Annotated in this window: 46 protein-coding genes, 10 tRNA genes and 1 pseudogene (1 of these 57 running past the window's edge); 22 read left to right on the top strand and 35 right to left on the bottom strand. The window is 53.3% G+C overall.

The annotated features are described in order from the left end of the window. A protein-coding gene (gene purH / locus ACXAGQ_RS27355) for a bifunctional phosphoribosylaminoimidazolecarboxamide formyltransferase/IMP cyclohydrolase (RefSeq protein ID WP_475258223.1) crosses the window boundary here: on the bottom strand, positions 1-987 show its 5' portion. The gene continues 606 nt to the left of window position 1, outside the view; 987 of the gene's 1,593 nt are visible here — the first part of the coding sequence; it begins with the start codon at positions 985-987; its stop codon lies beyond the left edge, outside the window. Positions 988-1,208: 221 nt separating this feature from the next. Between purH and zntR the strand changes: the two genes are divergently transcribed. Continuing rightward, positions 1,209-1,679 carry a Zn(2+)-responsive transcriptional regulator gene (gene zntR, locus ACXAGQ_RS27350; RefSeq protein WP_475258221.1) on the top strand — a complete coding sequence of 157 codons (471 nt, stop codon included), beginning with the start codon at positions 1,209-1,211 and terminating at the stop codon, positions 1,677-1,679. A 93-nt stretch (positions 1,680-1,772) separates the two neighbouring features. Beyond that, a complete protein-coding gene (gene ppnP / locus ACXAGQ_RS27345; protein ID WP_107301215.1) occupies positions 1,773-2,054 on the top strand; it encodes a pyrimidine/purine nucleoside phosphorylase in 282 nt (93 codons plus the stop codon). Between the two features lie 61 nt (positions 2,055-2,115). Here the strand turns inward: ppnP and ACXAGQ_RS27340 are convergent, their stop codons facing one another. The 12 genes from ACXAGQ_RS27340 to ACXAGQ_RS27285 all read right to left on the bottom strand — a co-directional run bounded on the left by ACXAGQ_RS27340 (position 2,116) and on the right by ACXAGQ_RS27285 (position 14,455). Next, entirely contained in the window at positions 2,116-2,628 is a 513-nt protein-coding gene (locus ACXAGQ_RS27340) for a fasciclin domain-containing protein (RefSeq protein WP_475258263.1), read from the bottom strand. A 179-nt stretch (positions 2,629-2,807) separates the two neighbouring features. Further along, a complete protein-coding gene (fis, locus tag ACXAGQ_RS27335) occupies positions 2,808-3,104 on the bottom strand; it encodes a DNA-binding transcriptional regulator Fis (RefSeq protein ID WP_005372656.1) in 297 nt (98 codons plus the stop codon). A 22-nt stretch (positions 3,105-3,126) separates the two neighbouring features. After that, the gene (gene dusB / locus ACXAGQ_RS27330; RefSeq protein ID WP_475258262.1) at positions 3,127-4,092 is read right to left on the bottom strand and encodes a tRNA dihydrouridine synthase DusB; all 966 of its coding nucleotides are present in this window, start codon (positions 4,090-4,092) and stop codon (positions 3,127-3,129) included. Between the two features lie 149 nt (positions 4,093-4,241). Beyond that, positions 4,242-5,126 carry a 50S ribosomal protein L11 methyltransferase gene (gene prmA, locus ACXAGQ_RS27325; RefSeq protein ID WP_475258218.1) on the bottom strand — a complete coding sequence of 295 codons (885 nt, stop codon included), beginning with the start codon at positions 5,124-5,126 and terminating at the stop codon, positions 4,242-4,244. A gap of 105 nt (positions 5,127-5,231) precedes the next feature. Then, on the bottom strand, positions 5,232-6,689 hold the full coding sequence (gene panF / locus ACXAGQ_RS27320) for a sodium/pantothenate symporter (protein ID WP_475258216.1): 1,458 nt from the start codon (positions 6,687-6,689) through the stop codon (positions 5,232-5,234). After that, entirely contained in the window at positions 6,682-6,963 is a 282-nt protein-coding gene (locus ACXAGQ_RS27315; protein WP_107301212.1) for a YhdT family protein, read from the bottom strand. The genes panF and ACXAGQ_RS27315 overlap by 8 nt, the downstream gene beginning before the upstream one ends. Before the next feature lie 186 nt (positions 6,964-7,149). Further along, on the bottom strand, positions 7,150-8,493 hold the full coding sequence (accC, locus tag ACXAGQ_RS27310) for an acetyl-CoA carboxylase biotin carboxylase subunit (protein WP_475258214.1): 1,344 nt from the start codon (positions 8,491-8,493) through the stop codon (positions 7,150-7,152). Between the two features lie 12 nt (positions 8,494-8,505). Then, positions 8,506-8,964, bottom strand: a complete 459-nt coding sequence (gene accB / locus ACXAGQ_RS27305; RefSeq protein WP_475258212.1) for an acetyl-CoA carboxylase biotin carboxyl carrier protein — start codon at positions 8,962-8,964, stop codon at positions 8,506-8,508. 19 nt (positions 8,965-8,983) lie between these two features. Further along, positions 8,984-9,439, bottom strand: coding sequence for a type II 3-dehydroquinate dehydratase (gene aroQ, locus ACXAGQ_RS27300; RefSeq protein ID WP_475258210.1), 456 nt, complete (start codon positions 9,437-9,439; stop codon positions 8,984-8,986). A gap of 354 nt (positions 9,440-9,793) precedes the next feature. Further along, entirely contained in the window at positions 9,794-11,743 is a 1,950-nt protein-coding gene (acs, locus tag ACXAGQ_RS27295; RefSeq protein WP_475258208.1) for an acetate--CoA ligase, read from the bottom strand. Between the two features lie 255 nt (positions 11,744-11,998). After that, positions 11,999-12,628 carry a 3'-5' exonuclease gene (locus tag ACXAGQ_RS27290; protein ID WP_475258261.1) on the bottom strand — a complete coding sequence of 210 codons (630 nt, stop codon included), beginning with the start codon at positions 12,626-12,628 and terminating at the stop codon, positions 11,999-12,001. 24 nt (positions 12,629-12,652) lie between these two features. Next, positions 12,653-14,455 (bottom strand): putative nucleotidyltransferase substrate binding domain-containing protein, encoded by a 1,803-nt coding sequence (locus ACXAGQ_RS27285; protein WP_475258206.1) that lies wholly within the window; start codon positions 14,453-14,455, stop codon positions 12,653-12,655. Between the two features lie 216 nt (positions 14,456-14,671). Between ACXAGQ_RS27285 and ACXAGQ_RS27280 the strand changes: the two genes are divergently transcribed. Next, positions 14,672-15,856 carry a 3-phenylpropionate MFS transporter gene (locus ACXAGQ_RS27280; protein WP_475258204.1) on the top strand — a complete coding sequence of 395 codons (1,185 nt, stop codon included), beginning with the start codon at positions 14,672-14,674 and terminating at the stop codon, positions 15,854-15,856. A 134-nt stretch (positions 15,857-15,990) separates the two neighbouring features. Further along, positions 15,991-19,458 carry a hybrid sensor histidine kinase/response regulator gene (locus ACXAGQ_RS27275; protein WP_475258202.1) on the top strand — a complete coding sequence of 1,156 codons (3,468 nt, stop codon included), beginning with the start codon at positions 15,991-15,993 and terminating at the stop codon, positions 19,456-19,458. A 190-nt stretch (positions 19,459-19,648) separates the two neighbouring features. On the opposite strand, the gene ACXAGQ_RS27270 is transcribed toward ACXAGQ_RS27275, so the two are convergent. From ACXAGQ_RS27270 to aspA, 8 genes are all read right to left on the bottom strand, one after another. Beyond that, positions 19,649-21,352: a sodium:solute symporter family protein gene (locus ACXAGQ_RS27270; protein WP_475258200.1), complete on the bottom strand. Its 1,704-nt coding sequence runs from the start codon at positions 21,350-21,352 to the stop codon at positions 19,649-19,651. Between the two features lie 11 nt (positions 21,353-21,363). Then, the gene (locus tag ACXAGQ_RS27265; RefSeq protein ID WP_475258198.1) at positions 21,364-21,630 is read right to left on the bottom strand and encodes a DUF4212 domain-containing protein; all 267 of its coding nucleotides are present in this window, start codon (positions 21,628-21,630) and stop codon (positions 21,364-21,366) included. A gap of 210 nt (positions 21,631-21,840) precedes the next feature. Next, positions 21,841-22,476 carry a response regulator transcription factor gene (locus ACXAGQ_RS27260; protein WP_475258196.1) on the bottom strand — a complete coding sequence of 212 codons (636 nt, stop codon included), beginning with the start codon at positions 22,474-22,476 and terminating at the stop codon, positions 21,841-21,843. Between the two features lie 84 nt (positions 22,477-22,560). Continuing rightward, the gene (locus tag ACXAGQ_RS27255; protein WP_475258194.1) at positions 22,561-22,719 is read right to left on the bottom strand and encodes a hypothetical protein; all 159 of its coding nucleotides are present in this window, start codon (positions 22,717-22,719) and stop codon (positions 22,561-22,563) included. A 29-nt stretch (positions 22,720-22,748) separates the two neighbouring features. Next, entirely contained in the window at positions 22,749-24,629 is a 1,881-nt protein-coding gene (locus ACXAGQ_RS27250) for a protein-disulfide reductase DsbD (RefSeq protein ID WP_475258192.1), read from the bottom strand. A 130-nt stretch (positions 24,630-24,759) separates the two neighbouring features. Continuing rightward, positions 24,760-25,671 (bottom strand): LysR family transcriptional regulator, encoded by a 912-nt coding sequence (locus ACXAGQ_RS27245; protein ID WP_475258190.1) that lies wholly within the window; start codon positions 25,669-25,671, stop codon positions 24,760-24,762. Between the two features lie 515 nt (positions 25,672-26,186). Then, entirely contained in the window at positions 26,187-27,494 is a 1,308-nt protein-coding gene (locus tag ACXAGQ_RS27240; RefSeq protein WP_475258189.1) for an anaerobic C4-dicarboxylate transporter, read from the bottom strand. A gap of 105 nt (positions 27,495-27,599) precedes the next feature. Further along, positions 27,600-29,063 carry an aspartate ammonia-lyase gene (gene aspA, locus ACXAGQ_RS27235; protein WP_475258187.1) on the bottom strand — a complete coding sequence of 488 codons (1,464 nt, stop codon included), beginning with the start codon at positions 29,061-29,063 and terminating at the stop codon, positions 27,600-27,602. A gap of 460 nt (positions 29,064-29,523) precedes the next feature. On the opposite strand from aspA, the gene ACXAGQ_RS27230 reads away from it, so the two are divergent. Then, positions 29,524-30,078 (top strand): FxsA family protein, encoded by a 555-nt coding sequence (locus ACXAGQ_RS27230; RefSeq protein WP_475258185.1) that lies wholly within the window; start codon positions 29,524-29,526, stop codon positions 30,076-30,078. A 109-nt stretch (positions 30,079-30,187) separates the two neighbouring features. Here the strand turns inward: ACXAGQ_RS27230 and ACXAGQ_RS27225 are convergent, their stop codons facing one another. Continuing rightward, positions 30,188-31,579 carry an MATE family efflux transporter gene (locus ACXAGQ_RS27225; protein ID WP_475258184.1) on the bottom strand — a complete coding sequence of 464 codons (1,392 nt, stop codon included), beginning with the start codon at positions 31,577-31,579 and terminating at the stop codon, positions 30,188-30,190. Between the two features lie 206 nt (positions 31,580-31,785). Between ACXAGQ_RS27225 and ACXAGQ_RS27220 the strand changes: the two genes are divergently transcribed. The 3 genes from ACXAGQ_RS27220 to ltrA all read left to right on the top strand — a co-directional run bounded on the left by ACXAGQ_RS27220 (position 31,786) and on the right by ltrA (position 36,453). Next, the gene (locus tag ACXAGQ_RS27220) at positions 31,786-32,076 is read left to right on the top strand and encodes a co-chaperone GroES (protein ID WP_036832752.1); all 291 of its coding nucleotides are present in this window, start codon (positions 31,786-31,788) and stop codon (positions 32,074-32,076) included. 41 nt (positions 32,077-32,117) lie between these two features. Further along, the gene (gene groL, locus ACXAGQ_RS27215; RefSeq protein ID WP_475258183.1) at positions 32,118-33,764 is read left to right on the top strand and encodes a chaperonin GroEL; all 1,647 of its coding nucleotides are present in this window, start codon (positions 32,118-32,120) and stop codon (positions 33,762-33,764) included. A 1,012-nt stretch (positions 33,765-34,776) separates the two neighbouring features. Further along, positions 34,777-36,453: a group II intron reverse transcriptase/maturase gene (gene ltrA / locus ACXAGQ_RS27210; protein ID WP_475258181.1), complete on the top strand. Its 1,677-nt coding sequence runs from the start codon at positions 34,777-34,779 to the stop codon at positions 36,451-36,453. A 919-nt stretch (positions 36,454-37,372) separates the two neighbouring features. Here the strand turns inward: ltrA and ACXAGQ_RS27205 are convergent. From ACXAGQ_RS27205 to epmB, 3 genes and pseudogenes are all read right to left on the bottom strand, one after another. Next, positions 37,373-37,846, bottom strand: a pseudogene (locus tag ACXAGQ_RS27205) (MgtC/SapB family protein); the annotation flags it as partial. A gap of 101 nt (positions 37,847-37,947) precedes the next feature. Continuing rightward, a complete protein-coding gene (gene rimK / locus ACXAGQ_RS27200) occupies positions 37,948-38,850 on the bottom strand; it encodes a 30S ribosomal protein S6--L-glutamate ligase (RefSeq protein WP_475258180.1) in 903 nt (300 codons plus the stop codon). A gap of 618 nt (positions 38,851-39,468) precedes the next feature. Then, complete coding sequence (gene epmB / locus ACXAGQ_RS27195; protein WP_475258178.1) at positions 39,469-40,491, bottom strand: EF-P beta-lysylation protein EpmB; 1,023 nt, start codon at positions 40,489-40,491, stop codon at positions 39,469-39,471. A gap of 33 nt (positions 40,492-40,524) precedes the next feature. Between epmB and efp the strand changes: the two genes are divergently transcribed. After that, on the top strand, positions 40,525-41,091 hold the full coding sequence (gene efp / locus ACXAGQ_RS27190) for an elongation factor P (RefSeq protein WP_107301448.1): 567 nt from the start codon (positions 40,525-40,527) through the stop codon (positions 41,089-41,091). 195 nt (positions 41,092-41,286) lie between these two features. Next, positions 41,287-42,678, top strand: a complete 1,392-nt coding sequence (locus tag ACXAGQ_RS27185) for an SPFH domain-containing protein (RefSeq protein ID WP_475258176.1) — start codon at positions 41,287-41,289, stop codon at positions 42,676-42,678. Between the two features lie 65 nt (positions 42,679-42,743). Here the strand turns inward: ACXAGQ_RS27185 and frdD are convergent, their stop codons facing one another. Genes frdD through frdA form a run of 4 tightly spaced genes read right to left on the bottom strand, consistent with a single transcriptional unit; the run spans position 42,744 to position 46,057 of the window. Then, positions 42,744-43,106, bottom strand: coding sequence for a fumarate reductase subunit FrdD (frdD, locus tag ACXAGQ_RS27180; RefSeq protein WP_107301447.1), 363 nt, complete (start codon positions 43,104-43,106; stop codon positions 42,744-42,746). Between the two features lie 10 nt (positions 43,107-43,116). After that, positions 43,117-43,500: a fumarate reductase subunit FrdC gene (gene frdC / locus ACXAGQ_RS27175; protein ID WP_317525256.1), complete on the bottom strand. Its 384-nt coding sequence runs from the start codon at positions 43,498-43,500 to the stop codon at positions 43,117-43,119. A 2-nt stretch (positions 43,501-43,502) separates the two neighbouring features. Beyond that, positions 43,503-44,243: a succinate dehydrogenase/fumarate reductase iron-sulfur subunit gene (locus ACXAGQ_RS27170; RefSeq protein ID WP_039458938.1), complete on the bottom strand. Its 741-nt coding sequence runs from the start codon at positions 44,241-44,243 to the stop codon at positions 43,503-43,505. Beyond that, entirely contained in the window at positions 44,243-46,057 is a 1,815-nt protein-coding gene (gene frdA / locus ACXAGQ_RS27165) for a fumarate reductase (quinol) flavoprotein subunit (RefSeq protein ID WP_107301445.1), read from the bottom strand. Before frdA ends, ACXAGQ_RS27170 begins: the two co-directional genes overlap by 1 nt. Before the next feature lie 569 nt (positions 46,058-46,626). On the opposite strand from frdA, the gene epmA reads away from it, so the two are divergent. Continuing rightward, a complete protein-coding gene (gene epmA / locus ACXAGQ_RS27160) occupies positions 46,627-47,598 on the top strand; it encodes an elongation factor P--(R)-beta-lysine ligase (protein ID WP_475258173.1) in 972 nt (323 codons plus the stop codon). A gap of 298 nt (positions 47,599-47,896) precedes the next feature. On the opposite strand, the gene ACXAGQ_RS27155 is transcribed toward epmA, so the two are convergent. From ACXAGQ_RS27155 to rsgA, 6 genes are all read right to left on the bottom strand, one after another. Continuing rightward, positions 47,897-48,793 carry a DMT family transporter gene (locus ACXAGQ_RS27155; protein ID WP_475258171.1) on the bottom strand — a complete coding sequence of 299 codons (897 nt, stop codon included), beginning with the start codon at positions 48,791-48,793 and terminating at the stop codon, positions 47,897-47,899. 174 nt (positions 48,794-48,967) lie between these two features. Next, positions 48,968-49,696 (bottom strand): carbonic anhydrase, encoded by a 729-nt coding sequence (locus ACXAGQ_RS27150; protein WP_475258170.1) that lies wholly within the window; start codon positions 49,694-49,696, stop codon positions 48,968-48,970. A gap of 231 nt (positions 49,697-49,927) precedes the next feature. Beyond that, on the bottom strand, positions 49,928-51,811 hold the full coding sequence (locus ACXAGQ_RS27145) for a methyl-accepting chemotaxis protein (protein WP_475258169.1): 1,884 nt from the start codon (positions 51,809-51,811) through the stop codon (positions 49,928-49,930). Positions 51,812-52,052: 241 nt separating this feature from the next. Next, positions 52,053-53,468 carry an SLC13 family permease gene (locus ACXAGQ_RS27140; RefSeq protein ID WP_475258167.1) on the bottom strand — a complete coding sequence of 472 codons (1,416 nt, stop codon included), beginning with the start codon at positions 53,466-53,468 and terminating at the stop codon, positions 52,053-52,055. Between the two features lie 134 nt (positions 53,469-53,602). After that, positions 53,603-54,484, bottom strand: a complete 882-nt coding sequence (gene asd / locus ACXAGQ_RS27135; protein WP_475258166.1) for an archaetidylserine decarboxylase — start codon at positions 54,482-54,484, stop codon at positions 53,603-53,605. Between the two features lie 143 nt (positions 54,485-54,627). Beyond that, positions 54,628-55,680, bottom strand: coding sequence for a small ribosomal subunit biogenesis GTPase RsgA (rsgA, locus tag ACXAGQ_RS27130; protein WP_475258164.1), 1,053 nt, complete (start codon positions 55,678-55,680; stop codon positions 54,628-54,630). Between the two features lie 137 nt (positions 55,681-55,817). Between rsgA and orn the strand changes: the two genes are divergently transcribed. The 11 genes from orn (at position 55,818) to ACXAGQ_RS27075 (ending at position 57,637) form a co-directional block, all read left to right on the top strand. Further along, positions 55,818-56,363: an oligoribonuclease gene (gene orn, locus ACXAGQ_RS27125; RefSeq protein ID WP_475258163.1), complete on the top strand. Its 546-nt coding sequence runs from the start codon at positions 55,818-55,820 to the stop codon at positions 56,361-56,363. Between the two features lie 132 nt (positions 56,364-56,495). Beyond that, positions 56,496-56,572: transfer RNA gene (locus ACXAGQ_RS27120), tRNA-Met, on the top strand. 18 nt (positions 56,573-56,590) lie between these two features. After that, positions 56,591-56,666, top strand: a tRNA-Gly gene (locus ACXAGQ_RS27115). A 34-nt stretch (positions 56,667-56,700) separates the two neighbouring features. Continuing rightward, a tRNA-Gly gene (locus ACXAGQ_RS27110) sits at positions 56,701-56,776 on the top strand. A gap of 34 nt (positions 56,777-56,810) precedes the next feature. Beyond that, positions 56,811-56,886: transfer RNA gene (locus ACXAGQ_RS27105), tRNA-Gly, on the top strand. Positions 56,887-56,920: 34 nt separating this feature from the next. Beyond that, positions 56,921-56,996 (top strand) — tRNA-Gly (locus ACXAGQ_RS27100). Positions 56,997-57,029: 33 nt separating this feature from the next. Then, a tRNA-Gly gene (locus ACXAGQ_RS27095) sits at positions 57,030-57,105 on the top strand. A 33-nt stretch (positions 57,106-57,138) separates the two neighbouring features. Further along, positions 57,139-57,214: transfer RNA gene (locus tag ACXAGQ_RS27090), tRNA-Gly, on the top strand. 42 nt (positions 57,215-57,256) lie between these two features. After that, positions 57,257-57,333, top strand: a tRNA-Met gene (locus tag ACXAGQ_RS27085). A gap of 109 nt (positions 57,334-57,442) precedes the next feature. Continuing rightward, positions 57,443-57,518 (top strand) — tRNA-Gly (locus tag ACXAGQ_RS27080). A gap of 42 nt (positions 57,519-57,560) precedes the next feature. Further along, positions 57,561-57,637 (top strand) — tRNA-Met (locus tag ACXAGQ_RS27075). Positions 57,638-57,671: the final 34 nt, after the last annotated feature.

Here is a 57,671-nt window from a genome sequence, read left to right as displayed (position 1 = left end):
TGCATCAAGCTCGCGGTTGAATGCAATGATGCCGCCAAATGCCGATGTTGGGTCAGTTTTGAATGCGCGGTCGTAGGCTTCAAGGATGTTGTCACCCAGCGCTACACCACAAGGGTTGGCGTGTTTTACAATCACACAAGCTGGCTGGTCGAATTCTTTAACACACTCAAGAGCGGCATCGGTATCAGCGATGTTGTTGTAAGACAGGGCTTTGCCTTGGATCTGGCGAGCGGTCGCAACCGATGCTTCTTCCGGGTTGCTTTCTACGTAGAAGGCAGCAGCCTGATGGCTGTTTTCGCCGTAGCGCATGTCCTGCTTCTTCTCGAACTGCTGGTTGAAAGTACGAGGGAACTTTGACTCCTCATCGCCTTCCTTGTTGTCACCGTAAGACGGCACCATGGTACCGAAGTAGTTGGCGATCATACCGTCGTAAGCGGCCGTGTGCTCGAAAGCGGCAATTGCTAGGTCGAAACGGGTTGCATGAGTCAGTGAACCGTCATTGGTTGCCATTTCCGTCAGCACACGGTCGTAGTCGTGGGCATTAACGATAATGGTGACGTCTTTGTGGTTTTTAGCGGCAGAGCGAACCATGGTCGGGCCACCGATATCGATGTTCTCAACCGCATCTTCCAGGGTGCAATCTGGGTTGGCAACCGTGGCTGCGAACGGGTAGAGGTTCACGACAACCATGTCGATTGGAGCGATACCGTGCTCGCTCATCACAGCATCGTCAGTGCCGCGACGGCCCAGAACACCACCATGGATTTTCGGGTGTAGGGTCTTGACGCGACCGTCCATCATTTCAGGGAAGCCTGTGTGATCGGAAACTTCAGTCACCTTGATACCCTGCTCGGCAAGCAGGCGGGCTGTGCCACCTGTAGACAGGATGTCGACACCACGATCAGCTAGTGCTTGGGCGAACTCAACAATACCAGTTTTGTCTGACACGCTAATTAGCGCACGGCGGATAGGACGAGCGTTTTCCATTGCAACCATCTCTTTGTAAACACGGAGGACTATTTGCCAAAAGCCAGGCGAGAGAGGCTGGCTTTTGGTAAATACCCTCGTCTAGAATCGAAGATATACACAGTGCTGCTGTTGGTGCGTTGTGATCAACGTGGCATATTTTACATTAATTTCACCACTACGCAAACGTTTGCTTTTTGTTGTCTGCTTTGTTGTTTGCGCAGTCTTGAAGGTAGGGCGGTATGTATTTGATTGGCCAGCTGGCTAAGCATTGCGGTGTCAGTAGCGATACCTTGCGATTTTACGAGAAGAATGGCTTGCTGGTCCCTGCAGGGCGAAGCGAGAGCGGTTACCGTCTCTATAGCGATGACGACCTGTCGCGGATCCATTTTATCCTCCGGGCCAAGGCCATTGGCCTGAGCCTGGATGAAATCAGGGAGCTGCTGGATATTCGCCTCGAGGCCAGCCAGCACAGCTGCGCCGAGGTCAAGGCGATCACCCAGGCCAAGCTGGACGAGGTTGACCGTAAGATGGCGGAGCTGTCACGGATCCGCAATGCCCTGAAAAAAATCAATGATGCCTGTTGCGGCGATGTTGATGACGATGCCAGCCATTGCTCTATCCTTGAAGCGCTGGGGGACGATGAGTCGGAGACTGCCCAAGAGAGCGAGAGCCGCTGTTGCAGCGGTCGGGTTACGTGCACCGAGCAATAGCCTGAAATGAGTGCGATAACGATAAATTATATTGGGCAGGCGGTGAAGTTGTGGTAGCGTCGAAGTATCAGGTTGTTATTGATAGGGAAAGTCATGCTGAAAGTGAATGAGTATTTTGATGGCCAGGTTAAATCCCTGGGATTTGAAACATCTGGCGAGCGTGCCAGTGTGGGGGTCATGGCAGCGGGTGAGTACACGTTTGGAACTGCCGCGCCGGAGCGAATGACGGTGGTTAAAGGCGCCCTGACGGTGAAACTGCCGGGTCATATCGAATGGGAAACCTACTACGCCGGTGATGACTTTGAAGTGCCTGGTGACTCTTCGTTTGACGTTAAGGTGTCCGAGCCAACTGCCTACCTGTGTGATTACCTCTAACAGAAAAGCGCTTCACCGAGAGTGAAGCGCTGCTGCTCTTTAATCTACCGGCATCGAGCCATTATTCTTCTTGCGCTGGGATCAGCACCGTGTCAATGACATGGATCACCCCGTTACTGGCTGGCACGTCTGCCAGGATGACGTTGGCGCCGTTGATAGTTACCTTACCATCGTCATCAGTCTCTATCATGACGGTACCACCTTGTACAGTTTCTGGTAGTTTGAGTTTGGCCACTTCCTCTGAAGAGATGGCACCAGGTAGGACATGGTAGGTCAAAATGGCTTGCAGTTTTTCTTTGTTGTCCGGTTCGAGCAATGCGGCCAGCGTACCTTCGGGGAGCTTGGCAAAGGCATCATCGGTCGGGGCCAATACCGTAAATGGACCTTTGCCTTCTAGAGTCCCAACCAGATCGGCAGCTTTAATCGCCATCACAAGAGTCTGGAAGTCATCATTGTTGGCGGCGACCTGTACCAAGTTCTTCTCTGCTTCGCTTGTCTCGTGGTGACTGGCCATAGCAAAACCGGAGAACAGCATAACAATAAACATTAGAGTACGGCTGAATATACAGAGCATTGATTTCATCATTATTGCCTCGTTGTGGTTATTATCAAGCATCTAACGTACAAAGAAGCAGTATGGTTCAACTAACTTTATGGGCAGTCTTAATATTGAGAAGGGAAAGGCCAATAAAGAAAAAGCCCAAACCAGTTGCCTGGTTTGGGCTTTTTGCAATCAGGATAATCGAATGCGGCTTAGTTCATGCCGTATTTTTTCAGTTTCTTGCGAAGAGTACCGCGGTTGATACCCATCATGGTTGCCGCGCGGGTTTGGTTACCACGGGTGTACTGCATGATGGTGTCCAGTAGTGGCTGCTCAACTTCAGCAAGCACTAGCTCGTACAGATCATCGACTTCCTGACCGTTTAGTTGAGCCAGGTAGTTTTTCAGCGACGCCTTAACAGAGTCACGAAGTGGCTTCTGTGTGATTTGGTCCTGTGAAGTAACAGTAGTTACTGTCAATGCTTCGGAAGTCAGATTTTGTTCGAACATATTCTGTAAGCTCTTCTCGTATTTATGCAACGTTGTCGAAGTAGCCTTGCAGCGCATCGAGTTGCTGTTGGGCATCCTCGAGTGCGTTGAAGGTCCGGCGGAAATCACCTGCTGGGGCATGCTCTTTCAAATACCAGCCCACGTGCTTGCGCGCGATACGCAAACCCAGGTACTCGCCGTAGAAACGGTGGAGTTCCTGAACGTGGCCCAGCATGATGCTACCAACTTCATCAAATGATGGAGCCGGCAGGTGTTCGCCAGTTGTTAAGTAATGGTGGATTTCCTGGAAAATCCACGGCCGACCTTGCGCAGGGCGGCCAATCATCAAGCCATCGGCACCGGTGTAATCCAGTACAAAGCGTGCCTTCTCCGGTGAGTCGATATCACCGTTCGCAATCACCGGAATCGAGATCGCTTCTTTCACTGCCTTGATGTAATCGTATTCTGCCTCGCCTTTGTACATACAGGCTTTGGTTCTGCCGTGCAGAGCCAGCGCCTGGATGCCACATTGTTCGGCACGTTTGGCAATATCGACACAGTTTCGGTTATCAAGATCCCAGCCGGTACGTGTTTTGAGCGTTACCGGGACATCAACCGCCTCGACGACGGTGCGGAGGATGTCTTCGATCAGCGCAGGGTACTGCAGCAGGGCAGAGCCCGCCAGGCGCTTGTTGACCTTCTTGGCTGGACAGCCCATGTTGATATCGATGATTTGCGCACCGTTTTCAACACTGAACTGCGCCGCCTCGGCCATCAGCTTGGGATCAGCGCCAGCAATTTGCACTGAGCGGATCCCCGACTCGCCTTCATGTACCATGCGGTTCTGGGACTTGGCTGTTTTCCACAGGTCCGGGTTAGACGACATCATTTCGCTTACAGCCATACCTGCCCCGTAGCGCAGGCATAATTCGCGAAATGGCCGATCGGTCACACCTGCCATTGGGGCGACTATCAGCTGGTTGTTAAGTTGATAAGGACCGATCTTCAAACGTCTATTCCTGACTATGCCAGTAAGGGCGCGCATTTTACGCATTTTTTCCCCTTCTGAAAAGGCCAATAATTGAGCATTTAGGTTTTGATTTTCAAAACTGTACTTTTTTCAATCAATTGACTGTTTATCGAAGAGGAAAATGTCGATTACGCTTTGCGCCCAGAGATGCGGCACCACTCTTCGCGGGCTGCAATCGGGTCAAGCGCCAGCTCGTCGCTGTAATAGGTCGCGACGTCTTCCGCCTGGCTCTCCAGTACGCCGGAGATAGCCAGCAGGCCACCGTCTTTGACCAGGCTCTTGATCACCGGCGATAGCTCGCGCAGCGGGCCGGCCAGGATGTTGGCGACAACCACGTCTGCCTGGATACCTTCAGGCTGGTCCTGAGGTAGGTACAGCTCGAGGTTTTCCGCCACGCCATTGCGCTCGGCATTGTCGCGGGAAGCTTGGATAGCCTGCGGGTCGATATCGATACCGATCACCTTCTCGGCGCCCAGTTTCAAGGCAGCAATTGCCAGGATGCCTGAGCCACAACCGAAGTCGATGATGGTTTTGCCGGTCAGGTCTTGGCCGTCAAGCCACTCTAGGCAAAGTGATGTGGTTGGGTGGGTACCGGTACCGAAGGCTAGGCCCGGATCCAGCATCACGTTAACCGCATCTGGCTCAGGGACTTCGCGCCAGCTTGGGCAAATCCACAGGCGGCGGCCAAAGCGCATAGGGTGGAAGTTGTCCATCCACTCGCGCTCCCAGTCCTTGTCTTCCAACTGCTCGATCTTGTGGGCAAAATCGTCGGCAATCAGCGGGCTGTTCTTTAGCATTTCCAGGACAAATTTCATGTCCGTTTCTGCATCGTACAGGCCGACCACATCCGTATCGCCCCACAGGCGGGTTTCACCCGGTAGTGGTTCGAATACCGGTGTGTCCTGGGCATCAAGGAAGGTAACCGAGACTGCGCCCGTCTCTTCCATCAGCATATCGCCGATAGCTTCAGCATTCTCAGCCGTCGCGTTCAGTTTGATTTGAATCCAAGGCATGGTTATTTCGCTTTTAGGTTAGCTAAATTCAAGGATGCGGAGTCTAGCATGATTTTTAGCCAGTTGAAAAAAGATAGCACCCGGAGGTGCTATCTGAAGGTTGATTTAAGCCTGTTGCAAGGTCTGCTGCGGAACCGGCCTTGCCAGGCTGCCTAGGACGAAGGTGACAAGCCCTACTGCCAAAGTCGGTACGATGGCATGGATACCGCCTAAATCGGGCTTGAGCAGCGACAGGGCGATGTAACAGGCGAGTCCGCTGACCATGGAAGCAAAGGCGCCGGTGGCCGATGCTTTTTTCCAGTACAGCCCCAGTACCAGCGGCCACAGGAACACGGCCTGCATACCGCCGAAGGCCAGCAGGTTGAGCCAGATGATCATATCCGGCGGGTTGGTGGCCGCAACGAACACCAACAGCGAGAAGATGCCGGTGACCCACAGCGACAGCTTCGGCAGTCGGCTTTCCGCCTCTGGCCCCTGGGCGGCTTTCGGGTTGATGTAGTTCAGGTACAAATCCTTGAGCAGGGTGGCCGAAGCCTGGATCAGCTGGGAGTCGATAGTCGACATGATGGCCGCCATTGGGCCGGCTAGGAACACCCCGGCAACCACGGGCGGCAGCACCGTCATCATCAGGGTCGGCATGATCTGATCCGGGCTGGCAATATCCGGCACGATAGCACGGCCTAGCGCGCCGGCCAGGTGCATGCCGAGCATCAAGAAGGCCACCATCGCGGTGCTGATCACCATGCCCTTGTGCAGGGATCCTGTGGATTTATAGGACATGCAGCGCACTGCGGCATGGGGCAGGCCGATGACCCCGAAACAGACCAGCACCCAGAAGCTGAGCATGAAAGGCTGGCTGAGGAAATTGTCTGGGCCGAACGGGGTAACCAATGCCGGGTCGATACGGTGCAGCTCGCCCATCATTTCGCCGATGCTGCCACCGGCATGGACAATACCGACCAGCAGCGCGATGGTACCGATGATCATCATGATCCCCTGTACGGTATCGGTCATGACCACGGCGCGGAAGCCGCCGATGGTGGTATAGAGGCCGACAGTGGCAGCAAATAGGATCAAACCGTGGTGGTAGGACAGGCCCGTGACCGTTTGCAGCAGGCGGGCACCGCCGACAAACTGCACCACCATGGTGCCGAAAAATGCCAGCAGCAGCGCCAGCGAGGCGAAGACCACGACCCCCCGGTTCTTATAGCGGGCATAGAGAATGTCGTTCAGTGTCAGGGCGTTATGGCGGCGCGCTTCGATAGCGAACTTCTTGCCCAGCACCCCGAGGGTCAGCCAGGCTGCCGGCAGCTGGATCATCGCCAGCAGTACCCAGCCCAGCCCCATTTTGTAGGCAGCGCCCGGTCCGCCGATGAACGAGCTGGCACTGGCGTATGTCGCTGCTAGGGTCATGGCAAGGACAAAGCCGCCCATGCTGCGGTTGCCGACTAGGTATTCGTTGAGAAAGCCGCTACCGGTGCCGCGATGGCGGCGGGTGTAGATGGCAAGGCCGAAAACCGCCATCAAATACAGGACCAGCGGGATCAACAGTTGGCTATTCATCACCAGCCTCCTGCTCGACTTCGAGCGACATGTCGCGGTAGATATATTTCACCATCAGGCCACAAAGTACGGTGAATAAGATAGGGCCGATGATACAGGCCAGCAGGAACCACAGCGGGAATCCCCAGTACAGGGTAGGCAGGCTTTCGTCTATGCCGTTAGGGGCAAAAGCATAGGCCGAGAAATACCACCAGGCGAAGTAGGCCAGGGCGAGGCCGACAGCCCATTTGGCTTCCTTGTGGGCCTGGCGATAGCGCGCAGACAGCGTTTTCATGGTGTTGTTTCCGGTTGATAGGCAGCGAAGGAGCAATCATGAGATGCGCCTTTGCTCATTCTTCATACAAATTTAAGGGGGCTATTGTGGCAAAAGTTAGCAGGGAGCGCTAGGAATGGAGTGGAAATGCGGTATAAAGAGATAAAAAAAGCTGCCGAAGCAGCTTTTTCCTTGAAGGTATCAACCTTACTGAAGGCCGAGTTTCTTCTCGAGGTAGTGGATATTGGCACCACCGTGCTGGAAGTTCTCGTCTGCCATGATTTCCTGCTGAAGAGGAACGTTGGTCTTGATACCGTCGATGATCATCTCACCAAGCGCGTTCTTCATGCGGGCAATCGCCACGTCACGGTTCTCACCGAAGGTGATCAGCTTACCGATCATTGAGTCGTAGAACGGTGGAACGCTGTAGCCGGTGTAGATGTGCGATTCCCAACGTACGCCCATGCCGCCAGGGGCGTGGAAGCGTTCGATCTTGCCCGGGCAAGGCAGGAAGCGCTCAGGATCTTCGGCGTTGATACGGCACTCAACCGCGTGGCCTTTGATCTTGATGTCATCTTGGGTGTACGACAAAGGCTGGCCTGCGGCAATACGCAGCTGCTCTTTGATTAGGTCAACGCCGGTCACCATCTCGGTTACTGGGTGCTCAACCTGGATACGAGTGTTCATCTCGATGAAGTAGAATTCGCCGTTCTCGTACAGGAATTCGAACGTACCGGCACCGCGGTAGCCGATTTCGATACAGGCACGGGTACAGCGCTCACCGATGTACTTGCGCATTTCTTCGGTGATGCCTGGCGCCGGCGCTTCTTCTACAACCTTCTGGTGGCGGCGCTGCATAGAACAGTCACGCTCACCCAGGTGAATCGCACCGCCCTGGCCGTCAGCCAGTACCTGAACTTCGATATGGCGTGGGTTTTCAAGGAATTTCTCCATGTAAACCATATCGTTGTTGAAGGCTGCCTTGGCTTCGGCACGGGTCATCTGGATAGCTTCGATCAGCTCAGCTTCGCTGCGAACCACACGCATACCACGGCCACCGCCGCCGCCTGACGCTTTGATGATCACCGGGTAGCCGATACGCTTGGCAAAGGCTTTGTTCTTAGCTTCATCGTCATCAAGTGGGCCGTCAGAGCCCGGTACACAAGGAACGCCAGCTTTTTTCATTGAGGTGATGGCTGAAACCTTGTCGCCCATTAGGCGAATAGTCTCAGCTTTCGGGCCTACGAAAATGAAGCCAGAGCGCTCAACCTGCTCGGCAAAATCAGCGTTTTCAGATAGGAAACCGTAGCCTGGGTGGATGGCCACCGAGCCAGTGATTTCTGCCGCGCTGATAATGCGAGGGATGTTCAGGTAGCTTTCGGTACTCTTGGCAGGACCGATACAGATCGCTTCGTCAGCCAGCAGTACGTGCTTGAGATCGCGGTCAGCAGTGGAGTGCACCGCAACCGTCTTGATACCGAGCTCTTTACATGCACGCAGGATACGCAGCGCAATCTCGCCTCGGTTAGCAATTACAATTTTATCTAGCATAAAAGGCCCCGGTTATTCGATGATAACTAGCGGCTGGTCGAATTCAACGGCGTCGCCGTCTTCTGCCAGGATAGCTACAACCGTACCGGCTTTGTCAGCTTCGATCTGGTTCATCATCTTCATCGCTTCGACTATACACAGGGTATCACCGACATTGACAGACTGGCCGACTTCAACAAATGGCTTCGCATCTGGGCTAGGTGCACGGTAGAAGCTGCCTACCATTGGCGATAGAACCTGGTGGCCAGCAGGCGCTGCAGCAGCGGCTGGTGCTTCGGCGGCAGGAGCAGCGGCAGCGGCTGGTGCGGCAGCCGGAGCAGCAACAGGTGCAGCAATCACCTGGGCTGGTGCAGCGATAGGGGCAGTGGCACGGCTGATGCGTACTGACTCTTCACCTTCAGAGATTTCCAGCTCGGCAATACCAGATTCTTCTACTAGCTCAATCAGTTTTTTGATTTTACGAATATCCATTTATCTTTCTCTTTTATGTTCAGTTGGCGTCTGCTTGCAGGCGGCGTACCGCAGCTTGCAGGGCGAATTCATAACCATCTGGGCCCAGGCCGCAAATCACCCCAACCGCCTTGTCTGACAGGTAGGAGTGGTGGCGGAATGGTTCCCGGGCATGAACATTAGACAGGTGTATTTCAATGAACGGGATGCTGACCCCCAGCAGGGCATCGCGGATAGCAACGCTGGTGTGGGTAAAGGCAGCGGGATTGATCAGGATGAAATCGACCGTGCCGTGGGCCTGGTGGATCGCATTGATGATTTCGTGCTCCGCGTTCGATTGGATGTGGTCTAGCGTCACGCCTAATTCGGTGGCTTTGGCAGTTAGGTGCGTCACGATCTGGGCCAGTGACTGCTGGCCATAATGCCCCGGTTCGCGCAAACCCAGTAGGTTCAGGTTCGGGCCATTGATCAGTAAAATTCGTTGAACGGTCGACATCTTGACGTTATATCACTTGTATTTGAGGTTTTACTCTAGCAACGTGCAAAAAGCTGAATTGTTGCTTCCCTGTGTTCCGATTTTATCTGCCAAAACATGCTTGATGTGCAATTATAGAGAATTCACCGCAAATCGCAGCAAAATACTGGTCTAATCACCACATTTTAATTTGTACACGTGTACGCTGCTTGGCGCTCGAGGGGGGTGAATGGAATTTGTCGCAGCTGACACTATGCGTGACCCTTGGGCAGGAGACAATAGTTAGCGGCGACAGAAGTGTAACTTTTAGCACTGGATCAAAAAAGCCGCCGCCAGCGAGGGCTGGGGCGGCTTGTATTGACTAAAACGTCAGGGTTATAGCACTTTTTGCTTTTCTGCGATCAGTTTCTCAACCACGCTTGGGTCGGCCAGGGTGGACGTATCGCCTAGGGTTGCCGTATCGCCGGTGGCAATCTTGCGCAGGATACGGCGCATGATTTTGCCCGAGCGGGTCTTCGGCAGTGCATCGGTCCAGTGCAGGAAGTCCGGTGTCGCGATTGGGCCGATTTCCTTGCGCACCCAGTCTTTGACTTCTTTGTGCAGCTCCGCCGATGGGATTTCGCCATCATTGAGGGTGATATAGGCATAGATTGCCTGGCCCTTGATATCGTGCGGTACCCCGACAATCGCGGCTTCGGCAATCTTGTCGAAGGCCACCAGTGCCGATTCGATTTCAGCCGTCCCCATGCGGTGACCGGAAATGTTCAGTACGTCATCGACACGGCCAGTGATCCAGTAGTAGCCGTCTTCATCGCGGCGGGCGCCGTCACCGGTAAAGTACATGCCCTTGAAGGTCGAGAAGTAGGTTTGCTCGAAGCGGTCGTGATCGCCCCACAGGGTGCGCATTTGGCCTGGCCAGGAGTCGATCATCACCAGGTTACCCTCGGTAGCACCATCAAGGATGTTGCCCATGTTATCGACCAATGCCGGCTGAACACCGAAGAACGGACGGGTTGCCGAGCCTGGTTTAAGGGCGGTTGCGCCCGGTAGTGGCGTGATCAGAATACCGCCGGTTTCGGTCTGCCACCAGGTGTCAACAATCGGGCAGCGGCTGTCACCAATGGTACGGTGGTACCACTCCCACGCTTCAGGGTTGATAGGCTCGCCGACCGACCCCATGATACGCAGCGATGAACGCTTGGTGCCAGCAATGGCTTCGTCGCCTTTTGCCATCAGGGCACGGATTGCTGTCGGTGCGGTATAAAGGATGTTGACGCTGTGTTTGTCGACCACTTCACTCATGCGGCTGGTCGATGGGTAGTTCGGTACACCTTCAAACAATAGGGTCGTCGCACCGTTGGCCAGCGGGCCATAGACAAGATAACTGTGTCCGGTGATCCAGCCCACATCAGCGGTACACCAGTAGATATCGCCTTCTTGGTAGTCGAAGACGTATTTGAAGGTCATGGTGGCGTAGACAAGGTAGCCGCCGGTGGTGTGCAGTACGCCTTTCGGCTTGCCGGTTGAGCCCGAGGTGTAGAGGATGAACAGCGGGTCTTCGGCATTCATTTCTTCCGGTTCGCAATGGGAAGAAGCAACGGCTGTCGCTTCATGCCACCAGACATCGCGGCTGCTGTCCCACTCAACGTTGCCGCCAGTGCGCTTGAACACAATCACTTTCTCGACGCTGGTGACCTCGTCGTTGGCCAGGGCATCATCGACATTTTTCTTCAGCGGTACCGCACGGCCGCCGCGGATTCCCTCATCGGCCGTGACCACGACCTTGGCATTGGAATCGGTAATACGGCCGGCTAGGGCTTCTGGTGAGAAGCCACCGAACACAATTGTGTGAACCGCACCGATGCGGGTACAGGCCAGCATGGCAACAGCGGCTTCGGCAACCATTGGCATGTAAAGGCAAACCACATCACCTTTGCGTACCCCTTGGCTCTTCAGGGCATTGGCAAACTGGCACACTTGCTCGTGCAATTGGTTATAGGTGAGGGTGGCATCATCGGCCGGGTCATCGCCTTCCCAGATAATGGCTGGCTGGTCGCCGCGGGTCGCCAGATGGCGGTCAATACAGTTGGCCGACACGTTGAGGGTGCCGTCTGCGAACCAGTTGATGCTGACATGGCCGGTATCGAACGAGGTGTTCTTGACCTGGCTGAATGGCTTGATCCAGTCAACAATCTGGCCGTGCTCGCGCCAGAAGCCTTCCGGGTTGATCACAGACTGCTGGTACATTTCACGGTACTGCTCGTCGGTAATATGGGCGTTGGCTGCGATGTCCTGGTTTACTGTATACACATGAACCTCACTCATTCTTTTCTCCTTGTGTTCCGTTAATGTCCGTACTGGACCGGATTATTCTGTATGCAGGTTTTGGCTTGCGTGGTTAATAACTTCCGACAGATCGCCGCAGGTCTCAATTAGACTTTAGGATGAGAGTGGGCGGAATGCGGGGAAAAGGCCGGTTTTGCAGCGCTGTTGCAGTCAAAAACTTGCGCTTTATCGCTGATAAAGCGCAAGGGATTAACTTTATAAGATGTTGATTAGTCAGATTTCTTTGTCGGATTATCAGGCTTGCCTGGCAACAGGGTGAGGCAGATCACCGTGTTTTAGCCGCACGTAGATCATTGCAGCGGCAATGGCGTCCTGCAGGGCATCGTGGCGCGGCGGTACCGGCAGGTCGAGGTGGCGGCTGATGGCCTCGAGGCTAAGGTCGAAATAGGCATTGGGCAGCTGGCGCTCGAGCTGCTCGTGGTAGAGGTGGCTGACCTCGACGGTCTTGTTGGGCAGCGGGAAACCGAAGTGGCGGTGGAAATAGCGGTCAAGGATCGTTTTGTCATAGCGGATATGGTAGCCGACCAACGGGCGGTTGCCGATAAAGGCCAGCAGCTTTTCCAGCGCCTGGCTTTCTTCCATGCCCTGGTTGAGATCCTGGTGGCGGATGCGGTGGATGGCCACCGAGCCGGCATCGAGGCTTGCAGGTGCGCGCAGGGTCAGGTGGATTGATTGGCTGGTCAGGATACGGTTTTCCTGGATCCGGGTCGCGGCGATGGTGACCAGCTCGGCACTGTGCGGATCTAAGCTGGTGGTCTCGCAGTCGAGCGAGACCAGCTCGGTGCCGCGGTAGCGGGAAAATAGGTCGCGGTACTCACTGTCCTTGAATTTATGGCGGTACCACCAGCGTTTTAGGGTATTGATCATCATTCTGCTCCTTGGCCGGTGCTAGTCACGGATCTGGTAGTGGTACCCGAGCCATTCCTTGAATTTTTTCACTACATGCAGGCTATGGCGCAGCAAGTCACGGTCGGCACGGTTGAGCCGCTCGACATTGAGGTGCTGCTGCAACCCACCGGCCGGAATATCCAGCTGCTGGCGCAGCCGCAATTTGATAAATAGCTTCAGCGCCTCGCTGAGGTTGGAGGCGGTCTCTGTTTCCAATACCCTGTGCTGTGCCAGCTGCTCGAGGCGGGTGAAGGTGTTGTTGTCCTCGATACCGTGCTCTAGCGCCAGCGCCCTCACACCGTGCACAATCGGGAAAATACCGCCACGCTTGATATCCAGCCCATCCTTGCCTGATTTCAACTTACCGAACAAGGATAGCGGGACGCTAAAGCGCAGGGCGGGGCGGGTGAAGGTGGCCAGCAGTAATTCCTGCTCGGCCATTTGCTGATGCAGTTGCTTCTTGATCGGGCGTAGCAGTTCGGGGTTGCCGGCGACGGCATGGCTGTCGGCGAGGATCGCCAAGTCCATCATTTCATTCTCGGTTCCCTTGCGGGAAAAGTCTTTTAGAGTATGTAACCACTCACTTTGATGCTTAACCCATTTGGGGTTGTTGACCATCACCTTGCCCGGGCAGAGCGGGTAGCCCAGCTGGTGCAGGGTGTGGGTCAGGGTTTCCATGGTGTCACCCAGCCCCGGCCATTCGACACCGTCTTCGATGATCAGGGCATTGTCCTGGTCGGTCTTGAGAATTTGCTCGCCGCGCCCTTCCGAGCCCATAACGACTAAGCAGCAGTGGTTCTGCAGTGCCTGCGGCACCACCAGGCGGAAGGCTTTTTCGATAATTTGCTCATTGACCGCCGCGATCAGCTCCATCACGAAACGGGTATGGATGCCGTTGTTGAACAGAGTCGCCACCAGCCGTGATTGGCTGCTAGCCGCCAGCGAGAGCTCCTCGACCGTTGTCGCGCGGGCGATCCGCAATGTCAGGACATGGGAATGGGTGGAAAATAGGCTCAGCACCTGGGTGAGATCCAGCATGCCCACCAGTGCTTCGCCGTCGGTGACGGATACCCGCTTTACCTTGTGCCGGGTCATCGCCAGCATCGCATTGAACAGGTAGTCGCCCTTGCTGACGCTGACTACCGGGCTGGTGGCTACCTCGCCAATGGCGGTGGTGGCTGGCAGATTGTCCAGCATCACCGCATGGAGCAAATTGGTGCGGGTAATAATACCGTAGGGCTGTGTGCCACCGGCTTCGACCAACGCGGCATCCATGCCCTGCTGCTGCAGTTTCACTGTCGCGGCGTGCAAATCACAGTTGCGCGGCAGGATCAGGCAGGGTTGGATATTGCTGTCGTCGACCCGGGTCAGGATGAACTCTGCCAGGTTCTGCTGGCGCTGCGCCTCTTCCAGCAGTTGCTGGCGGCGGGCCAGGCTGGTATCGAAGTAGGCGGCAAACTGGCTGTTGCCGTGGTAGAGGTCGAGGAACAGCGGCTTGGGAACCAGGTAGCACAAGGTATCTTCCAGCGCGGTATAGCGGTGGCGGCAGGTGGATTCGAGCTGGGAGCGGACATCGAACAGATCATCGCTGGTGTAATGGGCATAGATTTCGCCCCCGTCAGCGGCACTTTCCTCGACGCTGCCCTTGATAATGATGTGCAGCTGCTCGCTGGACTTGCCGGCCTCGATCAGGATATCCCCATGGCGGTAGTAAGCCACATCCAGTGAGTCGACCAGGCGCTGTTGCTGCTCGCTGCTGAGGCGGTCAAAAGGGGGCAGGGAGGTATCAAAGCTGTCTGACATGGCGGCTCTCCGGAGCGATGGGCACTGTATGCAGTGTCCGCCCGATAGCGCAAAAGCTCCAGACGACTTTAGTCTACTATGGGCGATAAAATGGTTGTTCTGCTAAGTACAGCTGACAGTGAAATGGGGAAAGAAAAAGGGTGGATAATTTCATTGGGGCTATGTTCTATTGGAGGCATAATAGCGCCTCGATTATTCTGTACGATAGGACAAGGCATGTTTCGTAGTAGCCCTTACGGTTGGACCTCGCAGTACCTGCTGGGTTTTTTCTTTAATTATGGTGTTTATCTTCCGTTCTGGGCGTTGTGGCTGGCGCATCTTGAGGTCAGTGCCTCCAATATTGGCCTGCTGCTGGGCTTGGGCTTTGGTGTCCGCTGCCTAGCCAACCTGGTGATCACCCCCCGTATCCATAAAGTCGAACATCTTATCCCGGCCCTGCGCGGTTTCGGCTTGGCAGCGCTGGTCAGCTGTATCGGCTATATCTATTGCGGCGGGAGTTTGTGGGCGCTCACAATCATGACGGTCATCTATAACATGATGGTCGGGCCTATCGTGCCGCTGTCGGATGCGTTGGCGAACCACTATGCCAAAGAAGGCCACCTCGACTATGGTCGAACCCGCCTGTGGGGCTCGATTGCCTTTATTGCCGGCTCCACCGTGGTGGGCTTGCTGGCGGCGCAGCACAGCCCGGATGTGATCCCTTGGGTAGCAGCTGCCGGTTTGGTCGGGGCACTGGTGCTGGGTATGCGCCAGCCGACTATCCTGCCGGTCTCCGAGCCGGGTAGCCACGACCAGCCGCGCCCGGCCCTGATGCAGCTCATGCGTGACCCGGCGGTACTTCGTTTCCTGACCATTATTGCCTTGCTGCAGGGCAGCCATGCGGCCTACTACAGCTTCAGTGCCATTTACTGGAAGGAAGTCGGCTACAGCGAAGATGTCATTGGTTACCTGTGGAGCTTCTCGGTGGTCGCCGAAGTGGCTGTTTTTGCCCTGAGCAAGCGACTGTTCGCTGGCTGGTCGGTGGTGGGGATGTTCCGCCTGGCCGCTGTCGGCGTGCTGATCCGCTGGGGGATCACCGCCAGCATGACCGAGCTGCCGCTGCTGGTCGCCGCGCAGGCTTTGCACGGTGTGACATTCGCGGCCTGCCACCTTGCTACTATCCGATATATCCAGAAAGCACAGAGCAACCAGATGGTTGCCCTGCAGGCATTGTATAACGCCCTGCCGATGGGCGCTTTCATGGCCCTGATGACCGCTCTGAGCGGCTGGCTATATGGCCTGTGGGGTGCCAACATCTTCTGGCTGATGGCGGTGATGGGGATCCCGGCCTTGCTGATGAAGGTCGAGCCCAAGGCCCGACGCCAGTTTGCCCAAGCGGGTGAGGCGGCCGATAACCCGTAATCCAGCCTTGGTTGTAGCACGCTGCAGCCAAGAACTGTGATCCTGCTGATTGGTGAGCGCCAGTGGTTTGGTTACACTGGTGCTCACAATATATTCAAATCATTTGGGTATTATCAATTAGTTGGAGATAACACATGGCACAGGGATGGATTGTCGTGCCGGTCACATTGGCCTATCTGGGGCTGTTGTTCTGGATAGCCTGGTACGGAGACCGAAAAAAACAGTGGATGTCACGCTGGCGGCCGTGGATTTACTGCCTGTCGATTGCCGTGTATTGCACCTCCTGGACCTTCTACGGCACGGTTGGCCAAGCCAGCCAGAATATCTGGTCCTTCCTGCCTATCTATATCGCACCGATTTTGGTGTTCACTTTCTTTTGGCGGGTACTCGCCAGGCTCATATTGATTGCCAAGCGCGAACACATTACCTCTATTGCCGACTTTATTGCTGCCCGTTACGGTAAATCGCAGGGCTTGGCGGTATTGGTCACGCTAATTGCCGTGGTCGGTATCTTGCCGTATATCGCCCTGCAGCTGCGCGGGATCACTATGGGACTGGAGTTGGTCGCACCGGGGCTGGGCCAGGAGATGGGTGTGCTCGGTGCGGATAGCTCGCTCGATACGGCCTGGGTCGTAACGGTCGCATTGGCGGTCTTCACCGTGTTGTTCGGTACCCGCCATATCGACAGTACCGAGCATCACCGCGGCATGATGATGGCGGTGGCGTTCGAGTCCATTATCAAGCTGGTGGCCTTCTTGGCCGTCGGGGTGTTTGCCGTCGTATTGCTGTTTGATATCCCCGACCTGGCGACGGCAAGCCGCGAATTGCTTCAACCCACCACTCCTCATGTCGGCAGTTTACTGATCCATACCCTGTTCACCATGGCCGCTATTATCTGTCTGCCGCGTCAGTTCCATACTACGGTGGTCGAAAATGAAAGGGCGCAGGACTTGCACCGGGCACGCTGGGTGTTCCCGGGCTATCTGGTGCTGATGGGGATTTTTGTTATTCCATTGGCATTGGCTGGCCAGGTATGGCTGCCCCATATCTCCGCCGATACCTATGTGATTAATTTGCCGTTGTTGCATGGCGCCGAAGGCATTGCCCTGTTGGCATTCCTTGGCGGAACCTCGGCCGCAAGCGGGATGGTGATTGTCTCGACCATCGCCCTTGCCATTATGGTCTCCAACGACTTGGTGCTGCCGATGCTGCTGCGCCGTATGCGGATCTCCGGCCGTAACTACCACGCGTTTTCGGGGATACTGTTGAATATCCGCCGTGGTCTGATCTTGCTCTTGTTGCTGGCGGCGTGGGGCTTTTACCAGATTTTGGGAGAGATCCCATCGCTGTCGGCTATCGGTTTACTGTCTTTTGCGGCAATAGCCCAGTTTGCCCCGGCGCTGCTTGGCGGGATCTACTGGCGCGAAGGTAACCGCAATGGGGTGTATGCTGGCCTGCTGGGTGGTATCGCCATCTGGGGGGTGACCATGATGGGCCAGACCAATATGCTGGCTGGCACACCTCAGACCAATATCTTGCTGTGGCTGCTCGCGCCGCCGAACTGGCCGGTACTCGGCAAGTTGTCGAGTGTCGACTGGGGCATGCTGCTGAGCTTGCTGGTCAATATTGGCTTGTACGTGAGTGTGTCTTTACTAACTCGCTCGAGCCTGACCGAAAGGCTCCAGGCCGCTTCGTTTGTCGGCGCGCCCTTGCCGGAGAGCGGTGACAGCAGTTTGTACCAGACCCGGGTAACGGTCGCCGAGCTGGAAATGCTGGCGGCAAGGTTTGTTGGTCGCAAGCGTATCCGCCATGCCTTCCGCCAGTTTGGCGAGCAGCGCCATGAAGCCTTGCTGCCACAACAGCAAGCGCCTTCTACCCTGATCCGCCATACCGAAAGGGTGCTGGCTGGGGTGTTCGGGGCATCTTCTGCTCGCCTGGTGCTGACATCGGCGTTGCAGGGGCGCAAGATGCAGCTCGAGGAGGTCGCGACGATTGTCGATGAAGCTTCGGAGCTGTTTGATTTCAGCCGCGGCCTGCTGCAAGGGGCGATTGAGCATATCAGCCAGGGCATTGCCGTGGTCGACAAGCAGTTGCGGCTGGTGGCCTGGAACCAGCGTTATACCGAGCTGTTTACCTTCCCGCCCGGCCTGATCCAGGTCGGCAGGCCGATTGCCGATGTCATTCGCCACAATGCCGAACTGGGACTGTGTGGTCCGGGCGATCCGGAAAGCCATGTCGCCAAGCGGGTCGAGCATCTGCAGCGGGGCACGGCACATACGTCTTCGCGCATTCGCCCTGATGGCCAAGTGATTGAGGTACAGGGCAACCCGATGCCCGGTGGCGGTTTTGTGATGAGCTTTACCGATATCACCGAGTTCCGCAATGCCGAAAAAGCCCTGCAGGAAGCCAATGAAACCTTGGAAGAGCGGGTTAGGCAGCGAACCAGCGAACTCGAGCGGCTCAACCGCCAGTTGGTCAGTGCGACCCAGCAGGCCGAGTTGCAGGCCCATTCCAAAGGACGGTTTTTGGCAGCGGTCAGCCATGACTTGATGCAGCCACTCAATGCCGCCCGGCTGTTCTCTTCTTCGTTGGCAGAAGTGGCAAAAGAGCAAGAAGCGGCCAAGCTGGCCCGCCATATCGAGAGTGCTCTTGGTGCAGCGGAAGATTTGATTGGCGACTTGCTGGATGTGTCTCGGTTGGAATCCGGCAAGCTGCAGGTTAATGTCCATTCATTTCGGATCAGCGAAGTGCTCGATACTCTGAGTGCTGAGTTCGGCGCCTTGGCCCGCGAGCAGGGGATCACTTTCGAAGTGGTGCCTTGTAATGCGGTGATCCATTCGGATCCCAAATTGCTGCGCCGGGCACTGCAGAACTTCCTGACTAACGCGTTTCGCTATAACCCCAAAGGCAAGGTCGTGCTGGGCGTCCGTCGCCGTGGCAGTGGGCTGCAGGTTGAGGTGTGGGATAACGGCCCGGGCATTCCCGAGGAAAAGCAGGCTCATATTTTTGATGAATTTACCCGTATCGAACGCAGCGGGGTCGACCACGGCCTCGGGCTGGGCCTTGCTATCGCCCGCGGGATCAGCCGGGTATTGGATCACTCTCTGTCGCTGCGCTCATGGCCGGGCAAGGGCACGGTGTTCTCCCTTACTGTCAGACGAGGCGTGTTGGTGGCGCCGAAAGATGCACCGACGTTAACCGAGAAACCGCCTGCTGCTCTAGCAGGCCTCAAGGTGCTGTGTGTTGATAACGAGCCGGATATTTTGCTGGGGATGGAAACTCTGCTGGCTCGTTGGGGATGCGAGATCCGCCTGGCTGAAACAGTCACTGCTGCGATGCAACAGCTGGCCGATGGCTGGCAGCCCGACTTCATCTTGAGTGATTACCACCTTACCGATGGTGAAACCGGCTTGCAGGTGCTGCAGCAATGCACCCTGAAACTAGGTAGGTGTTTCCGGGGGGCGGTGATCAGCGCAGATAGAACCGAGGAGACCAAAACCATGATTGAAGGGCACGGTTTTAGCTTTATCAGCAAGCCGGTCAAGCCGCTCAAGCTGAGGGCGCTGCTTAACCAGCACCAGAAAGCGAGCGCTAAAATGTAGTCGTTGAGATGGCTGAAGAGGATCAAACTACAGGATAGCTAAATGAAAATTTCAAAAACGCATAAATACATCCTGTAGCTCCGATCCGCCATCCATGGCGGATAGGTTTTGAAATTTTATTCAGCCATCCAGTACAAATACAAACGGAGCCATGAAGGCTCCGTTTGTATTTACTTATCAGGACATTTGATTAGTGATCGTGCGCAGCACCGGCACCTTTCGGATAGCGGATTGACTCCACCATATCCTGCACATCTTTCGGTACTTCAGCGGTGAATTTGTTCACCACAATCGAGACCACGAAGTTCACACACATACCTAGCGTACCGATACCCTCAGGGCTGATACCGAACCACCAGTTTTCTGGCGTGCTCGCGGCTGGGTTGATGAACTTGAAGTAGATGATGTAGCTGGCGGTGAAGGCGATACCTGTCAGCATACCGGCAATCGCCCCTTCCTTGTTCATCTTCTTGTAGAAGATGCCCAGGATAATTGCAGGGAAGAAGGAAGCCGCTGCCAAGCCGAAGGCGAAGGCCACAACCTGTGCCACGAAGCCTGGCGGGTTGATACCCAGATAACCCGCACCCACGATGGCGACAACGGCAGCGATACGTGCGGCGAGCAGTTCCTGCTTGTCGGTCATATTGGGTTTGAAGCCTTTCTTCAGCAAGTCATGGGATATCGAGGTCGAGATAACCAGTAGCAGGCCTGCTGCTGTTGATAGTGCGGCTGCCAGGCCACCGGCTGCCAGTAGTGCAACCACCCAGTTCGGTAGTTTCGCCAACTCAGGAGAAGCCAGTACGATGATGTCACGGTTGATGGTCATCTCGTTACGCTCATCGCCCGAGTAGAACATCTTGCCGTCGCCGTTCTTGTCTTCCCAGCCGACTAGGCCAGTGCTTTCCCAGTTTTTATACCAGCTTGGTGCATCTGTCGCAGCGACACCCTGCATGTCAGGACCGTTAATGGTCTCAATCATGTTGACTCGGGCGAACGCGGCCACACCTGGTGCTGTGGTGTATAGCAAAGAGATGAACAGTAGTGCCCAACCGGCAGAGATACGTGCATCGCGCACTTTAGGTACAGTGAAGAAACGGATGATAACGTGTGGCAGACCTGCGGTACCCACCATCAGGGCAGCACAGATGAAGAATACATCCACCATGCTCTTGTTGCCTTCGGTATAGGCGGTGAATCCGAGCTCTTCGGTTAAGCCATCGAGCTTATCCAATAAATAGACGTCGGTGCCCGAGATGGTCGAGCCCATACCAATTTGCGGGAATGGATTGCCGGTCATCATGATCGAGGTGAAGATAGCCGGAACAAGGAAGGCGAAAATGAGAACACAGAATTGAGCTACCTGCGTATAAGTGATGCCTTTCATGCCGCCCAATACGGCGTAGAAGAACACAATCCCCATACCGATGATGATACCCAGGTTGATATCAACCTCTAGGAAACGGGAGAACACCACGCCCACACCACGCATTTGGCCTGCGACATAGGTAAAGGAAACGAAGATGGCACAGAAGACCGCCACCATACGTGCGGTTTTGGAGTAGTAGCGCTCACCGATAAAGTCAGGCACGGTGAACTGGCCAAATTTACGCAGGTAAGGTGCCAGGCAAAGTGCCAACAATACGTAGCCACCGGTCCAGCCCATCAGGTATACCGCACCATCGTAGCCGACGAATGAGATGATACCGGCCATAGAGATAAATGATGCCGCCGACATCCAGTCAGCTGCGGTCGCCATGCCGTTGGCGACAGGGTGGACACCGCCACCGGCGACGTAGAACTCACTGGTAGACCCGGCGCGGGCCCAGATAGCGATACCGATGTACAGTGCGAATGTAATGCCGACGAGAATAAACGTCCAAGTTTGAATATCCATGTTCTAAACCCCTAGTCTTCCTGTACGTTGTATTTCTTGTCGAGCGCATTCATACGCGCCACGTAGACAAATATCAGGACAACAAAAGTATAAATTGCCCCTTGCTGGGCAAACCAAAAACCAAGCTTGAAACCGCCCAGTTGAATGGTGTTGAGCGCATCGACAAACAAGATGCCTGCGCCGTAAGACACCACAAACCAGATAGCCAGCAGTGTGCCCATAATTCCCAAGTTTTCCTTCCAGTAGGCTTGAGCATGTTCTGTTGATTCGAACGCCATTGCCTTCTCCTTCCACGTCGTCATAAATCACGTTAATGAAATGTTACGCACTGACAATAGCAATGAATGGTCAAGGAAACAGTGCAACTTTAGTCGAGGAAAAAACGGCAAAATCGCTGGCTTGGCAGCGATTTTGTGAAGTCAGGCGGAAATTGAGGATATTGTGAAAATGTTACGTTAGCCGAAAGTCTAACGGGGTGATGAAAAAAATTACGGGTTGATATCCATCTGCTGCAGCAAGATGACCGCCTGAGTGCGATTTTTGACTCCGAGCTTGCGGAAAATGGCGGTCATATGGGCCTTGATAGTTGCTTCGGAGACATTGAGCTCATAGGCGATTTGCTTGTTGAGCAAGCCGTCGGAGAGCATCCCCAGCACCTTGTATTGCTGCGGCGTGAGGGCGGCGATTCTTTCGGTCAGCTCGGTCAGTTCATCGTTGTCTTCACCGAGCCCTTCCGGGAACACCGGCTCGCCATCGAGCACCTGGTTGAGCGAGCTGATCAGCGCCCGCATATCGCTGGATTTGGGAATAAAGCCAAACGCGCCGTGGCTGCGCACCTGGCGGATCACGCTCGGCTCTTCGCTAGCGGAAATCACCACAACCGGCAGGTCAGGGTATTGGCTGCGGAGCTGGATCAGCCCCGACATGCCGTTGGCACCGGGCATCTTGAGGTCTAGCAGGAGCAGGTCGACGTCGTCCTCTTTGTCGAGCAGGGTCAGCAGGCTGTCGAGCGAGTCGGCTTCAAGCAGGTTGGCCCCGCTGATCGCCATATGCACGGATTGAAACAGTGCATTACGGAACAGCGGGTGGTCATCGGCAATCACTATCGTGTACTGGGCGTCCATGGTAATCACATCTTGTTGTTTTTAATAACGCTATCACTGCCTTAAGACTAGATCAATTTGTTAACACTCAAGATCTGAACTGGATCAGACCAGGGTGTCAGTGTTGTGCAACCGGTGCTGCAATAGCGGGAGGGAAAGTGTTGAAAGCGGTGGGTTAAGCGGGCGGAGGTTGGCACCGCCGGGGTGCTCTAGGTGTGGTGGCTGGGGGCCATGGGATGCGGCTTCCGGTAGTAGAAACCGCATCTCTCGCTGCGCTCGTTAGCCAGGCATGCTTAACGGGTCAGCTGGTGGTTGGCCAGATGGGCAAGGAAAGGCTCGGCCTTCATAAAGCCGGTCAGGCGTGCGCCTTCCATCCGGTTGCCACTGCTGTCCCAGAAATCCAGGGTCGGCAGGCCGAGCACATCCATCGCCTGCAACAGCTCGATATCGGCCGGCGAACTCTGGGTGACATCGGCCTGCAGCAGGACGAAACTATCGAGCTGCTTGGCCACGGCCGGGTCGTGGAAGGTGTATTTCTCGAATTCCTTGCAGGCCACGCACCAGTCGGCGTAGAAATCCAGCATCACTGGTAGTTGCAGAGCTTTGGCTTCCTCCAGGGCCAGAGTCAGATCATCGATATTGCTGACACGCTTGAATTCTACTTTGACTTCCTGCTCTGCGGCGACCTTGGCAGTAGAGCCTGTCAGCAGTGGGTATAGGGGCTGGACCGAGATAAACAAGCCGACAATCGCCACCACGGCCAGTGTGCTGCTGCGCCATGACACTGCCAGGGTATTTTTGACATGGTAGAGCCAGCCGAAGGCGGCAATACCGAGCAGCGACCAAAGGTACGGCATCAGGGCACCCGGCAAGATACGCTCAAGCAAGAATAGCGGCACGGCTAGCAGGACAAAGCCGAAGAAGGCTTTGACATGGTTCATCCAGTTGCCGGCTTTTGGTAGTAGCTTGTTGCCGAACATCGCAGCAAGTATCAGCGGGATCCCCATACCGATAGCCAAGGCATAAAGGGCCACGGCACCCGTTAATAAATCGCCGCTCTGGGCAACGTAGATCAGCGCGCCGGACAGTGGCGCGGTGGTGCATGGCGAGCAGACCAACCCGGAGATCGCCCCCATGGCGAATACGCCGCCAGCGCTACCGCCTTGTTGCTTGTTGCTCAGGCCATTGAGCCAGGTCTGGACGCTGCTCGGCAGCTGCAGGGTATACATGCCGAACATTGACATGGCCAACGCCACGAACAGCACGCTCAGGCCGATCAGGATATAGGGGTGTTGCAGGGCAGCCTGGAACTGCATGCCGGCAGAGGCAACCACCAAGCCGAGCAGGGTGTAGGTCAGCGCCATGCCTTGCACGTAGATAAAGGCGAGGCGGAAGGCGCGGCCGTGGCTGAGCTGGCCGTTGCCAAGCACGATACCGCTCAGGATCGGGTACATCGGCAGCACGCAAGGGGTGAAGGCCAGGCCGATCCCTAGCGCGAGGAAGACCAGTGGTGTCCACCATTGGTCGGCTAGGTCACTGGCCAGCTTGTCTTGCTCGGAAGCTGGCGCCGTGTTTGCATTTGAAGGTTGTGAGTATGCACTTACATTACTTTCAGTACTTGTTTGCTCTGCCGGTTGACTGCCAGTTGTTGATGTTTGAGGCTCAGAAGGTGCCGCATTGGCGGCTGCCATGACGGCGCTGAGCGGAACCTGGCGGATCTCCGGCGGGTAGCAGAAGCCAGCTTCGGAACAGCCCTGGTAGCGGACGGTCAGGGTATCACTGTCGCTGGCCTGGACGATTGGGACGGTCAGGGTCAGCGGCTCGGTGTAGATGTTGACCTCACCGAAGAACTCGTCTTTATAAGGCTTGCCGGTAGGGATATTCACGGTGCCCAGCGTCGCAGTGTCCGAGCTGACCGACAGCTGGTGCTGGTAGAGGTAGTAGCCCGGCTTTACCTGCCAGTCGAGGTAAACCTGATCGCCCTGTTGGGTGAAGTTGAAGCTGAAGGCTTCATCAACGGCCACAAAGGTATTGGGTGAACTGCTAAAGCCCGGCAGTTTCAGGGCAGAGGCCGGTAGGCTGAGTACCAGCAGGCTGAGCAAGGCAAACAGGGAAAGGGTTCGGCTTAATGCGAACTGGTCTGCTGCACACTGAAGTCTTTGTAATAGTGTCATTAAATCTGGCTCGTCTATGAGTTGCCCTGCCCAAAGCGGTGGCAGGGAAAGAACAGCTAGTATGGCGCAGCGAAACTGTGCGCCATGAAATAACTATACTCCCTCAGACCGAGTTAATCAGTGTTTGGTTTCATTTGCTTGCGAAAGCCTGCTGGCTATTGCCGAGCACGTCACGCATGAAGTCTGTGAAGATCTGGATATGGGCAGGGACATAGCCCAGGCGCTGGTAGAGCATGTAGATAGGGCGCGGCGGCGAGTACCAGTTTGCCATCATGGAAGAGAGCTGGCCTGCGGCAATGGCATCGGCGACGACATAGTTGGGCAGGCTGGCGATCCCCAGTCCCTGGATAGCGGCTTGTTTGATGCTGTTGAGATCGGCAATCGCCATTTTGACCGGCGAGTTAATCCAGATGGTTTCCTGGCTGTCTTTCTTGTTAGTTAGTGCCCACTCAAACTCTGGGACGCTGGCGAGGCGGGCATGGTCGTTGAGCTCATCCGGATGGGTCGGTGCACCCTGGCTCGCAAGGTAGGCCGGGCTGGCGACCAGCACCCGCTGCGACTCGCCGATATTGGCGGCGGCGAAACTGGAGTCCGGTTGCTGGCCGACGCGGAATACCACGTCGTACTGCTCAGGGCTGTAGTCATGGTGCTGGTTGGACAGATGGGTCAGCGACAGGGTGATCTCCGGGTACTGGGCCAGAAACTGGTTGAACAGCGGCATCAGCCGGTAGGTCAGCAGGCCGACCGGGGCAGAGACCCGCAGCGCGCCCTGTGGTTCGTTGTGGCTGCTGTCGTGCAGCTCGGCCGTTGCCGACTCAAGTTGCGCCAGCAACGGCTGGCAACGCTCGAAGTAGTCCCGGCCGAGCGGGGTCAGCGACACATTGCGGCTGTCCCGGATCACCAGCTGGCTACCGAGGGTATCTTCCAACCGCTGGAGCCGCCGGCTCAGGGTTGTCGGGGGAATATCTAATGCACTGGCGGCTGCTCTGAAACTTCCGTGTTGGGCAATCGCAATCAGGGTGCGCAGGTCGTCTAACTTCATACCATTTTTGCATCGCTGCATAACGCTTTTACCTCTATCACCAAGTTGCCTCAATGACTACTATTAGTGGGCAGGCTTTCCTGTCTTGGCCTGCTCTGTAGCAAAAAGAGACATGAATCCGGTCGGGATGTTGGGATTGACGTCACTACCGGAATGAGCAAATACGTCGGGAATCCGTATTTGTTCTTGTCTTCGCCCTAGGACGGGGCGGAGACATTAAATTTCTATTGTAACCTTTCTTCTCGGTTCGGATCCTGAACCAATATTCTCATATCGTTATTTATATCATTTGCCTTGGCTATTTGTGCCGGGTTGCTTTCGTCTGTGCTTTTGCATCTCTGAGCTTTTGTACCTCTACATCTCGCTTTCACATCTCAATATCTATTCATCACACTATGACGCCTTTTAAAAGAATCTATTGCGTGCCAGCGTAAGTCACTATTTACTTCCTGCCTGCCTCAGCCAATAAAAAAGGCCGCCCGAAGGCGGCCTTGATAGGGAGCAATTATCCTCGATTACAGGATGATGCCGCCGAATACGAAGCCTAGCGCTACAGAAGTCGTGATAGTCACTACACCCGGGATGAAGAATGGGTGGTTGAAGACCAGGTTACCGATACGGGTTGAACCTGTGTCATCCATCTCAACCGCTGCAAGTAGCGTTGGGTAAGTCGGTAGTACGAACAGCGCACTTACTGCTGCGAAAGAAGCGATAGCGGTCAGCGGAGCAACACCGATAGCCAGTGCTGCAGGCATTAGCGCAGTTGTGGTTGCGCCCTGAGAGTAAAGCAGCATAGAAGCAAAGAACAGTACCATTGCTAGCATCCATGGGTAGTCGCTCAGTAGAGAGCCTGCTACTTCTTTGATACCGTCAACGTGGCCGTTTACGAACGTAGAGCCAAGCCATGCTACACCTAGTACACACACACATGCTGTCATACCAGAGCGGAATGTGGGTGCCGCTGGGATTTTCGCTGCATCGATGCCAGTAGTGAACACGATAGCCGCTGCTGCTGCTAGCATGAAGGTCATGATAGCTTCGTTACGGCCTAGCGCTGGGTTTTCGATAAGACCTACAGAGCCAGAGATAGCCGCAGCGTAAGCAACAACGATCAGGATAGCGCCCAGGAAGATGAAGGTCGCTTTCTTCGCAGAAGCTGGGATTTCACGTTTGGTTGAACCCTGTAGCTTGATTAGGCCTTTTTCCAGACGCTCTTGGTAAACAACGTCATCTTTCAGCTCACAGCCTAGGAAGTTGGCAACAAATGCACCGACCATACACGCGATGAAGGTGGTTGGGATACAGATAGCCAGTAGGGTTAGGTAGCCCACCCCGAGCGGTTCAAGAATGCCAGAGAAGAAAACAACCGCTGCGGAGATAGGCGATGCGGTGATCGCGATTTGAGAAGCTACAACAGCGATAGATAGCGGACGTGAAGGTCGGATACCTTGCTCTTTAGCTACTTCAGCGATAACTGGAAGCGTTGAGAACGCCGTGTGACCAGTACCTGCCATTAAGGTCATCAGGTAAGTCACGATAGGTGCGTAGAAAGTAATACGCTTCGGGTTCTTACGCAGGAAGTTTTCGGCTAGTTCAACCAGCCAGTCCATACCACCGGCAACCTGCATAGCAGCGATCGCAGTGATAACAGACATGATGATAAGGATTACGTCAATTGGGATATAGCTTTGGCTTGTTGGCATACCCAACAGCAGGGAAAGCACGATGACACCGGCGCCACCTGCCAGACCAATACCAATACCACCAATTCGGGCGCCCAAGAAAATGAACGCGAGAACGACTAATAGTTCTACACCAACCATATGATTGTCCTGTCTTAAAGTTAAAAATATAAAAGGGGGAAATCTGTAGCAAAAAAAGGCGGATCCTCATCCTGAAAATCCGCCGGGCTGTTTATTGGTTACAACTTAGTTGTAACGCTTAGCCTTGTATTCTGGGTGCATCAGGTTTTGTACCGAGAAGATGTCGTCTAGCTGCTCTTCAGTTAGAAGGCCGCGCTCTAGAACGACTTCACGGACGCTCTTACCGGTTTCAGCACAAATCTTACCTACGATGTCACCTTCGTGGTGGCCAATGAATGGGTTTAGGTAAGTTACGATACCGATAGAGTTGAACACGAAGCTTTCACAGACTTCTTTGTTCACTGTGATGCCGTCGATACACTTGTCACGCAGGTTGATACACGCATTCTTCAGGATGTCGATAGACTCGAACAGTGCCTGACCGATCACTGGCTCCATAACGTTCAGCTGTAGCTGACCGGCTTCTGCCGCGAAAGTGATGGTTGTATCGTTACCGATGACTTTGAAGCAAACCTGGTTAACCACTTCTGGCACAACTGGGTTTACTTTTGCTGGCATGATAGAAGAGCCAGCTTGCATTTCTGGTAGGTTAATTTCGTTAAGACCAGCACGAGGACCTGAAGAAAGAAGGCGCAGGTCGTTACAGATCTTAGACAGTTTAACCGCGGTACGCTTAAGTGCACCGTGAACCATTACGTAAGCACCACAGTCAGAGGTTGCTTCGATTAGGTCTTCTGCTGGTACACAAGGTAGGCCAGTTACTTCAGCTAGGCGCTGTACTGCAAGCTCCTGGTAACCTGTTGCCGCGTTAAGGCCAGTACCGATAGCTGTTGCACCTAGGTTAACTTCTAGAAGCAGCTGAGCTGTGTACTGAAGGTTTTTGATTTCTTCTTTGATTAGTACGCCGAACGCGTGGAATTCCTGGCCCACAGTCATTGGTACTGCGTCCTGAAGCTGGGTACGGCCCATTTTCAGTACATCAGCGAACTCTTTGTCTTTCGCATCGAAAGCACCTTTTAGGTACTCAAGCGCTTCAAGCATGTTCATGATGCTGTTGTATACCGCTACGCGGAAACCAGTAGGGTAAGCACAGTTAGTAGACTGAGACTTGTTGACGTGGTCGTTCGGGTTAACGATGTCGTACTCGCCTTTCTCTTTGCCCATTAGCTCAAGAGCAAGGTTCGCGATAACTTCGTTGGTGTTCATGTTTACAGAAGTACCGGCACCGCCCTGGTAAACATCTGACGGGAACTGATCCATGCACTTACCTGTTTCAAGGATCACATCACATGCTTTAACGATGTATTCGCCAACTTCTGATGGGATAACGCCCAGCTCTTTGTTCGCCATTGCAGCTGCTTTCTTGGTGAAAACCATACCGCGAACGAACTCTGGAACGTCAGAGATTGTAGTTTTAGAGATATTGAAGTTCTCTACTGCACGTAGGGTGTGGATACCCCAGTAAGCGTCGGCTGGAACTTGGCGTTCGCCTAGTAGATCTTCTTCGATACGAGTTGCAACGTTGTTTACCATTGCTTCATTTTTTTCTAGATCAATCATCTGAGACATGACGTAGCCTTAGTGGAATCTGCTAATTAAATTCAAATATTGAGCCAATTCTGAAACTTTAGAATCCATTCCGCAGAGAGTTTGGCTAGATGATCGTACCTGACACCTATTGTCTGCTGCCGATAATACTCCCCTTTAGGGGTAAAAACATAACCCAGATCACTTTTTTAATTGGACTGAAAACATTTGCACAGAAACGAGATATTGCTCACAAATACTGTTAATAACTCACCCGCGCTTTATGGTTAAAAATGACCAAATATGACAAAATGTGAAATTGGTGTTGGATTAATCGCAGCAGTCTTATTGTAATCAATCGTTACATTGAAACCCTATAGAAAAGAGTTGAAAAATGCCTGTCTGCTCCCAATATTTGATATAAGCCAAAGAGATTTCTGTAGTGTGGCACCTGTGTGTTACAACTTGACTCAAATTACTGCTCACCAGCAAGGGGAAAACTGTGTTTCCGATATTACTGTTTTTGTTTATTGTCGTGCCGATTGTCGAAATCGCCCTGTTCATCCAGGTCGGTGGTTTCCTCGGCATGTGGCCGACAGTGGGGCTGGTGCTGGTGACAGCGGTCGTCGGTGCCTCGCTGGTGCGTAGCCAGGGCATCGCAACCCTGATGTCAGTGCAAAGCCGCTTGCAGAAAGGGGAGCTGCCTGCCCAGCAAATCGTGGAAGGGGTGATGCTTGCTGTATCGGGTGTGTTGCTGCTGACGCCGGGGTTCATGACTGATGCCATGGGGATGGCGGTACTGCTGCCGGGGCCTCGTGCTTGGCTTGCCAAGCAACTGATGAGCCGGGTTAAGGTGCACGGGGTGTCATCGGGTGCCGGATTCAGTGCCGGCTTTGGCCCTGGCCAGGGGTTCGAGCAGCATGACCCGTTCAACCAGCAGCGCGACCCATTCGCTGGCAGCGGGCAAGACCGCCAGCAGGGGGGCGATGTGTTTGATGGTGAGTTCGAACGTAAAGATGACAACAAAAATGACGATGACTCGCCACGCCTTCACTGAGTGCTTTAACGCACAGCAACGATAGACATAAAAAAGACAGCCTCGGCTGTCTTTTTTTGTTTATGCTGTTCACATTTGTTACGGCATGTAAATGCGCATCAAAAATGCACTAGGAAATAGGTTCGGCATGCCAGTGGCGGCGCAGTCGGACTGCATACAGGTAGGCGGTCAGCCCGCTCAGCGCATTGGCCACGGCGATACCGACAAACAGCCCCTTGGTGCCGTGGAGGGTACTGCCCAGCCAAGCCAGCGGCAGCAGCAGGGCAAACAGGCGCAGCAGGTTCCAAACCAGGGCATCGACCGGGCGGTGCATGGCGTTGAGGCCGCTGATCAGCAACATGCAGACGGCTTGCAGGCCGTAGCTGGCCGGAACCACCACCAGGTAGTGCCACAGCTGTGACTGTACCGCCGGGTCTTGACTGAACATCGAAGACAGCGGCCAGCTCAGCGGTACCATCATGATGAAAATCAGCAACTGGAACAGGATGGCAAAGCGCATGGCGGTAAACAGGGCGGCAAACGCCCGCTGCGGCTTATCCGCACCGAGGTTCTGCGCCATAAATGGCATCAGCGCCGATCCCAATGCCATCATCACGGTGATCAGAATCGACTCGATCCGCATCGCGGCGCCATAGGCCGCCACCGACGTTGTGCCCTGGATAGCCAGCAGCGCCATCAGCAAGGCGCCTGAAAGCGGGTTGAGGGCGTTGGACAGCCCTGCCGGGGTACCGATTTGCAGTATCTGGCGCCAGTCGCCGACCAATCGGGATAGCTGCGGTGGCGCGACCAGCTTCTCGCGCTTGATCAGCACGTGCAGTGAGCCGGCTAGGGCAAAGGCCCAGCTGATCCCGCTGGCAATCGCCGCGCCTTTCACCCCGAGCTCGGGGAATGGCCCGATGCCGAAGATCAACAGGGGATCCAGCGCGCCGTTGATCGCACCGGCGAGGATCATGATCTTGGCCGGGGTTTTGGCATCTCCGGTAGCCCGGATGGCACTGTTGCCCGCCATCGGGATCACCAGCAGCGGGATCGCCAGGTACCAGATAGACATGTAATCGCTGATGATGGGCAGCAAGTCCGCCCGCGCGCCTATCAGGCTGAACAGCGGCTCGATAGTCAGCACGCCCAGCGTCGAGGCAAGTACCATCATCATCACCGCCAGCAGCAGGCCATGGGTGGTCAGCCGTGCCGCGCTGCGGGTATCGCCGCTACCGAGCAGACGGCCGATGCTGGTGGAGATACCGACACTGATCCCCATAGTAATGCAGTTGATGGCAAAGGTGATCGGGAAGGTGAAGCTCACCGCCGCCAGCGCTTCGGTGCCCAGCAGGGATATGAAAAATGTGTCAACCAGGTTGAACATCAAAATGGCCACCATGCCGAAGATCATCGGTACGGTCAGGCGTTTGAGGACATCAGGAATAGGCTCGGACAGCAGGCCGTGTTTATCCGGCCGGTGGCTGCTAGCCCTCGTCAAATCTGGCTTGTTGTTGTCTGCCATGGTCGTCTCGGGAAAAGAATGCCCGCTTACCCTAATGCAAAGAGTGTGATCGGGCAAAAAAACTGTCAGATAATTTTGAAAAAATAGTGCTGCAGGACTTGGGTTCTCAAAAAAAGACCCAACATGTTTATGTATCAGAAAAAGTAAACGGCTATCCGTTTACCTTATTAATCTATGGATATTACCAAAATCAGGAGAGACGACCGATGAACATTCGTCCTTTACACGACCGAGTTATCGTTGAGCGCCAAGAAGTTGAATCTAAGTCTGCTGGTGGCATCGTGCTAACAGGCTCTGCTGCTGAAAAATCGACTCGCGGTAAAGTACTGGCTGTAGGCAATGGCCGCATTCTAGAGAACGGCACGGTTCAGCCGCTGGACGTTAAAGTTGGTGATACTGTGATCTTTGCTGAAGGCTACGGCACGAAGACTGAAAAGATCGACGGTAAAGAAGTCCTGATCATGTCTGAAAACGACATCATGGCAATCGTTGAATAATCCGTTCACCTCGAATAAAGAATTAAGAAAGGAAGAAAGACATGGCTGCAAAAGACGTTAAATTTGGTAACGACGCACGTATTAAAATGCTAGAAGGTGTCAACGTTCTGGCTGACGCAGTAAAAGTAACACTGGGTCCTAAAGGCCGTAACGTGGTACTGGACAAGTCATTCGGTGCACCGACTATCACTAAAGATGGTGTATCTGTTGCGCGTGAAATCGAGCTGGAAGACAAGTTCCAGAACATGGGCGCACAAATGGTTAAAGAAGTTGCCTCGCAAGCGAACGACGCAGCGGGTGACGGTACCACAACAGCAACAGTACTGGCGCAGGCTATCGTTAACGAAGGCCTGAAAGCAGTTGCTGCGGGTATGAACCCAATGGATCTGAAGCGCGGTATCGACAAAGCCGTTGTTGCTGCAGTTGAAGAGCTAAAAGCACTGTCTGTGCCATGTGCAGACACCAAAGCGATTGCTCAGGTTGGTACTATCTCTGCTAACTCTGACGCGACTGTAGGTAACATCATTGCAGAAGCGATGGAAAAAGTAGGCCGTGATGGCGTTATCACTGTTGAAGAAGGCCAGGCACTGCACGATGAGCTAGATGTTGTTGAAGGTATGCAGTTCGACCGTGGCTACCTGTCTCCTTACTTCATCAACAACCAGGAAGCTGGCAGCGTTGATCTGGAAAACCCATTCATCCTGCTAATCGACAAGAAAGTATCTAACATTCGCGAGCTGCTACCAGCACTAGAGGGTGTGGCTAAAGCGTCTCGTCCACTGCTTATCATTGCAGAAGACGTTGAAGGTGAAGCACTGGCAACGCTAGTTGTGAACAACATGCGTGGTATCGTGAAAGTGGCTGCGGTTAAAGCACCTGGTTTCGGTGACCGCCGTAAAGCCATGCTACAAGACATCGCGGTACTGACTGCGGGTACAGTGATTTCTGAAGAAATCGGCCTTGAGCTAGAAAAAGTTCAGCTTGAAGACCTAGGCCAGGCGAAGCGTGTTTCTATCACTAAAGAAAACACCACTATCATCGACGGTACTGGCGAAGAAGAAATGATTGCCGGCCGTGTTGCTCAGATCCGCCAGCAAATCGAAGAAGCAACTTCGGACTACGACAAAGAGAAACTACAAGAGCGTGTTGCTAAGCTAGCAGGCGGTGTTGCAGTGATCAAAGTCGGTGCTGCGACTGAAGTTGAAATGAAAGAGAAGAAAGACCGCGTTGAAGATGCCCTACACGCAACCCGTGCAGCGGTAGAAGAAGGCGTAGTTGCTGGTGGTGGTGTTGCACTTATCCGTGCTGCATCTAAAGTTGTTGACCTACAGGGCGACAACGAAGAGCAGAACGTAGGTATCCGTGTTGCACTACGTGCAATGGAAGCACCTATCCGTCAAATCACCAAGAACGCCGGCGACGAAGAGTCTGTAGTGGCAAACAACGTGAAAGCGGGTGAAGCAAACTACGGCTACAACGCAGCGACTGGCGTTTACGGCGACATGATTGAAATGGGTATCCTAGACCCAACAAAAGTAACCCGTTCTGCACTGCAGTTCGCGGCTTCTGTTGCTGGCCTGATGATCACTACCGAAGCGATGGTAACAGACCTACCACAGAAAGACGCTCCTGCAATGCCTGATATGGGCGGTATGGGCGGCATGGGTGGCATGGGCGGTATGATGTAGTGCGACGAGAGTCGCGTAGGTAGCTAGCCGAGCGGGCTACGTCCATAGTAAGCACTGACATGGTGCTTACTACCCCCCGCCGAAATAGCATTTTGAAACCCGATATTCGGGCTTTGCTTAAGCCTGAATATCGGTCTCCCTCACGGGAGTCTGATTATTCGGTATAGGTCTTAGCCTATATCCTGCATTTTGCGGATATACGTTGAAGCAGCGCTTAGGTGTTGTGAGGTAACGGGAAGATTCGTGTCTTAAAAGCTTGAGCCACCTATTCGGTGCAAAGCTGTTTTCATTATTGTCTTGGCCTTAACTGAACTCGGACGGGTACAGCGAAGGGTTAGTAAGACCTATTGTTCAGCCAATAGTAGCCTAGGGATAGTGCATCTGCGGTAACGCGGTGTGCGGAGCTTCCTGACAATGTACCCCCACTTCAGTGGTTGTCATGTGCTGTAAAGCAACTGACAGGAATGCGGCCAATAGTAGGCGGCAGAGGGGCTAGGCTAGGTTATATGGTTAACGTATGTGAACTATTGATAAACACCGTCAGCCGCGACGAGCGAAAGGCTATTGATGACTCTACGTGCTTTGGTAATGCACTGGAGACTAACGCTTCGACCAAAAGGTGTATGGCCAGTTATTCCTCTTACATCTGGGAATACGCTGATATTTGTGCCATCGGTGGATAGATAGAACCTAAGTAACCTATGTAATGAAAGCGGAACTCGGAAACCCCATATTTTCGCCTTTTAGGCAGGTAACCTGTGAGGGGAGCTGTTGGATGTATGGGAATAGGAGAGCAGAAAAAGCTAACGCCACCTTGTAATGAGCTGGATAAGGAATCAACGTATTCCTACCGGAAACGGTGCTGACGTCTGCTTGGTCTTTAATCGCGTGAAAGCAGGTAAGTTCTTAATTCACGTTGTATGAGTTATTGAAACCCATAGGGTAATCAAAGCCCTATGGGCTTAGTGCACCTTGTGATGTTTCATTTCTGATGTTTATGGAGGAAAGCAAGGTGCATACTTTAGCGCAAGTTAAAGTATCTGCATCCTCCCATCAAGCGGAGCAATGGCACAGTATTAACTGGGAGCTTATGCACCGTTCGGTGAGAGGACTACAGGTACGAATCGCGAAAGCAACGGAAAAGTCTGATTGGCGTAAGGTCAAACGGCTTCAAAGGATGTTAACCCGATCATTTGCTGCCAAAGCACTTGCCGTTAGGCGTGTTACTGAAAACCGTGGTAAATCGACCCCGGGAGTTGACGGAGAAACATGGAGTAACCCAAAGGACAAATGGAACGCGATAGATAGACTTGAGCGAAAAGGCTATAAGCCTAGACCACTCAAAAGAGTCTATATACCCAAAGCCAATGGCAAACTAAGGCCGTTAGGAATACCGACGATGCTTGATAGGGCAATGCAAGCTCTGTACTTGTTAGCTCTTGAGCCCGTATCGGAAACAACAGCGGATCGTAATAGTTATGGTTTTCGCCCTAATCGCTCATGCGCTGATGCTATCGAGCAATGCTTCGTGAATCTCAGCCGAAAATCTAGCGCCCAGTGGGTGCTAGAGGGAGATATAAAAGGGTGCTTCGACCACATAAGCCATGATTGGCTTATTGCCAACATTCCTATTGATAAGGTTGTACTTAGGAAATGGTTGAAATCTGGATTCATGCAGTCTGGAAAGTTCAACCCAACAGAGGCTGGTACACCACAAGGAGGAATTATCTCTCCTGTACTGGCTAATATGGCGTTGGATGGCTTGGAGGCGGTGCTCGAATCCCATTTCGGGAAGAAGAACACCAAAGCGAGCTATAAAACCAAGGTCAATTATGTGCGTTACGCAGATGATTTCATTATTACCGGTATCTCTAAAGAGTTGCTGGTAGAGGAGGTTCTACCTGTTGTGAAAGCCTTTATGGCCGAACGAGGGCTGGAACTTTCAAATGAGAAAACTGTAATTACACACATTGATGAAGGGTTCGATTTTCTAGGACAGAATTTGCGTAAATACGATGGCAAGATGTTGATTAAGCCATCAAAAAGAAACGTGAAGGTATTTCTGAAAAGCATACGTGACTACCTTAACAGCCATAAAACAGTTCCGGCTAAAGCAGTAATAGCCAAACTGAATCCCATGATTAAAGGGTGGTGTAATTACCATCGTTGGGTATGTGCTAGCGAGACGTTTAAGTATGTGGACTACAGAATTTGGAAAATGCTTTGGCAATGGTGCAAGCGCATCCACCTCAATCGCCGTAAACGCTGGATTAAAAGTAAGTACTTTAAGAAAGCAGGTGATAGGAACTGGGTATTCAGTGCTCCTCGGCCAATAGGGGAAGATGGTTACTATCGGTTGCTAAGTGCAGCAAAAGTGAAAGTTGATAAACATGTGAAGATTCGGGCGACAGCTAACTGTTATCTACCTGAAGATGAACAATATTTTGAGAAACGGAAGGTACAGAGGCTGAAAAAGTCTCTGGTCGGTAGCATGAAGCTCTGGAGACTTGTCGAAAGGCAAGACTTCAAATGCGCTGTATGTCATCAGCAGTTCAATTCGAAAGAGGAGTGGGATGTACACCACATAATCCGCAGAGTTGATGGTGGCTCGGATAGAAATGAAAACCTGATGGTGTTGCACGTTAATTGTCATCGACAATTACATAGTGCGTTGCTGGCTTGTACTTAAGTGCAGGCTTATGAAGGCTTGAGCCGTATGCGGGGAAACTCGCACGTACGGTTCTTAGGGGGCGGTGGCGCAGTAATGCGTCGCTGCTACCCGACATACCCCTATCTCGCTGAGATAGCTTTAAAATTTGAAAACGGAGGCGAAAGCCTCCGTTTTTTTATGGCTGGGAAAGGCAATATCACCTTGTAGGGGCTTACTTTTCCCATGATGAGCTTATTATGGAAAAAGCTCAGAAAGCTGCACATGATTAATGCCCATGTATATCAATAACTTAAGGGTGTTTGGTTTATCTTGTCTGATCAGGGTTGATAATGTTCTGCTTTTTGATGTTCAATGCCGAAAAAGCTGAACGCGTTAAACATCAGGGAAGGGTGAGGCGATGAGGCTGCTTGAGCGTTAGTGTTTAATGGCGAGAGGCAAAGCAATTAGCTTGCTTGAGTTCACATGGTAAAAAGCCAAAAAAGCTGCACATAAAGTAAATCGTTTAATATCAGTAGCTTAGTAGTATTGTTTGACGGGATCTTATAGTTCCCAATATGGTTCTGCTTTTAGCTGTTGTTTTGATAAAAAGCTGTACAGGAAAAGCGGCTCTTTCCCTTAGCCCTGCCGGAAAATGGCTAAAACAGCAGAGCTGAGTTTGTTAGGGAAAAAGCCGAAAAAGCTGAACACTTATTTATCTGTTATAAATCAGTGTCTTAGTGTCGGGTTGGGAGCTTTTAGATATAGGTGGCTAAATCGCTCACCAAAAAGCAGTATTTATGCTCTATCGCTGTACATGTCGAATAACGGCTTCCAGGTGTGGCTTGGTAGCCACCCTTTCAGGCGTATTTTCCTCTGAGGTGGCTTCGTTCGGCGTCGCTTTGGCCCCGTCAGTGTTCCCCGCGACATCCTGCCTTTCATCTATTTCCTGGCGGTGGCGTTTTACCTTTTTCAGTTGGCGCCGGTCGCTCAGGTGGGCGTGGACACCTTTACGCAAGATACGCAGGCTATTTTCCAGCTTATCGACGCCAAGCAAAATCGCCACCACGATACCGGTCATCATTACTGCCGTCTGGCCGTAACCCAAGCCGATGGTGATCCCGAGGGCGGCCAGCATCCATACGACGGCTGCTGAGGTAACCCCATGGATTTGCCCGTCCCGGGTCATCATCACGCCGGCACCCAAAAAGCCGATACCGGTGATCACTTGTGCCATGACCCGGGAAATGTCGGCATTGTTGGTCGATAACGTCTCACCCAGGGTAATGAAAAAGTAGGTCCCCATGATGATTAAGGTCGAGGTGCGGATCCCTACCGGTTTTCCCCTGATTTGGCGCTCTACCCCAATCACCGTGCCGCAGATGGCACATTGTAAAAGGGCTGGCCAGGCAAAGGGCGTAATATCAAGCCACATAATGGCTGTTGCTCCTGTCTTTGAATGTGTTGGCAGATGAAAAAAGCAGCCCGGAGGCTGCTTTCATCTGTGTTCTTTGTATGCCGCTAGGCAAGAGAGCATTACTGGTGAGAATTGCGGCGACTTTTTTTGCCGGCATTTTTCTCAATGTATTCCACAATCATCCCGGCGATGTCTTTGCCGGTCGCCCCTTCAATGCCTTCCAGGCCTGGCGAAGAGTTTACCTCCATCACCAGCGGCCCGCGGTTGGATCGCAGCAAATCGACCCCGGCAACGCTGAGCCCCATGGCTTTGGCGGCCGCCACGGCGGTCTTGCGCTCTTCCGGCGTAATGCGGATTAATGATGCACTGCCACCACGGTGCAGGTTAGAGCGGAACTCGCCTTCTGCGCCCTGGCGTTTCATCGCGGCAATCACTTTGTCGCCGATAACAAAACAGCGGATATCGGCACCACCGGCTTCCTCGATGAATTCTTGCACCATGATGTTGGCTTTGAGTCCCATAAAGGCCTCAATCACACTCTCGGCCGCTTTTTGGGTCTCGGCCAATACCACACCAATGCCCTGGGTGCCTTCCAGCAGTTTTATTACCAGTGGCGCACCGCCAACCATCTTGATCAGGTCCGGCACATCGTCAGGTTTGCTGGCAAAGCCGGTAACTGGCATGCCGACGCCCTTGCGGCTGAGTAATTGCAGCGAGCGCAGCTTGTCCCGAGAACGCGAAATCGCAATAGATGGGTTCACTGAGAACACATCCATCATTTCGAACTGGCGCAGTACCGAACAGCCGTAAAAAGTAATATCCGCACCGATACGCGGAATAATGGCATCAAAGCCAGTCAGATCTTGGCCTTCGAAATGGATCGACGGCTTGACCGAGTTGATATTCATATAACAACGCAATGCGTTGATGATTACAGCTTCATGGCCGCGCTGTTCAATGGCTTCGCGCAGGCGGCGGGTTGAGTACAGGTTTTCGTTCTGGGAGAGAATGCCAATTTTCATTGCGTTACTCATAAAAAAGGTGATGGATTGCCTGCTGGGCGTGAAGTTTGGCTGCCTTCCTCGCCAGCAGATTGGAGCGCGACTATGCGCTTACTTGGTTTAAAAAGCGAGCGATTTGGCGATGATCTTTTTTGATTGCAACCATCAAAGAATTTTCTCAACCCAGTACCAATTAGCTTATCATGTTCTTTTTGAACTGGCGGGGTTTACCTGGCAAAAAGCGTGAAAAGCTGTACGTGATTTTAAATCCTTTAATATCAGTGGTTTAGTTGCGGTTTATCAATTGGGTTATTGTTGCATAAAAGCTTGTTCAGGTTTTAGCTGATCATAAGGTTATTTGCTGAGCGTGTTGGTGGTCTTGGCCAAGAATATGACCTTTTGAGTTGCTGTGAGCTTTAAAGGAAAAAAGCTCGAAAAGCTGCACGTTAATAAATCAATTAAAAACAATGGGTTAGAGTGTGGTGGTTGAGGTTTTACTTAAGAGGCTGTTTTGGTCACCAAAAAGGTGGCTACTGGGTTTTTAGCTGTACATAAGGGTGAGAAAGAGGAGCTGTTGTGGCTACTGCAGTGCAAAAGGCACTGCAGCAGGCAAAAGAAAAGCATTTGCTGGGCTAAGGGTTACTCGAGATGCAGATCCAGCGGGGTTTTGCTGCGGCGGCCACCGATCTCACGGGTCAGCTTCGGTACCATATAGCCTGACACATTCTCCATCAGACCAGCCATCAGCTGGCGGGCGGTATGGTCGTCGACCATGAAGTGCGCTGCGCCCTGGACCCTGTCTAACACATGGAGGTAGTAGGGCAGGATACCGGCATCAAACAAGGCTTCACTGAGCTGGGTTAGGGCGGTGACAGAATCGTTAACGCCTTTAAGTAGCACCCCTTGGTTTAGCAGGGTGACATCAGCCTGTTTAAGCGCCAGCATCGCCTGTTTCAGCTCACCATTGATTTCATTGGCGTGGTTGATGTGTGTAACCAGCACGGTCTGTAGGCGGCTCTGGGCCAGCATTTGGCATAGCGCAGGGGTGATACGCGATGGCATCACTACCGGCAGGCGGGAGTGGATACGCAGCCGCTTGATATGCGGTATGGCACCGATGGCATCGATCAGCCAGGCCATCTCGCTATCTTTGGCCATCAGGGGATCGCCGCCGGACAGGATAACCTCGTTGATGTCGGGCTGGTCTGCGACATAATCCAGCGCGGCTTGCCAGTTGCGCTTACCGCCCTGGTTGTCCTGATAGGGGAAGTGGCGGCGGAAGCAGTAGCGGCAATTGACCGCACAGCCGCCTTTGACAATCATCAGCGCCCGGTTCTTGTATTTGTGTAGCAGGCCCGGAATGGCATTGTCCTGCTCTTCGAGCGGATCCTGCGAGTAGCCCGGATGAACCTCGAACTCTTCTGCCAGGGGCAATACCTGTCGCAATAACGGGTCATGGGGGTTGCCAACTTCCATTCTATCGACAAAGCTCAAAGGGACACGCAGCGCAAATAATTTCCGGGCCGCCAAGCCTTCTGCCCACGGGGCGGGATCGATTTTCAGGCTATTTAGCAGTTGAATCGGATCAGAAATCGCATTAGCAAGATCATTCAGCCAGTTTTGCTCAACAGATGAGGCGTTTCGGGTTATTATGTGCGGCATTAAATACAACTCGAAGATGTTAAGAGGATAAAAATGGCGTCTTTCAGCACCAATGAATTCCGCGGCGGAATGAAAATTATGCTAGATAATGAACCATGTGTCATTATCGAAAACGAATTTGTTAAGCCAGGCAAAGGCCAGGCGTTCAACCGCGTTAAAATCCGTAAGCTGCTTTCAGGCAAGGTACTGGAGAAGACTTTCAAGTCTGGTGAAAGCGTTGAAGCTGCAGACGTAATCGATACTGATCTTGATTACCTATACAACGACGGTGAGTTCTACCACTTCATGAACAATGAAACGTTCGAGCAGATTGCTGCTGACGTGAAAGCGGTAGGTGAGAACGCGAAGTGGTTGGTAGAAAACAACACTTGTACGCTTACACTGTGGAACGGCAACCCAATCGCAGTAACGCCACCGAACTTCGTTGAGCTTGAAGTAACTGAAACCGATCCTGGCCTGAAAGGCGATACCCAGGGTACTGGTGGTAAGCCAGCGACGCTATCAACTGGCGCTGTGGTACGTGTACCGCTATTCATTGCTATCGGCGAAGTGATCAAGGTTGATACCCGTTCAGCTGAATACGTTGGCCGTGTGAAGTAATTCACTTCCGGTTGTAAAAAAGGTCGCCTAGGCGGCCTTTTTTGTTTTTTAAACAAGCACTTCTTGTAAATCTCGACGCACATTTTGACCTGCGTTGGATTCAAAGCGACAAATGCATTGTTTTGCTTTCATTGGTACCTGTTATTTCTTACCCTGAGCCATACATTGGAATAATAACAAGTTGGTTTAGGGAATATGGATTTTAAGCCTGAGGCGCAGAATGCGCTCAAGAAAAAAGTGTCACTCCCCGTTGTTGGCGGGATCCTCGGGACCGCAGCGCTATTTGGCCTGGTCAATAACTCTGTTCTTATGACGGATGCGGGTTATACCTATGTGCACCAGAATAACCTGACCGGGGATCTGGATGTGTTCAATCAGCCCGGTATCCATTTTAGGATGCCGTTCCTGTCGAAAATCACCAAGTATGATCAGGTGATCACTGTCTCCTACGGCAATACCACCGGGGAAGATTTCTACCAGCGCCTGCCGGCAATCCAGGTGCGCTTTGCCGATACCTATGTCGGTGAAATACCGGTGACTTTCCGTTTCAAGTTATCGCAAGACCCAGAGGCAATCATCAAGCTGCACAGGGAATTTCGCAATAACAGCAATCTGATAGATGCCCTGTTGGTGAAAAACGCCCGTAATGTCACGGTGATCACGGCAACCCAGTATACCGGTGAAGAGTTCTTCCAAGGTGGCTTGAACCAGTTCAAGTCCAAGTTGGGCGATCAGCTGCGTGACGGTATCTACATGACTGAGCGCCGCCAAGTCGAGGTCGAACAGATTGACCTAGCACCGGTCGGGGTAAACCAGAACAACTCCAACCAGCTTCAGCGTACCCAGCAATTGGTCTGGAAGACGGTACCGATGCTCGATGCTCAGGGTAACCCGAAGCGCCAGGACAACCCGTTGCGCCAGTATGGTATAGCGGTGACCCAGGTGACGATTGGCGATCCCAAGCCCGAGGGGCAGTTAGACAAGCTGCTGACCGACAAGAAGCGCCTGGTCGCAGACCGTATCCGTGCTATTCAGGAGCAGGAGACCTCGAAGGCCCAGGCGGAGACCGAGCAGCTGCGCAAGGAGATCCAGCGTACCCGTGAAGTGCAGGACGCCCAGCGCAACAAGGAGCTGGCGATTATCTCGCAGCAGAAAGAGGTTGAGGTCGCCCGCCAGATCGCCGAGCGGGAGATTGTAGAGGTCGAAAAGAAAAAACGGCTAGCCGAAGTAGACAAGGAAAAAGAGCTGGCCATCGCAGAAGCCAACCTGGCTATCCAGAAAGCCAATGCCCTGTCGGCAGAGTATGAAGCCAAGGCAATTCTCGCCAAGGGGCGGGCAGAGGCGGAGATCCTCAAGGCCAAATACGATGCCTATGGCGCCAACCGCGATGTTTATCTGGCTGAGCTCAACCGTGATGTCTCAACTGCCTTGTATAATAACTTGAAGAACTACCAGGTGGAGATGCCGAAAAACTACTTCGGTGGAGAGGGCGGCAAGATGACCACCAATCTTGATGTGATCACCGGCTTCGGCGCGTTGGGGATTTTGGAGCAGAACGAGAAACTGGCTAATCAAGTTAAGCAATAGTTACCTCAAGCTGCAGGCATAAAAAAAGCACCGCGAGGCGGTGCTTTTTTCGATTCGTATCACGATTAGATCATGAATACGAAAATCACAGCGAGTGCAGACACAAGGAATGCTGCTGCGTAGCATGCTACTTTACCTGCCACACCGGTGTGGAATTTCAGGTCGTGCATACCGTGGTGCAGACGGTGCATCGCGTGCCACATTGGCAGAGCCAGTGTCGCGATAGTAAACAGTGCACCGATGAAGCTGGTGACGAAGCCAGAAACGCGCTCGTAGCTCATTGCGTCAGCATCTAGGATACCCAGTGGGACCATGATACCCAGTACCAGTACAGTCACAGGTGTCAGCATTGCAAACCAAGTACCGCCAGCACCGAACAGACCCCACCATACTGGTTCGTCAGAACGTTTAGGATTTAGATTAACCACGTGGCTCTCCTTAAACTAGAACTAGTACGAACAGTGAAATTGCAGCAACCGCAGCCCACTGAGATAGAACAACAACTTTCTTGTCCAGGGTTTTGCCTTTCAGTTTGATAGGCATAACCTGAGGCATCATGCTGAAGAAAGTCTGCGCGTGGAACAGGCTACCCGCCAGTGCCAGCACGTTCAGGATAACAACGACTGGGTTCGCCATGAACTCAAGCCAGCCAGCCCAAGCTTCAGGGCCTTTCACTAGGCTACCTAGACCGAAAGTCAGGCAGATAGTGAAGAAGATCAGTGGTAGTACAGTTGCTTCACGAACCATGTAGAAGCGGTAGAAAGGATGATCCTTCCACCAAGTGCGCTTCATTTCGCGAACGTAAGGTTTACGATTGCTCATCCTTATGCCTCCTGAGGTTTCATCATGGCGATAACGAAATCTTTAGAAGATTCCACTTTGCCTTGGTTAACCGCTGCTGCTGGATCTACGCTCTTCGGACAAACTTCAGAACAGTAGCCAACAAACGTACAGCCCCATGCACCGTTTTCACCGTTGATCAGCTTCATACGCTCATCAGAACCGTTGTCACGGCTGTCTAGGTTGTAGCGGTGTGCCAGGGTAAGTGCTGCAGGGCCGATGAACTCAGGGTTCAGACCGAACTGCGGACATGCTGCGTAGCAAAGGCCACAGTTGATACAACCTGCAAACTGCTTGTACTTCGCCATTTGCTCTGGCGTCTGGTTGTTTGGACCATCTTCAGGCTTGCGATCGTTGCCGATGATGTATGGCTTGATAGCTTCTAGACGCTCGATGAACGGCGTCATGTCAACCACAAGGTCTTTCTCGATAGCGAAGTTAGACAGCGCTTCGATTTTCAGGCCGTTCGGGTAGTCACGTAGGAAGGTCTTACAGGCCAGTTTTGGCACCTTGTTGACCATCATGCCGCAAGAACCACAGATTGCCATACGGCAAGACCAGCGGTAAGCCAGATCTTTATCTAGGTTGTCCTTGATGTAACCCAGTGCATCAAGCACAGACATAGTTTCGTTAAACGGTACTTCGAACATTTCGAAGTATGGTTCTGCATCTTTCGCTGGGTCATAACGCAGAATTTCTACTTTTTGGATGCGATTGTCTGACATTACGCCTGCTCCCCTTTCTTCTCTGCCGCTTCGGCTGCTTCTTTCGCTGCCGCTTCTTCTGCCGCTGCACCGTATAGACGGGCTTTTGGCTGAGACTTGGTGATTGTTACGTCGCTGTACTCGATACGAGGTGCGTCGTCACCGTTGAAGAACGCCAGTGTGTGTTTCAGGAAGTTCACGTCGTCACGCTCAGTGCAGCCATCGTCAAGACGCTGGTGCGCACCACGAGATTCTTTACGCTGGATAGCAGAGTGAGCCATGGCTTCAGCAACTTCTAGGCCGTAACCCACTTCGATTGCGTATAGCAAGTCAGTGTTGAATACTTTGCCTTTGTCTTTGATGCTGATGTTCTTGAAGCGAGCACGTAGTTCGGCCAGCTTATCGATAGTTGCCTGCATCAGGTCTTCTTGGCGGTAGATACCACAGCCCGCTTCCATGGAGTGACCCATTTCAGTGCGGATATCAGCCCAGTTCTCGTCGCCTTCTTGTGCCATTAGGGCATCAATACGGTCTTGAACTGCTTGAACCTGTGCTGTGATAGCAGCTTCGTTCCAGCCTTTGAATTCTTCAGCGCGTTTCGCCGCACCTTCACCCGCTAGACGACCGAATACCACAAGCTCAGCCAGTGAGTTAGAACCTAGACGGTTAGCACCGTGCAGGCCAACAGAAGAACATTCACCAACGGCGAATAGGCCCTTGATGCGTGTTTCGTTGTGCTTGTCAGTTTCGATACCACCCATGGTGTAGTGAACCGTTGGACGGATTGGGATCGGCTCTTTGGCTGGGTCAACGTTAACGTAAGCTTTTGACAGCTCACAGATGAACGGTAGACGCTCGTGCAGGTACTCTTCACCTAGGTGGCGAAGGTCAAGGTGTACCACGTCACCCAGTGGGTGCTTGATGGTGTTGCCTTTTTGCTGCTCGTGCCAGAATGCCTGGGAAACTTTGTCACGAGGACCTAGTTCCATGTATTTGTTTTTCGGCTGGCCAACTGGTGTTTCTGGGCCCATGCCGTAGTCTTGCAGGTAACGGTAGCCGTTCTTGTTGACGATGATACCGCCCTCACCACGACAACCTTCGGTCATCAGGATACCTGTGCCAGGTAGGCCAGTTGGGTGGTACTGAACGAACTCCATGTCACGCAGAGGGACGCCGTGGCGGAAGGCCATAGCCATACCGTCACCGGTAACGATGCCGCCGTTGGTGTTGCAGTTGTAAACACGACCAGCACCACCTGTTGCAAGTACAACAGACTTCGCTTTAATGCAGATCAACTCACCTTCGGCCATGTGGATAGCCACAAGACCCTGCACTTCACCTTCTTCAACCAGTAGGTCTACAACAAAGTATTCGTCGAATCGCTTGATCTGATCGTATTTGATAGACGTCTGGAACAGGGTGTGCAGCATGTGGAAGCCGGTTTTATCCGCGGCAAACCATGTGCGCTCAACCTTCATACCACCGAAGCGGCGTACGTTCACGTCACCATTTTCTTTACGGCTCCATGGACAACCCCATTGCTCTAGCTGGGTCATCTCGCGGGTCGCGTTTTCTACGAAATATTCAACAACGTCCTGTTCACATAGCCAGTCACCACCGCCAACGGTGTCGTTGAAGTGGTTGTCCAAGCTATCCTCATCCTTGATGACGGCAGCGGAGCCACCCTCTGCAGCTACGGTATGAGAGCGCATTGGGTAAACTTTAGAAATAAGAGCAATTTCCAAGTCTGGGTTTGCTTCAGCAGCAGCGATGGCAGTACGAAGACCTGCACCACCCGCGCCGATTACAGCGATATCTGTGGTAATTGTTTTCACAGCTATCCTCCGGAGGTAAGACGATAAAATTTAAAAAAGTACGCCTGGGCGTACTTAACCTTGAAATCCTAAAGGCATTCTATGAAACAATATCGATAGAAAAGTTGATTTAGACGCAGCTTTTTAAACGAAATAGCCCAAAAGTATAAGGTGATTACAGAAAGTGTGAGAGTTGTCACAATTTGTAATGTTTTGTGGTTGTTAATTAATCGAAACAAAATGTGCGATTTGTTTCTGGCTCATTAAATATGTGTTTCGTATTTTTTTGCTAAGTGGCTAAAAAAGCAGGATTTATCTCGTAAGCAAATGGGTGCTTCTTTGTTTAATGTTGTGTTAATGCGAATCTTGTGACTTTGTTGTTAACTTTATATTTGTTATTGGTGTTTGTTTTGCGAACGGCTTGGTTGGAGGTTGATCACAATCTTTCATAACATTTCATAACCATTCTTCCCTTCAATATATGCGCTAAGTTTGGCGGGTATTTCGCTGCTGATTTGCACTGTGAGCGGGCGGGGATTGAGGTAAAATACTGCCTTAATCCACTCTATATTTGTTGAAGAACACAGGTTATGACCACCCATTGGCAACCCACGGCTCCGATCAGCCGTCTTAGGCAGCGTGCAGCGATCCTTGCGACGATCCGCGACTTCTTTGCCCAGCGTGAGGTGATGGAAGTTGATACCCCGGCGATGAGCCAGGCGACGGTAACGGATATCCACCTCCACACTTTCCAGACAACCTTTGTCGGCCCGGGCTATGCCGATGGCCAGCAGCTTTACCTGATGACTAGCCCTGAGTTCCACATGAAGCGTTTGCTGGCGGCTGGCAGTGGGCCTATCTACCAGATTTGTAAGTCATTTCGAAATGAAGAGTCGGGCCGTTTCCACAACCCGGAATTCACTATGCTGGAGTGGTACCGCCCGGGATTTGATCACCATGCCTTGATGGACGAGATGGATGACTTGCTGCAATTGGCATTGCAGTGCGGCCAAGCCGAGCGGATGACCTACCAGCAAGCCTTTGTTGATGTGCTGGGGGTTTGCCCGTTGGAAGGCAGTATGGCTGATCTGAAAGGGGTCGCTGCGGGGCTGGGGCTGGCCGATATCGCAGAGCCTGAGCAAGACCGCGATACCTTGCTGCAGTTGCTGTTCAGTGTGGGGGTCGAGCCGAAGATTGGTCAGCAAGCCCCGGCTTTTGTCTTTGACTTCCCGGCGTCGCAGGCAGCATTGGCACAGATCAGCCCGCTAGACAACCGTGTTGCCGAGCGCTTTGAGGTGTACTTCAAGGGCGTTGAGCTGGCCAATGGTTTCCATGAGCTGTCCGATGGTGACGAGCAGCTCTCCCGCTTCGAGGAAGATAACCGCAAGCGCGAGAAGATGGGGCTGGCGCCACAGCCAATCGACATGCATTTGGTGTCGGCGTTGCGTGCCGGTTTCCCGGATTGTGCCGGGGTCGCTTTGGGCGTGGATCGTTTGATCATGCTGTCACTGGGTGTGGATCATATTGATCAAGTCAGTGCGTTTCCGATCACCATAGCCTAAATGCTGATCTTGGGGCAGGGCAGCATATCCTAGCTGCTCTGCGAGCAGCCAGACCAATGAACCGCGCGGCAAAATTGCCGCGCTGTTTGCTTCTGCAGCCAGAAACGGTTCATACCTCTGGTGGCAGGAGGGTATCACTGCCGCGGCCAAAAATGCTGGGGGAACAGCCAGTTTTGCTAGTGTTATCGTATCTCTATTGTTTTGGCGTTGTCGCTGGGGAGGATTCCAAGGCGCCTTAACCAAACAGGTCAAAGCATAATCAAATTAAATCATAAGTGCAAATGATTATCACTTGTGATTAGTGTGTCAATATCATCATGGTACCCAGTACCGCCAACACGGCACCCAGCCAGGCGGCTGCGGGCGGGCGCTCTCTCGTGTACAGCCATAACAATGGCAGGATCATGATGGGTGAGGTCGAGGATAGTAGGGCAACCATGCCGACATCACCATCGCGCAGGGCATAGAGGATCAGGGTCATACCAATCGCCATCGCCAGCAGTCCGTTGAGGGCAACCTGCAGAAAGATACCCAGGTTGATCGGTTGCAGTGGCCGGGCAAAGTGAGCACCGCTTAGGCGCAGTATGGAGTGGGCGGCAAAGGCACTGGCCATTCTGACCGCAGAGGCGGCAATGGGATCGACGGCGGTTTGCATGACGGGCTTGGCGATAATTGCCCCGATGGACTGGCACAATGCAGCGGTCAGTCCGAGCAGGATGGCAAACACCAGCGAGCCATGGTTGCCCTCCCAGTGTTGTTGCCGTTCATTGTTGTGGCGACGGCCGAAAGCAATCGCGACAGCGACCCCGGCAAATACTGCGATACTGCCGGCCAGCTTCCAGCCTTGCAGGATCTCGCCAAACAACCATATCCCCAGCAGCGCCGAAAACACCGCATGACAGGCAAACAGCAGGCCGCCACGGCGGGGGCCGATACGGTTGAAGCAGGCAAACAGGGCGGTATCACCAAAAAAAATGCCGATCACGCCGGATAGCATCATGATACTGGCATAGTCCCACTGCATGCTTGCCCAGCCGCCGTTGAACCAGGCCATGCCCGAAAGCATTACGGTGACGCAGGCCATCCGCCAGCGGCTATAGGCAAAGGCACCCAAGTGGCGCGAGGGAGTGACGGAGATCAGGCTGCTGACCGCCCAGAGCAATGCGGCTGCCAGAGCCAGCCATTCGTAGTTCATGTTTATCCTTGAAGTGCGGTGATATCCTTATTGATACTGGGTATCTTGCGGGATATCCGCAATGGGACGCAAGGAGATTGTCGGACAAGGCTTTGGCTGGCGGGAAGGTCAACGGGAAATGCCGGCGCTTTAGTCACAGCGCCGGGTATAGAGGCAATACTCTGGGTTAATCGCTTATTCCAGAATAACCCGGGCATTGAGCGGCTGCAGCGGGCGGGCATTGTCACCCATCACCTGGTGCAGGCTGTCGATTTGTTGCTCGGTACCGGTTTGGGCTTCACGCATCACAAACCAGCGCACCCCTTCGCTGCATGGCGGGGTGGTGAGCGAGCCGTTGAAGCGGTAGTACTCACGCTCCCGTGGCAGCAGGTCCGCAGGGTTCAGAGTGTCATCCAAAGGCTGGATCTGGTCTTTTTCCGGCACGGTCGCCAGTAAGCTGTTGAAGGCCTCGTTGCCCCTTGGGCCGCTCTTGAACATGGCCGCGACAACAGCGAGCTGGCCTTCTGCATTGGCGTGGACAAAATGCACCTCCAGCGGGAATTGCTTGCCGGCAATATAGTTTTCCGATGGGGTATGGAAGTGGAACTGCTTGAGGTCGAAGGTTTGATCATCGATAACCAACTGGTTCTTGCCCTCGACATTGGCCTGCACGGTATGGCCATTGTTAATCACCTCGCGCACCTTGCCCTGGTAGTCGATTTGCAGCGGTGTCAGTTCGGCCTTGACGGTTCGCTTGATATCGATGGGAGTCTGGTTAGCCCCTTCGCCGCAGGTGGCAAAATGCTTGCCCCAGTTATCGACGCCGTTCTCGCCCTCATAGCTCCATTCGGCTGCCTGGGTTGTACTGCCGATTGATGCTGCCGCCATGGCAAGCAGCACTACGTTGAGTGATGGTAATTTCACAGTCGTTCCTCTCTTGTTGTTATGGTCAACTAGCCAATCTCCTTAGTGTAGAGGGTAGGGCTGGGCTGTGGAGCAGTAGGCGCGGGATTTGGCAGCTATATCCGGTTATCGGAAAAATAACTGCGGGTTAGTGAAAACCTAGTTATTGATTTTGAGAGATATTTCTAAAAAAGCCGCCCAGGAAAGGCGGCTGTATTTATTGGTGGGGCTGACGAGGGCAAACGCGAGGGACTACACCTTGAAACGTGAAACGTCGCGGCACATGCTGGCTGCCGTGGTGTGCATTTCCTTGGCGCTTTCGGTCACCGCATCGGTTTGCACCGAGAGGTGATCGGATACGTCCTTGATGGCCTGGGTATTGCGGCTGATGTCTTCGCTGACCGCCCGCTGTTCTTCGGCGGCGCTGGCGATTTGGGTAGCCATATCCGAGATTTTGCTGATGGCTTGGGTGATTTGGCTCAGGCTGTCACTGGCGGCCTCGGCAAAACCGACACTTTCGCCGGCAAGGTTGGTACTGGCCTGCATGCTGTCGACGGCCTGGTGGGTATTTTGCTGCAGGGTCTCGATCATCGCCCGGATTTCCTCGGTCGAGTCATGGGTACGCTGGCTCAGCACCCGCACCTCATCGGCGACCACGGCAAAGCCCCTTCCTTGCTCGCCCGCCCGGGCGGCCTCGATGGCGGCGTTGAGCGCCAGCAGGTTGGTCTGCTCGGCAATACCCTGGATAGTCGACAGGATCTGGTTGATGTTCTGGGCGTTGCTTTCCAGTTCGTGGATCACGCTTGCGGCATCCTGGACCTGCGTTGCCAGTGAGGTAATAGCGTTGCGGTTCTGGCTGATCACCTGCTGCCCCTGCTCGCAGGAGCTGGTGGAAGCCTGGGCTGCTGCCGCCGTCATTTCGGCATGGCTGGCGACTTCGGCCGATGTAGCGGACATTTCATGGATTGCAGTGGCAATCTGGTTGATGTCGTTCTGCTGCTCGTTCACTTTCTGGTTGGCTTGCACGGTTTGCTGAGCCGACAGTTCGGCCTGCTCGCCGAGGCGGTCAGACTGGGTGACCACACCTTTGATCATGCTCTGCAGCTGGCCGAGGAAACGGTTCATGTTATCGGCCAGCACACCAATCTCATCCATCCTTTCAATATCAATGCGCTGGGTCAGATCGCCCTGGCCTTCCGCCAGTTGGGCAACGGACTCATTGAGGCGAGATAGCGGACGCAGCAAATTGTTGATAATTAACGTCGCGATCGCCGAAATCACTATGTACAGGCCGACTGAGGCCAGCAGTACAAAAGTGATCTGCTCGCCGATTGAGGCAAAGGCCAAGTCCTTGTCTTCCACCAGGGCCAGGGTCCAGTCGGTGCCCGCGATCGGGGTGGCGAAGATCAACTTGTCGCTGCCGTCGCTGTCGAGGTGGAAAGTGTGAATGGTTGGGCTGGCGACTAAGCGTTGCAGCAGCTGCGGGGTAAGCTCGCTATCGAGTTGGGTTAGCGGCTGTTGGCTGAGTGATTCATCGCGGTAGGCAACGATGTTGTTGTTGCCGTCAACCAAAAAGGCAAACCCGTTGTTGTCCAGCTGCAGGTTGAGCACCTGGTCGATGATATCGGTGATGGTCAGGTCCGCCGCCAGCACGCCGCGGTGTTCCCCCTGGAAGGCTTTGGCAAAGCTGACGACTATGCTGCCGTCGAAATCCTCGTAGGGCTCGGTCAGGATCAGGCCGCTTTGGCGCATTGCATCCTGGTACCAAGGGCGGGTACGCGGATCATAACCTTCCGGCCAATCCTCGGTTTTGTCGCCATAGGCAATCGAGCCGTCATTGAACCCGGCGTAGACCGACAGGAACTGCCCGGCACGTTTGGACAGCAATAGCTCGCGGTCGACATTGTCCTGATTGGCGATCAGGCTCTCGTTAGCCAGCATCATATCGCTGCGAATGGCGAGCCAGTCACTGATGTTACTGCTGGTGCCCTGGGCAATATCACGCATCTGGTTGTTGATGGCGGTGGTGGTCTCCTGCCTGAGCTGGGAGATGGAAATCCAGGCCTGTACGGCACTGACCGTGGCGATGATCACAGCAATCGCCAGCTGTATTTTGTGTTTGATCGTTAGCTTCATGATTATCTCTCTCGGCTGCCAGGTGTTGGTTTTATATAGGTGGCATTTCCGGTGTGTTGATGGAGCGATGTTTACCACGGGTAAAGCGAAAACCCCCTTGGTGGAAGGTGAATAATCATCATGGATAATTCACATAAATAACGTGATCGGGTTAACAGACTTATGCGATAGGGGAATCAGAAAAACAAGGTTGTGTGAAGGCTGCATATGCCGCCTTCACACTTTATCGAGAAGGTATCTGTCAGGTTAATATCATTGCGCCGATATAGACGACCACCAGGCCGACTACGCCGATAATTAGGCCGGTTTTGGCCATGTCTTTGCTTTCGATGAGTCCTGTTGAATAGGCCAGTGAGTTCGGCGGTGTCGATACCGGCAGGATCATACCGAGCGAGGCCGAGAAGGCCACGACCACCAATACGCCCTGCAGGCCACCTAGCGAAGCCAGGCTCTCCATCGATGCAGCAACGGCAGCAGCGATAGGGATCAACAGGTTCGCCGTCGCTGTGTTGGACATGAAGTTTGCCATCAACCAACAGATAATTGACAGGGTCAGGACGACGGCAATCGGAGATAGGGCATCGTAGTCCACCGCGTGGGCAAGGGCGCGGGCCAGACCGGTCTTATCCAGGGCCAGACCGATGGCAATACCACCGGCAACCAGCCACAGCACTTCCCAGTTGATCAGTTTGATTTCCTCTTTGCCCATGATCCCGGTTAGGGTGAACACCGCTAGCGGGATGATCGATACCACATAGACATTCATGCCGTGCAGCGAGCTGGTCATCCACAGCAGGATGGTCAGGCCGAAGGTAATGTATACCACAATGGCCTGCCAGCTTTTCTGGAATTGGCCATTGAGCTCAAGCTGCATGTGTGCCTGTGTTGATGGGAACATCTTTTGCAGCAACCACCAGGCAAAGGCCAGCTGGAGGATCACAAACGGCAGGCCGATCATCATCCAGCCAAGGAAGCTGATGGCGTTCTCGCCGGTTAGGTACTGCAGGGCGATGGCGTTGGGCGGGGTACCGATAGGGGTGGCAATACCACCGGTATTGGCCGCGATCGGGATACACAGCACCAAGGCTTTGATACCGATATCGCCCTTTGGTACCGAGGCTACGATAGGGGTCAGCAAGGCCAGCATCATCACCGTGGTGGCGGTGTTGGACATGAACATCGAGAATATCGCGGTGATCAGCATCAGGCCGAGCATGATGTATTTCGGCTGGGTGCCAAAGGGTTTTAGCAGTACCCGCGCCAGGTTGTTGTCCAGTTCATACTTGGAAGCGGCAATCGCCAGTGCGAATCCACCCATGAACAGGATAATGATCGGAGATGAGAAAGAGCCGAGGATATCGGTGTATTTGAGTACCTCTCCCATTTCGTGCCCGGCGGGTGGAGTGCGGAAGGTATGCAGCCCGCTGTCGGAGATCATGATCAGCTGCGAGGTGATGATCAGGATCGAGGTGGCAAAAACCGGGACGGGCTCTAACACCCAGAGAAGGGCGGCGAGGGCAAAGATAGCGAGTAGACGATGTTGGGAAACGGTTAATTCAGCAATCGGAATCGCATCGATAGGCAGCATCAGTATCCCGAGCGGGATCCCGAAAGCGACCAGCAGCTTAACTAGCTGGGATAAAGGTATTTTTTTCATAGTATGTTGGTTTGCTTATATTATTGACTGTCCCCAGCATACTATTTGGATGTTGATATTTTCCTCGATATGGTCAATTTTTTGCATAAAAAAAGGGCCGTAAAAGGCCCTTTTTGTTCAAAAATGTTAACCGTTTAGGCTTCTGGCTGTTCCGCTGCAACGCGGGTTGCATAGGCGCTGCCCATCTTGGTTGGTACACCGGCTTCCAAGCCTTCGACAAACGCAATGGCATCTTTCGGGAATAGGTTAATCACAGTAGAGCCTAGCTTGAAGCGGCCCATTTCATCCCCTTTCTTCAAGGTGATGGCTTGCTCGCCCTCGGCCGGGTAATTCCAGCGGTGGATCTGCGGGCTGCGCGGAGGCGTGATGGTACCGGCCCACACGGTTTCAATGCTACCGACAATGGTGGCACCGACCAGTACTTGAGCCATCGGACCGAATTCGGTATCGAAGATACAGACCACACGCTCGTTGCGAGCAAACAGGTTAGGTACGTTCTTTGCTGTCAGCGGATTTACCGAGAACAGCTCACCCGGGACATAGACCATATGGCGCAAGGTGCCATCGCATGGCATGTGGACACGGTGGTAATCCTTTGGTGACAGGTACAGCGTGGCAAAGTGGCCGTCCTGGAATTCATCGGCCAATGCCTGGTCGCCACCTAGCAGCTCGACGGCTTCGTAGGTGTGCCCTTTGGCCTGGATCAGCTCGCCGCCAGTGATTGGACCTAGCTGGCTGACACAGGCGTCAGCTGGGTGGCTGATGGTCGCCGCATCGTCATCGATTGGGCGGGCGCCGTCTTTGAGTTCACGGACAAAGAAATCGTTGAAGGTCGCGTAAGCCGCTGGATCTGGGTTACGTGCTTCATTCATATCAATGCCGTACTGACGGATGAACCAGCGGATAACTGCGGTCGTTAACTTGCCAGCCTTCATAGAGGCAAGCTTGCCTGCTAGCTGGGTAAGGGTTTGCTTTGGCGCGCAGTACTGCAAGCCGATTTTGAAATTGTCGTGCACGGTATCGTCCAGAAACAGTGAGTTTTTCAACAAGATAGTTACGTTATTATAACGTCGGCTGGTAATAATACCTAACTTGTTGGCTAAAGTCAGTTACTTGCTGTCGTGGTTGCGGCTCCCTACGCAAAGGGAGCCGCCAGCGATCAATCAGGCTTGTTGCGCGAGAATTGCCGGTTGGCGACATTCTCCGACATGCTGTCGATGATTTTGTGGTAGCTGTCGTAACGGGCCTGGTGGATCTTGCCCTTCTCGACGGCTTCGCGAATGATGCAGCCTGGATCATTGCCGTGCTTGCAATCGCGGAATTTACAGCCGCCAAGGTAATCACGGAACTCAACAAAGGCTTCGGTCACTTGCTCAGGCTCAAGGTGCCACAGGCCAAACTCGCGTACCCCCGGAGAATCAACCAAATCACCGCCGTCAGGGAAGTGGTATAGGCGCGCAGCGGTAGTGGTGTGCTGGCCAAGGCCGGAGTTCTCTGACACATCACCAACTTCTGCATCGACTTCCGGCATCAGGGAATTCACCAAGCTGGATTTGCCGACACCTGATTGGCCGGCAAAAATGCTGATGTGGCCCTTGAGGTCTTCGCGCAGGCCGTCAAGCCCTTCGCCAGTCTCTGAACTGACAAGGCGTACTTCATAGCCAATCTCTTGGTACAGCGCGAGCGTTTGTTCAACGTGTTTGCGATCTTCCGCTTCAAGCAGATCAACTTTATTGAGCACGATCAGTGGCGGGATCCCAACTGTCTCGGCTGCTATCAGGTAGCGGTCAATAATGTTGAGAGATAGCTCGGGCAATACCGCGGATACGATAATGATCTGGTTGACGTTGGCCGCCACCGCTTTGACGCCATCATAGTAATCGGGGCGGGTCAGCATCGACTCACGTTCGTGGACGGCTTCAACCACACCGTTAATACCTTGCAGGGCCTCAACGCCCGGGCGCCATACTACACGGTCGCCAGACACGAGGCTTTGGATACTCCGGCGCAGGTTGCAGCGGTGGATGATCCCGGTTTCCGGGTCTTCGACATCGGCATGCTGGCCGAATCGGGTGATCACCAAGCCTTCACGAGCAGACTCCAGCAGGGCTTCATCCCACTGGACATCATCTTTTTCGCGCTTCAGTCGTTTGTTTTGGTTAGAGCGCACGCGGCGGCTCTGACCTTTAGTAAGCTTTTTCTTTTTTGCCACAAGAATATCGTTCAGTTAAGTTGGCTTACGGTAATATACCAATGTGTCGCCAGCCGAAAACCTGCAGTGGTAGCCTCGGCAATGGCGTTAGTTTGGTATTATCATACATGGTTTACTCATAGAATAGGCAATATCCGATGATGATCAGCGATCAGAACCTTATTTGGATCGACTTAGAAATGACCGGGTTGGATCCCGAAACCCATAAAATCATTGAAATTGCGACAATTGTGACCGATGCGCAGCTCAATGTCCTGGCGGAGGGACCGGTACTGGCGATTCACCAGCCTGAAGCTGAATTGACCAAGATGGATGAATGGTGCACCACGACCCACACCAACAGCGGTTTGGTTGAGCGGATCCGCAATAGCCAGGTTAGCGAAGACGAAGCGGTACGCCAGACAATCGACTTCCTGGAGCAGTGGGTGCCGAAAGGGGCATCACCAATTTGCGGTAACAGCATTGGCCAAGATCGCCGCTTCCTCTACAAGCACATGCCTGAGCTAGAGCAGTACTTCCATTATCGTTACTTGGATGTCAGTACCCTGAAAGAGTTGACCCGCCGCTGGAAACCAGAGGTATTAGATGGTTTTAGCAAGAAGGGCAGCCATTTAGCGCTTGATGATATCCGCGACTCGATCGCCGAATTGCGCTACTATCGTGAGCAGATCATGAAAATCTGATGAGGAAATAGACGGTTGGATGGGAAAGATCAAATTTTTTTTGAGATCTATTGCATCCCTCTCATTTCCTCGTATAATGCGCAGCCTCGAAAGGCAATTCTTAGTTTGGTTTGCCTTTCAATATAATACGGACGCGGGGTGGAGCAGCTTGGTAGCTCGTCGGGCTCATAACCCGAAGGTCGTCGGTTCAAATCCGGCCCCCGCAACCAATTCTCTTTAGAGAATATGCGACACTAGCTCAGTTGGTAGAGCGCAACCTTGCCAAGGTTGAGGTCACGAGTTCGAACCTCGTGTGTCGCTCCAGATTTATGGCTTTCATTGTGCCTAACAGTGACATGCGACACTAGCTCAGTTGGTAGAGCGCAACCTTGCCAAGGTTGAGGTCACGAGTTCGAACCTCGTGTGTCGCTCCAGATTTATGGCTTTCATTGTGCCTAACAGTGACATGCGACACTAGCTCAGTTGGTAGAGCGCAACCTTGCCAAGGTTGAGGTCACGAGTTCGAACCTCGTGTGTCGCTCCAGATTTATGGCTTTCATTGTGCCTAACAGTGACATGCGACACTAGCTCAGTTGGTAGAGCGCAACCTTGCCAAGGTTGAGGTCACGAGTTCGAACCTCGTGTGTCGCTCCAGATTACGGCTTTCATTGTGCCTAACAGTGACATGCGACACTAGCTCAGTTGGTAGAGCGCAACCTTGCCAAGGTTGAGGTCACGAGTTCGAACCTCGTGTGTCGCTCCAGATTATGGCTTTCATTGTGCCTAACAGTGACATGCGACACTAGCTCAGTTGGTAGAGCGCAACCTTGCCAAGGTTGAGGTCACGAGTTCGAACCTCGTGTGTCGCTCCAAATTAAAAAGCCCTCATCATGCTTTGAATGATGAACTACGGACGCGGGGTGGAGCAGCTTGGTAGCTCGTCGGGCTCATAACCCGAAGGTCGTCGGTTCAAATCCGGCCCCCGCAACCAACAATTTCAGACAGTCTGGCGAATGCTTTGTCATAACCCTCAGGCCGTCGACGGAAGCGCCGCCCGGATCAAATCCGAGCCCCGCAACCAATTCTCTTCAAGAGAATATGCGACACTAGCTCAGTTGGTAGAGCGCAACCTTGCCAAGGTTGAGGTCACGAGTTCGAACCTCGTGTGTCGCTCCAAATTAAAAAGCTCTCATCATGCTTTGAATGATGAACTACGGACGCGGGGTGGAGCAGCTTGGTAGCTCGTCGGGCTCATAACCCGAAGGTCGTCGGTTCAAATCCGGCCCCCGCAACCAACAATTTCAGACAGCCTGGCGAATGCTTTGTCAT

Source organism: Photobacterium sp. ABD4_091 (assembly GCF_056160145.1).
This window is presented reverse-complemented; position numbering and strand designations above follow the sequence as displayed.

What these genes read in the sequence shown, in the direction of transcription:
- zntR (WP_475258221.1), top strand. Translation starts at nt 1,209, where the DNA reads ATGTATTTGATTGGCCAGCTGGCTAAGCATTGCGGTGTCAGTAGCGAT.
- ppnP (WP_107301215.1), top strand. Translation starts at nt 1,773, where the DNA reads ATGCTGAAAGTGAATGAGTATTTTGATGGCCAGGTTAAATCCCTGGGA.
- ACXAGQ_RS27340 (WP_475258263.1), bottom strand. Translation starts at nt 2,628, where the DNA reads ATGCTCTGTATATTCAGCCGTACTCTAATGTTTATTGTTATGCTGTTC.
- fis (WP_005372656.1), bottom strand. Translation starts at nt 3,104, where the DNA reads ATGTTCGAACAAAATCTGACTTCCGAAGCATTGACAGTAACTACTGTT.
- prmA (WP_475258218.1), bottom strand. Translation starts at nt 5,126, where the DNA reads ATGCCTTGGATTCAAATCAAACTGAACGCGACGGCTGAGAATGCTGAA.
- panF (WP_475258216.1), bottom strand. Translation starts at nt 6,689, where the DNA reads ATGAATAGCCAACTGTTGATCCCGCTGGTCCTGTATTTGATGGCGGTT.
- ACXAGQ_RS27315 (WP_107301212.1), bottom strand. Translation starts at nt 6,963, where the DNA reads ATGAAAACGCTGTCTGCGCGCTATCGCCAGGCCCACAAGGAAGCCAAA.
- accC (WP_475258214.1), bottom strand. Translation starts at nt 8,493, where the DNA reads ATGCTAGATAAAATTGTAATTGCTAACCGAGGCGAGATTGCGCTGCGT.
- accB (WP_475258212.1), bottom strand. Translation starts at nt 8,964, where the DNA reads ATGGATATTCGTAAAATCAAAAAACTGATTGAGCTAGTAGAAGAATCT.
- aroQ (WP_475258210.1), bottom strand. Translation starts at nt 9,439, where the DNA reads ATGTCGACCGTTCAACGAATTTTACTGATCAATGGCCCGAACCTGAAC.
- acs (WP_475258208.1), bottom strand. Translation starts at nt 11,743, where the DNA reads ATGAGTGAGGTTCATGTGTATACAGTAAACCAGGACATCGCAGCCAAC.
- ACXAGQ_RS27285 (WP_475258206.1), bottom strand. Translation starts at nt 14,455, where the DNA reads ATGTCAGACAGCTTTGATACCTCCCTGCCCCCTTTTGACCGCCTCAGC.
- ACXAGQ_RS27280 (WP_475258204.1), top strand. Translation starts at nt 14,672, where the DNA reads ATGTTTCGTAGTAGCCCTTACGGTTGGACCTCGCAGTACCTGCTGGGT.
- ACXAGQ_RS27275 (WP_475258202.1), top strand. Translation starts at nt 15,991, where the DNA reads ATGGCACAGGGATGGATTGTCGTGCCGGTCACATTGGCCTATCTGGGG.
- ACXAGQ_RS27270 (WP_475258200.1), bottom strand. Translation starts at nt 21,352, where the DNA reads ATGGATATTCAAACTTGGACGTTTATTCTCGTCGGCATTACATTCGCA.
- ACXAGQ_RS27265 (WP_475258198.1), bottom strand. Translation starts at nt 21,630, where the DNA reads ATGGCGTTCGAATCAACAGAACATGCTCAAGCCTACTGGAAGGAAAAC.
- ACXAGQ_RS27260 (WP_475258196.1), bottom strand. Translation starts at nt 22,476, where the DNA reads ATGGACGCCCAGTACACGATAGTGATTGCCGATGACCACCCGCTGTTC.
- ACXAGQ_RS27255 (WP_475258194.1), bottom strand. Translation starts at nt 22,719, where the DNA reads ATGCGGTTTCTACTACCGGAAGCCGCATCCCATGGCCCCCAGCCACCA.
- ACXAGQ_RS27250 (WP_475258192.1), bottom strand. Translation starts at nt 24,629, where the DNA reads ATGACACTATTACAAAGACTTCAGTGTGCAGCAGACCAGTTCGCATTA.
- ACXAGQ_RS27245 (WP_475258190.1), bottom strand. Translation starts at nt 25,671, where the DNA reads ATGAAGTTAGACGACCTGCGCACCCTGATTGCGATTGCCCAACACGGA.
- ACXAGQ_RS27240 (WP_475258189.1), bottom strand. Translation starts at nt 27,494, where the DNA reads ATGGTTGGTGTAGAACTATTAGTCGTTCTCGCGTTCATTTTCTTGGGC.
- aspA (WP_475258187.1), bottom strand. Translation starts at nt 29,063, where the DNA reads ATGTCTCAGATGATTGATCTAGAAAAAAATGAAGCAATGGTAAACAAC.
- ACXAGQ_RS27225 (WP_475258184.1), bottom strand. Translation starts at nt 31,579, where the DNA reads ATGGCAGACAACAACAAGCCAGATTTGACGAGGGCTAGCAGCCACCGG.
- ACXAGQ_RS27220 (WP_036832752.1), top strand. Translation starts at nt 31,786, where the DNA reads ATGAACATTCGTCCTTTACACGACCGAGTTATCGTTGAGCGCCAAGAA.
- groL (WP_475258183.1), top strand. Translation starts at nt 32,118, where the DNA reads ATGGCTGCAAAAGACGTTAAATTTGGTAACGACGCACGTATTAAAATG.
- rimK (WP_475258180.1), bottom strand. Translation starts at nt 38,850, where the DNA reads ATGAAAATTGGCATTCTCTCCCAGAACGAAAACCTGTACTCAACCCGC.
- epmB (WP_475258178.1), bottom strand. Translation starts at nt 40,491, where the DNA reads ATGCCGCACATAATAACCCGAAACGCCTCATCTGTTGAGCAAAACTGG.
- efp (WP_107301448.1), top strand. Translation starts at nt 40,525, where the DNA reads ATGGCGTCTTTCAGCACCAATGAATTCCGCGGCGGAATGAAAATTATG.
- ACXAGQ_RS27185 (WP_475258176.1), top strand. Translation starts at nt 41,287, where the DNA reads ATGGATTTTAAGCCTGAGGCGCAGAATGCGCTCAAGAAAAAAGTGTCA.
- frdC (WP_317525256.1), bottom strand. Translation starts at nt 43,500, where the DNA reads ATGAGCAATCGTAAACCTTACGTTCGCGAAATGAAGCGCACTTGGTGG.
- ACXAGQ_RS27170 (WP_039458938.1), bottom strand. Translation starts at nt 44,243, where the DNA reads ATGTCAGACAATCGCATCCAAAAAGTAGAAATTCTGCGTTATGACCCA.
- epmA (WP_475258173.1), top strand. Translation starts at nt 46,627, where the DNA reads ATGACCACCCATTGGCAACCCACGGCTCCGATCAGCCGTCTTAGGCAG.
- ACXAGQ_RS27155 (WP_475258171.1), bottom strand. Translation starts at nt 48,793, where the DNA reads ATGAACTACGAATGGCTGGCTCTGGCAGCCGCATTGCTCTGGGCGGTC.
- ACXAGQ_RS27145 (WP_475258169.1), bottom strand. Translation starts at nt 51,811, where the DNA reads ATGAAGCTAACGATCAAACACAAAATACAGCTGGCGATTGCTGTGATC.
- ACXAGQ_RS27140 (WP_475258167.1), bottom strand. Translation starts at nt 53,468, where the DNA reads ATGAAAAAAATACCTTTATCCCAGCTAGTTAAGCTGCTGGTCGCTTTC.
- orn (WP_475258163.1), top strand. Translation starts at nt 55,818, where the DNA reads ATGATGATCAGCGATCAGAACCTTATTTGGATCGACTTAGAAATGACC.